The 56,511-nt window shown below is 66.8% G+C and carries 50 protein-coding genes and 1 pseudogene (2 of these 51 running past the window's edge); 23 read left to right on the top strand and 28 right to left on the bottom strand.

Features of this window, described 5'->3' with window-relative positions; all coding sequences use genetic code 11:
- Positions 1–55: the end of a glycoside hydrolase family 25 protein gene (locus ACQY8M_RS14455; RefSeq protein WP_428673215.1), read on the top strand. The gene continues 722 nt to the left of window position 1, outside the view; only the last 55 of its 777 coding nucleotides appear in the window; its start codon lies off the left edge, out of view; its stop codon occupies positions 53–55.
- Positions 56–115: 60 nt separating this feature from the next.
- Here the strand turns inward: ACQY8M_RS14455 and ACQY8M_RS14450 are convergent, their stop codons facing one another.
- From ACQY8M_RS14450 to ACQY8M_RS14435, 4 genes are all read right to left on the bottom strand, one after another.
- Positions 116–748: a trimeric intracellular cation channel family protein gene (locus tag ACQY8M_RS14450; RefSeq protein WP_428673212.1), complete on the bottom strand. Its 633-nt coding sequence runs from the start codon at positions 746–748 to the stop codon at positions 116–118.
- Between the two features lie 2 nt (positions 749–750).
- Positions 751–1,293, bottom strand: a complete 543-nt coding sequence (ppa, locus tag ACQY8M_RS14445; RefSeq protein WP_428673209.1) for an inorganic diphosphatase — start codon at positions 1,291–1,293, stop codon at positions 751–753.
- A 224-nt stretch (positions 1,294–1,517) separates the two neighbouring features.
- Positions 1,518–3,059, bottom strand: a complete 1,542-nt coding sequence (locus ACQY8M_RS14440; RefSeq protein WP_428673207.1) for an acyl-CoA carboxylase subunit beta — start codon at positions 3,057–3,059, stop codon at positions 1,518–1,520.
- On the bottom strand, positions 3,059–4,045 hold the full coding sequence (locus tag ACQY8M_RS14435; protein ID WP_428673204.1) for a Bug family tripartite tricarboxylate transporter substrate binding protein: 987 nt from the start codon (positions 4,043–4,045) through the stop codon (positions 3,059–3,061). The genes ACQY8M_RS14440 and ACQY8M_RS14435 overlap by 1 nt, the downstream gene beginning before the upstream one ends.
- Positions 4,046–4,123: 78 nt before the next feature.
- On the opposite strand from ACQY8M_RS14435, the gene ACQY8M_RS14430 reads away from it, so the two are divergent.
- The 3 genes from ACQY8M_RS14430 to ACQY8M_RS14420 all read left to right on the top strand — a co-directional run bounded on the left by ACQY8M_RS14430 (position 4,124) and on the right by ACQY8M_RS14420 (position 8,053).
- On the top strand, positions 4,124–4,780 hold the full coding sequence (locus tag ACQY8M_RS14430) for a TetR/AcrR family transcriptional regulator (RefSeq protein ID WP_428673202.1): 657 nt from the start codon (positions 4,124–4,126) through the stop codon (positions 4,778–4,780).
- On the top strand, positions 4,777–6,366 hold the full coding sequence (locus ACQY8M_RS14425; RefSeq protein WP_428673199.1) for an AMP-binding protein: 1,590 nt from the start codon (positions 4,777–4,779) through the stop codon (positions 6,364–6,366). Before ACQY8M_RS14430 ends, ACQY8M_RS14425 begins: the two co-directional genes overlap by 4 nt.
- Before the next feature lie 127 nt (positions 6,367–6,493).
- Positions 6,494–8,053, top strand: a complete 1,560-nt coding sequence (locus ACQY8M_RS14420) for an acyl-CoA carboxylase subunit beta (protein WP_428673196.1) — start codon at positions 6,494–6,496, stop codon at positions 8,051–8,053.
- A gap of 58 nt (positions 8,054–8,111) precedes the next feature.
- On the opposite strand, the gene ACQY8M_RS14415 is transcribed toward ACQY8M_RS14420, so the two are convergent.
- Positions 8,112–9,779 carry an MFS transporter gene (locus tag ACQY8M_RS14415; protein ID WP_428673193.1) on the bottom strand — a complete coding sequence of 556 codons (1,668 nt, stop codon included), beginning with the start codon at positions 9,777–9,779 and terminating at the stop codon, positions 8,112–8,114.
- A gap of 206 nt (positions 9,780–9,985) precedes the next feature.
- Here ACQY8M_RS14415 and ACQY8M_RS14410 point away from each other — a divergent pair, with 206 nt between their 5' ends.
- Positions 9,986–10,624, top strand: coding sequence for a response regulator (locus ACQY8M_RS14410; RefSeq protein ID WP_428673190.1), 639 nt, complete (start codon positions 9,986–9,988; stop codon positions 10,622–10,624).
- A gap of 63 nt (positions 10,625–10,687) precedes the next feature.
- On the opposite strand, the gene ACQY8M_RS14405 is transcribed toward ACQY8M_RS14410, so the two are convergent.
- Positions 10,688–14,050 (bottom strand): hybrid sensor histidine kinase/response regulator, encoded by a 3,363-nt coding sequence (locus ACQY8M_RS14405; RefSeq protein WP_428673188.1) that lies wholly within the window; start codon positions 14,048–14,050, stop codon positions 10,688–10,690.
- Positions 14,051–14,197: 147 nt separating this feature from the next.
- The gene (gene corA / locus ACQY8M_RS14400) at positions 14,198–15,208 is read right to left on the bottom strand and encodes a magnesium/cobalt transporter CorA (RefSeq protein ID WP_428673185.1); all 1,011 of its coding nucleotides are present in this window, start codon (positions 15,206–15,208) and stop codon (positions 14,198–14,200) included.
- A 150-nt stretch (positions 15,209–15,358) separates the two neighbouring features.
- Here corA and ettA point away from each other — a divergent pair, with 150 nt between their 5' ends.
- Positions 15,359–17,035: an energy-dependent translational throttle protein EttA gene (gene ettA / locus ACQY8M_RS14395; protein ID WP_428673182.1), complete on the top strand. Its 1,677-nt coding sequence runs from the start codon at positions 15,359–15,361 to the stop codon at positions 17,033–17,035.
- Positions 17,036–17,193: 158 nt separating this feature from the next.
- Here the strand turns inward: ettA and ACQY8M_RS14390 are convergent, their stop codons facing one another.
- Positions 17,194–18,903 (bottom strand): N-acyl-D-amino-acid deacylase family protein, encoded by a 1,710-nt coding sequence (locus tag ACQY8M_RS14390; protein WP_428673179.1) that lies wholly within the window; start codon positions 18,901–18,903, stop codon positions 17,194–17,196.
- A 143-nt stretch (positions 18,904–19,046) separates the two neighbouring features.
- Between ACQY8M_RS14390 and ACQY8M_RS14385 the strand changes: the two genes are divergently transcribed.
- Positions 19,047–20,243, top strand: coding sequence for an aminotransferase class V-fold PLP-dependent enzyme (locus ACQY8M_RS14385; RefSeq protein WP_428673176.1), 1,197 nt, complete (start codon positions 19,047–19,049; stop codon positions 20,241–20,243).
- Here ACQY8M_RS14385 and ACQY8M_RS14380 read toward each other — a convergent pair whose 3' ends face one another.
- The 3 genes from ACQY8M_RS14380 to ACQY8M_RS14370 are packed head-to-tail and all read right to left on the bottom strand — an operon-like array spanning position 20,244 to position 22,979.
- Positions 20,244–20,699 (bottom strand): YybH family protein, encoded by a 456-nt coding sequence (locus tag ACQY8M_RS14380; protein WP_428673173.1) that lies wholly within the window; start codon positions 20,697–20,699, stop codon positions 20,244–20,246. It lies immediately after the preceding gene.
- Between the two features lies 1 nt (position 20,700).
- Entirely contained in the window at positions 20,701–21,681 is a 981-nt protein-coding gene (locus ACQY8M_RS14375) for a serine hydrolase (protein ID WP_428673170.1), read from the bottom strand.
- A 26-nt stretch (positions 21,682–21,707) separates the two neighbouring features.
- A complete protein-coding gene (locus ACQY8M_RS14370) occupies positions 21,708–22,979 on the bottom strand; it encodes an amidohydrolase family protein (RefSeq protein ID WP_428673167.1) in 1,272 nt (423 codons plus the stop codon).
- Positions 22,980–23,038: 59 nt separating this feature from the next.
- Here ACQY8M_RS14370 and ACQY8M_RS14365 point away from each other — a divergent pair, with 59 nt between their 5' ends.
- On the top strand, positions 23,039–24,691 hold the full coding sequence (locus ACQY8M_RS14365) for a sulfite reductase subunit alpha (protein WP_428675363.1): 1,653 nt from the start codon (positions 23,039–23,041) through the stop codon (positions 24,689–24,691).
- On the opposite strand, the gene ACQY8M_RS14360 is transcribed toward ACQY8M_RS14365, so the two are convergent.
- The 4 genes from ACQY8M_RS14360 to ACQY8M_RS14345 form a co-directional block, all read right to left on the bottom strand.
- Entirely contained in the window at positions 24,688–25,512 is an 825-nt protein-coding gene (locus ACQY8M_RS14360) for a sugar phosphate isomerase/epimerase family protein (RefSeq protein WP_428673165.1), read from the bottom strand. The genes ACQY8M_RS14365 and ACQY8M_RS14360 overlap by 4 nt on opposite strands.
- A gap of 5 nt (positions 25,513–25,517) precedes the next feature.
- A complete protein-coding gene (gene cysE / locus ACQY8M_RS14355; RefSeq protein WP_428673162.1) occupies positions 25,518–26,342 on the bottom strand; it encodes a serine O-acetyltransferase in 825 nt (274 codons plus the stop codon).
- 77 nt (positions 26,343–26,419) lie between these two features.
- Positions 26,420–27,013 (bottom strand): MlaC/ttg2D family ABC transporter substrate-binding protein, encoded by a 594-nt coding sequence (locus ACQY8M_RS14350; RefSeq protein ID WP_428673159.1) that lies wholly within the window; start codon positions 27,011–27,013, stop codon positions 26,420–26,422.
- Between the two features lie 36 nt (positions 27,014–27,049).
- Positions 27,050–27,832: an MlaA family lipoprotein gene (locus ACQY8M_RS14345; protein ID WP_428673157.1), complete on the bottom strand. Its 783-nt coding sequence runs from the start codon at positions 27,830–27,832 to the stop codon at positions 27,050–27,052.
- A 215-nt stretch (positions 27,833–28,047) separates the two neighbouring features.
- On the opposite strand from ACQY8M_RS14345, the gene ACQY8M_RS14340 reads away from it, so the two are divergent.
- From ACQY8M_RS14340 to metH, 3 genes and pseudogenes are all read left to right on the top strand, one after another.
- Entirely contained in the window at positions 28,048–29,022 is a 975-nt protein-coding gene (locus ACQY8M_RS14340; protein ID WP_428673154.1) for an ArsR/SmtB family transcription factor, read from the top strand.
- Complete coding sequence (gene metF, locus ACQY8M_RS14335; RefSeq protein WP_428673151.1) at positions 29,019–29,909, top strand: methylenetetrahydrofolate reductase; 891 nt, start codon at positions 29,019–29,021, stop codon at positions 29,907–29,909. The genes ACQY8M_RS14340 and metF overlap by 4 nt, the downstream gene beginning before the upstream one ends.
- A pseudogene (metH, locus tag ACQY8M_RS14330) lies at positions 29,896–33,578 on the top strand (methionine synthase). The gene metF and the pseudogene metH overlap by 14 nt, the downstream one beginning before the upstream one ends.
- A 16-nt stretch (positions 33,579–33,594) precedes the next feature.
- Here metH and ACQY8M_RS14325 read toward each other — a convergent pair.
- Positions 33,595–34,251, bottom strand: a complete 657-nt coding sequence (locus ACQY8M_RS14325; protein ID WP_428673148.1) for a hypothetical protein — start codon at positions 34,249–34,251, stop codon at positions 33,595–33,597.
- Positions 34,252–34,457: 206 nt separating this feature from the next.
- On the opposite strand from ACQY8M_RS14325, the gene ACQY8M_RS14320 reads away from it, so the two are divergent.
- From ACQY8M_RS14320 to ACQY8M_RS14305, 4 genes are all read left to right on the top strand, one after another.
- The gene (locus tag ACQY8M_RS14320; protein ID WP_428675362.1) at positions 34,458–35,180 is read left to right on the top strand and encodes a sulfite exporter TauE/SafE family protein; all 723 of its coding nucleotides are present in this window, start codon (positions 34,458–34,460) and stop codon (positions 35,178–35,180) included.
- Between the two features lie 168 nt (positions 35,181–35,348).
- Positions 35,349–35,510, top strand: a complete 162-nt coding sequence (locus ACQY8M_RS14315) for a hypothetical protein (RefSeq protein WP_428673146.1) — start codon at positions 35,349–35,351, stop codon at positions 35,508–35,510.
- Between the two features lie 66 nt (positions 35,511–35,576).
- The gene (locus ACQY8M_RS14310; protein ID WP_428673143.1) at positions 35,577–36,113 is read left to right on the top strand and encodes a hypothetical protein; all 537 of its coding nucleotides are present in this window, start codon (positions 35,577–35,579) and stop codon (positions 36,111–36,113) included.
- A 94-nt stretch (positions 36,114–36,207) separates the two neighbouring features.
- Positions 36,208–37,074: a phytanoyl-CoA dioxygenase family protein gene (locus tag ACQY8M_RS14305; protein ID WP_428673141.1), complete on the top strand. Its 867-nt coding sequence runs from the start codon at positions 36,208–36,210 to the stop codon at positions 37,072–37,074.
- A gap of 12 nt (positions 37,075–37,086) precedes the next feature.
- Here the strand turns inward: ACQY8M_RS14305 and ACQY8M_RS14300 are convergent, their stop codons facing one another.
- From ACQY8M_RS14300 to ACQY8M_RS14290, 3 genes are all read right to left on the bottom strand, one after another.
- On the bottom strand, positions 37,087–37,902 hold the full coding sequence (locus ACQY8M_RS14300; RefSeq protein WP_428673138.1) for a MipA/OmpV family protein: 816 nt from the start codon (positions 37,900–37,902) through the stop codon (positions 37,087–37,089).
- A gap of 117 nt (positions 37,903–38,019) precedes the next feature.
- Positions 38,020–38,859 (bottom strand): TauD/TfdA dioxygenase family protein, encoded by an 840-nt coding sequence (locus ACQY8M_RS14295; protein WP_428673135.1) that lies wholly within the window; start codon positions 38,857–38,859, stop codon positions 38,020–38,022.
- 22 nt (positions 38,860–38,881) lie between these two features.
- Positions 38,882–39,844, bottom strand: a complete 963-nt coding sequence (locus tag ACQY8M_RS14290; protein ID WP_428673133.1) for an oxidoreductase — start codon at positions 39,842–39,844, stop codon at positions 38,882–38,884.
- Between the two features lie 69 nt (positions 39,845–39,913).
- On the opposite strand from ACQY8M_RS14290, the gene ACQY8M_RS14285 reads away from it, so the two are divergent.
- Positions 39,914–40,591, top strand: a complete 678-nt coding sequence (locus tag ACQY8M_RS14285) for a TetR/AcrR family transcriptional regulator C-terminal domain-containing protein (protein ID WP_428673130.1) — start codon at positions 39,914–39,916, stop codon at positions 40,589–40,591.
- Here ACQY8M_RS14285 and ACQY8M_RS14280 read toward each other — a convergent pair.
- From ACQY8M_RS14280 to ACQY8M_RS14265, 4 genes are all read right to left on the bottom strand, one after another.
- A complete protein-coding gene (locus ACQY8M_RS14280) occupies positions 40,545–41,504 on the bottom strand; it encodes an AEC family transporter (RefSeq protein ID WP_428673127.1) in 960 nt (319 codons plus the stop codon). The two genes, ACQY8M_RS14285 and ACQY8M_RS14280, sit on opposite strands and share 47 nt — an antisense overlap.
- A 148-nt stretch (positions 41,505–41,652) precedes the next feature.
- Positions 41,653–42,795 (bottom strand): acyl-CoA dehydrogenase family protein, encoded by a 1,143-nt coding sequence (locus tag ACQY8M_RS14275; RefSeq protein ID WP_428673124.1) that lies wholly within the window; start codon positions 42,793–42,795, stop codon positions 41,653–41,655.
- A gap of 127 nt (positions 42,796–42,922) precedes the next feature.
- On the bottom strand, positions 42,923–44,086 hold the full coding sequence (locus tag ACQY8M_RS14270) for an acyl-CoA dehydrogenase family protein (protein WP_428673121.1): 1,164 nt from the start codon (positions 44,084–44,086) through the stop codon (positions 42,923–42,925).
- The gene (locus ACQY8M_RS14265) at positions 44,087–45,283 is read right to left on the bottom strand and encodes an acyl-CoA dehydrogenase family protein (protein WP_428673118.1); all 1,197 of its coding nucleotides are present in this window, start codon (positions 45,281–45,283) and stop codon (positions 44,087–44,089) included.
- A gap of 169 nt (positions 45,284–45,452) precedes the next feature.
- Between ACQY8M_RS14265 and ACQY8M_RS14260 the strand changes: the two genes are divergently transcribed.
- Positions 45,453–45,923: a DUF2867 domain-containing protein gene (locus ACQY8M_RS14260; RefSeq protein WP_428673115.1), complete on the top strand. Its 471-nt coding sequence runs from the start codon at positions 45,453–45,455 to the stop codon at positions 45,921–45,923.
- Here ACQY8M_RS14260 and ACQY8M_RS14255 read toward each other — a convergent pair.
- Complete coding sequence (locus ACQY8M_RS14255; RefSeq protein ID WP_428673112.1) at positions 45,920–46,336, bottom strand: SRPBCC domain-containing protein; 417 nt, start codon at positions 46,334–46,336, stop codon at positions 45,920–45,922. The genes ACQY8M_RS14260 and ACQY8M_RS14255 overlap by 4 nt on opposite strands.
- 10 nt (positions 46,337–46,346) lie before the next feature.
- A complete protein-coding gene (locus tag ACQY8M_RS14250) occupies positions 46,347–47,855 on the bottom strand; it encodes a helix-turn-helix domain-containing protein (protein WP_428673109.1) in 1,509 nt (502 codons plus the stop codon).
- Between the two features lie 159 nt (positions 47,856–48,014).
- Here ACQY8M_RS14250 and ACQY8M_RS14245 point away from each other — a divergent pair, with 159 nt between their 5' ends.
- The gene (locus tag ACQY8M_RS14245; protein ID WP_428673106.1) at positions 48,015–49,604 is read left to right on the top strand and encodes a hypothetical protein; all 1,590 of its coding nucleotides are present in this window, start codon (positions 48,015–48,017) and stop codon (positions 49,602–49,604) included.
- Positions 49,605–49,630: 26 nt separating this feature from the next.
- Entirely contained in the window at positions 49,631–49,993 is a 363-nt protein-coding gene (locus tag ACQY8M_RS14240) for a hypothetical protein (RefSeq protein WP_428673103.1), read from the top strand.
- A 65-nt stretch (positions 49,994–50,058) separates the two neighbouring features.
- On the opposite strand, the gene ACQY8M_RS14235 is transcribed toward ACQY8M_RS14240, so the two are convergent.
- On the bottom strand, positions 50,059–51,264 hold the full coding sequence (locus ACQY8M_RS14235; protein ID WP_428673101.1) for a CaiB/BaiF CoA transferase family protein: 1,206 nt from the start codon (positions 51,262–51,264) through the stop codon (positions 50,059–50,061).
- A gap of 195 nt (positions 51,265–51,459) precedes the next feature.
- Between ACQY8M_RS14235 and ACQY8M_RS14230 the strand changes: the two genes are divergently transcribed.
- From ACQY8M_RS14230 to ACQY8M_RS14220, 3 genes are read left to right on the top strand one after another with little or no spacing between them, the layout of a single operon-like run.
- Positions 51,460–52,584 carry a CaiB/BaiF CoA transferase family protein gene (locus ACQY8M_RS14230; protein ID WP_428673098.1) on the top strand — a complete coding sequence of 375 codons (1,125 nt, stop codon included), beginning with the start codon at positions 51,460–51,462 and terminating at the stop codon, positions 52,582–52,584.
- On the top strand, positions 52,584–53,780 hold the full coding sequence (locus ACQY8M_RS14225) for an MFS transporter (RefSeq protein WP_428673096.1): 1,197 nt from the start codon (positions 52,584–52,586) through the stop codon (positions 53,778–53,780). The genes ACQY8M_RS14230 and ACQY8M_RS14225 overlap by 1 nt, the downstream gene beginning before the upstream one ends.
- Before the next feature lie 49 nt (positions 53,781–53,829).
- Positions 53,830–54,243, top strand: a complete 414-nt coding sequence (locus ACQY8M_RS14220) for a cupin domain-containing protein (protein ID WP_428673093.1) — start codon at positions 53,830–53,832, stop codon at positions 54,241–54,243.
- Positions 54,244–54,269: 26 nt separating this feature from the next.
- Here the strand turns inward: ACQY8M_RS14220 and ACQY8M_RS14215 are convergent, their stop codons facing one another.
- Positions 54,270–55,415, bottom strand: a complete 1,146-nt coding sequence (locus ACQY8M_RS14215; RefSeq protein ID WP_428673090.1) for a DSD1 family PLP-dependent enzyme — start codon at positions 55,413–55,415, stop codon at positions 54,270–54,272.
- On the bottom strand, positions 55,412–56,290 hold the full coding sequence (locus tag ACQY8M_RS14210) for an SDR family NAD(P)-dependent oxidoreductase (protein WP_428673088.1): 879 nt from the start codon (positions 56,288–56,290) through the stop codon (positions 55,412–55,414). Before ACQY8M_RS14210 ends, ACQY8M_RS14215 begins: the two co-directional genes overlap by 4 nt.
- 98 nt (positions 56,291–56,388) lie before the next feature.
- On the opposite strand from ACQY8M_RS14210, the gene ACQY8M_RS14205 reads away from it, so the two are divergent.
- Positions 56,389–56,511, top strand: the start of a protein-coding gene (locus tag ACQY8M_RS14205) for an LLM class flavin-dependent oxidoreductase (protein ID WP_428673085.1). It continues 987 nt past the right edge of the window; 123 of the gene's 1,110 nt are visible here — the first part of the coding sequence; the start codon lies at positions 56,389–56,391; its stop codon lies off the right edge, out of view.

Genomic DNA, 56,511 nt, shown 5'->3' with positions numbered 1-56,511 from the left:
TCTGTTCGCCGGCGATGCCGCCGGACTCACCCGCTTCTGGGCCGGACGCGGCTGAACGGGCCGGGAGTGGGCGCCGGCGAGGCGCGCTCCCATGAGGCCGTCTAGTCCCGACCGTCTAGTCCCGGCTCCAGGGCGAGACCGGTGCCCGCCAACCGTGGAAGAGCGCCATGATGCGCAGGAAGATGCAGAAGGCGGCGCCCAGCAGCATCGCCCAGGCCGGCGGCGCGCCGAGCTCGTTGCCCAGCGTGACGACGGTCCCGGCAGCAAGGGCTGCGACGGCATAGAGGTCGGTCCGCAACACGAAGGGCACCTCGCCGGCCAGCACGTCGCGCACCATGCCGCCGCCGATACCCGAGATCATGCCGAGCACGGCAGCCATGATCGGACCGATGCCGTACGCCAGCGCCTTCTGCGCCCCGGTCACGGCGAACAGGGCGAGGCCGATGGCGTCGAGCAGCATCACCGGCCGGCTGAGCAGGCGGACCAGCGGATAGGCAAGAAAGGTCGCCAGGCCGCCCACCATGGCAATGGCGAAGCTGTGCCATGTGGCGACCGCTGCCGGCGGCACCGCGCCGATCAGGACATCGCGCGCCACACCGCCCGCAACCGCCACGACGAAGGCAAGAAAGAGCACGCCGAAAATGTCGAAGCGCTTCTGGACGGCGAGGGCCGCACCGCTCAGCGCGAAGGCGAAGGTACCGACCGCATCGACGATCGACAGGAGCAGCGGGACGTCTGGAAACGTCACCGCTACTTGGCGTGATCGCGAGCCTTGGCGCGATCGATCGCGGCGACAATGAGCTCGCGCGCCTCGTCGAGCCCGCCCCAGCCGAGCAGCTTGACCCATTTGCCGGGTTCAAGGTCCTTGTAGTGGATGAAGAAGTGCTCGATCTGCTGGCGCGTGATTTCCGGAAGATCGGCATAGCTCTTCACGTTGACATAGCGCAGCGTGATCTTGGAGGTCGGCACGGCGATGATCTTCTCGTCCCCGCCGCCGTCATCCTCCATGCGCAGCACGCCGATCGGCCGCACGTTCATCACCGCGCCCGCAATGATCGGCCTCGTATTGGCGACCAGCACGTCGATCGGGTCGCCGTCCTCGGAGAGGGTGTGCGGCACGAAGCCGTAATTCCCCGGATAGCGCATCGGCGTGTAGAGGAAGCGGTCGACCACCAGGGTTCCCGCCCCCTTGTCCATTTCGTACTTGATCGGCTCGCCGCCGATCGGCACTTCGATGATGGTGTTGATGTCGTCGGGCGGATTGTGGCCGATCTTGATCGCGTCGATGTTCATGACTCGATCCTAGAAGAAACCACGAACGGATTCGAGGGTCCGTCATGAGGCATCAATGAGCCGGTGCAACCAAAGACCTCCTCCCCTTGGCGGATCCTGCCGAAGGGCGGTGCCCGCGCCTTCGCCGGCGGAGGGAACATGGGCAACGCGGCTGGTGCTCATGCCCCCTCGGCCCCTGATTACAAGGGCACCTCCCCATAGGAATTGGGAGGAATCATGCCCTCTCAATACGGCTCGATCATCCGCTTCCGGGTCGCGCGCGGCAGCGGCGCCGCCAGGGTGGCCAGCGTGTTGAGCAGGATGGCCCTCGTGTCGGCCGGATCGACCACGTCGTCGTAGCCGAACCGACCGGCGACCTCGAGCGCGGTGTTGTAACGCTTGAGCTCGTCGGTACGGTCGCGATGGACCGCCGCGCGCTGTTCGGCATCGTCGATGCCTTCCAGCTCCTTGCGGTAAATGATGCTGGCCGCCCCTTCCAGCCCCATGCCGCCGTACTCGGCCGTCGGCCACGCCAGCAGGATCGCAGGGTGGAACGGTCGCGAGCCCATGATGTAGTAGCCGAGCCCATAGGCCTTGCGCAGGACGACCGTCATCATGGGTATCGTCGCGTTGGCCATGGCGGCCAGCAACCGAGCGCTGCGCCGCGCCAGCCCGGTCTTTTCGATTTCCGGCCCGACCATCAGGCCGGGCGTGTCGCACAGGACCAGCAGCGGGATGTCGAAGGCGTCGCAGATCTGCACGAAACGCGCGGCCTTCTCGCAGGCAGGCCCGTCCATCGCGCCGGCGAGGAACATCGGCTGGTTGGCGATCACGCCGACCGCCCGGCCGCCCAGGCGCGCGAAGGCCGTCACCATCGCGCGGCCGTAGCCGCCGCGCAACTCCTGCACACTGCCCACGTCGGCCAGCCCATTGATCACCCGGCGCACGTCGTAGGCGCGCCGCGGATTGTCGGGCACCATCCCGCGCAGCGCGGTCTGGTCGGGCGCCTCGCCCGGCGGCAGCGGCGGACCGAAATAGGCGAGATAGCGCTTCGCCTTGTCGATCGCCTCGGCCTCGTCCTCGACCAGGATATCGATCGCGCCGGCCGCGAAATGGACATCGGACGGGCCGATCTCCTCCGGCGTCAGCTTGAGGCCCAGCGCCGCCTCGACCAGCGGCGGGCCCGCCATGCCCATCGCGCTGTCCCGGGTGGCGATCAGCACGTCGCACATTCCGGCAAGATTGGCGTGCCCCGCGAAGGCACGCCCCGGCAGGATCGCGATCGTCGGCACAAGTCCCGACAGGCGGGAGAAGATCACGAACGTCTCGGCCGAGCCCCTGCCCTCGACTTTCATGTCGTGCGGCCGTGCGCCGCCGCCATCGAGCCAGCAGATCACCGGCAAGCGGTTCTGCAGCGCATGGTCGAACATGCGGCTGATCTTGGCGTGGTTGTTCGAGCTCTGCGTGCCGGCGTAGACGGTGTAGTCGTAGGCCACGATGTCGACGGCGCGGCCGTCGACCCGCGCCGTCCCCATCACCAGCCCGTCCGCCGCCCCCTCCATGCCGGCGATCGCCGGCCGCACCAGCCCGCCGTACTCGACGAAGCTGGCCTGGTCGGCGAGAGCCGCGATGCCTTCGCGTGCCGTCCATCGGTTGCGCTTGCGCTGCCGGGCAACGGTCTTTGGCCGCGCGGCGTCCTGCAGCGCGTCATGCGCCGCCCGAACCTCGTCGAGCGTCACGCGTGGCGCGGTCGGGTGCTGGGAGGACGGGGGCTGGTCGGCAGCCATCACTCGGCCTTAATGCCGGCGGCGCGGATCACCTCGCGATAGCCGCGCCGGTTTTCCTCCATGGTCTTGATCAGCGTGGCGGAGTCGGCAAAGGCGGGCACCATGCCGTTGTCGAGCAGCTTCTTGCTCACGGTCGGATCTTCCACCGAGGCCTTGACCGCTTCCTCCCACCGCTTGACGACCGCCGGCGGCAGGCCGACTGGGCCGCACAGGCCGAACCAGGCATAAGTCTCGAAGCCCGGCACGGTGTCGCCGATCATCGGCGCATCGGGGAAGAACTGCCGGCCGAGCGGGTCGCCGAGCGCGATCAGGCGCAGCGTGCCCTGCCGGATATGGGGAATTGTATCGCCGAGATTGGTGATCGAGAATCCGGTCAGGCCGCTCGCCAGATCCTGGATCGCCGCCTGTGAGCCGCGGTATGGGACGTGGATCATCTTGACGCCGGTCTTCTGGCTCAGCAGCTCACCCGAGAGATGCTGCACCGAGCCGACACCCGGACTAGCATAGCTTACCGTACCCGGCTTGGCGCGCGCTGCGTCGATGATGTCCTTGGTGGTCTTCCACGGGCTGTCCTTGCCGACGACCAGACCGAAGGTCGAGCGCAGCATCTGGCTCAAGCCCATCAGCTCCGTCGCCGGGTTGACCGCCAGCTTCGTACCGGGCAGCTCGGTGATGATCGTCATGTTGCCGGTAGTGCAATACAGCACGCTGTAGCCGTCAGGCGGGCTCTTCGCGATCGCCTCGGCGGCGATCATGCCGTTGGCGCCGGTGCGATTCTCCATGACGACATGCTGGCCCAGCGTCTTGGTCGCCACATCGGCGAGCAGCCGCGCCGCAAGATCGCCGGAGCCGCCAGGCGCAAAACCGAAGATCATGCGTATCGGCTTCGTCGGGAAGGCCGGCTGTTGCGCAACGACCTGCCATGTCACCCCGATCGCGAGCGCGCAGCCTGCAGCCGCAAGCGTCGCTGTCCAAAGCCTCTTCATCCTTTTCCTCCCTCATCACTCGTTGCGACAAGCCTAATACTTGCTAATCGACAAGCAAGTGTTACCGTCGTCAACGCAATGACAGTCTCGACACACGAAATCGCGGTGGAAACGCGGCGCTCGCAGGCCGACCGCCGCAGCGAATCGGACCGCCGCATGATGAGCGCGGCGGCCAAGCTGATCGCGCGGCAGGGCGTAGCCGGCACCAGCCTGGCCGAGGTCGGCATCGAGGCCGGTTACAGCCGCGGCCTGCCGGTCGAACGCTACGGTACCAAGCTCGGCCTTGTCCGCGCGCTGCTGGCTGCAACCGAGACCTGGTTCCGCGATCACCTTGCGACAACGCTCGCGGGCAAGTCGGGACTGGAGGCGATCGAGCTGCGCGTCAAAGCGCATCTCGCCAGCGTCGACCGCAGCGATTCGGCCACCGCAGCGCTGCATGCGATCTACACCGCCTCGCAGTCGGTCATGCCGGAAATGAAGAAGCCGGTCGCTGCCTTCACCGGCCGCTGGACCGCAGGGCTGGTCGCCCATATGCATGAAGGACAAGCGACCGGCGAGATCCGCAAGGACATCGATTGCGAGGCCGAAGCCCGCTTCCTGCACGCGGCAATGCGCGGCCTGATGATGCAGTACCTGATGGACGGCTCGCACAAGGACCTCGCCCAAGCCAAGGCCATCCTCCTGGCTCACTGCCGAGACCGGCTGGGCGCTCGCAAGGCACGGAGGATCAAGTGAGCAGCCGCTGGTACGATCCGCGCATCCCCGCGCCGGAGGACTGCGTGCTGCGGCCGCTGCTCGACAGGCGCGCCCGAGAGACGCCGGAAAAGGTGTTCGCCGTCTTCGCGGCGACGGGACAAACCTGGACCTATGCCGAGCTGCTCCGCGCCACGCAGGAGACCGCCGCCGCGCTTTCCGCCAACGGCGTGAACCAGGACGACACCGTGCTCACCTGGCTACCCAATGGCCCCGACGCGCTCCGTGTCTGGTTCGCGATCAACTATCTCGGCGCGATCTATGTGCCGCTGAACCTCGCCTATCGCGGCAAGCTGCTGGAGCACGCAGTGCGCTCCTCGGGCGCCCGCCTGATCGTCGCCCACCCGGACCTCCTGTCGCGCCTCGACGCGATCGATACCGCACAGCTCGAGCAAAGGGTGGCGCTCGACGGAGCGGACTCCCTGCGCCTCGCGGGCGCGCAGTCGCCAGACCCGGCGCGCGAGATCATGCCCTGGGACACGCAGTCGGTGATCTACACCTCGGGCACGACCGGCCCGTCCAAGGGCGTCCTGTGCTCGTACCTGCAGTCGGCCTCGGCTGCGCATGCCTTCTACGCCGCCAACTCGAACGACCGGAACCTCGTGAACCTGCCGCTGTTCCATGCCGGCGGCACCGGCGCGATCTACCGCATGCTGGTCAAGGGCGCGTCCATCGCCCTGGTCGAGGCGTTCGACACCAACAGCTTCTGGGATGTCGCGCGCCACACACAATCGACCTGCCTCACGTTGCTGGGTGCGATGGTGCCGTTCCTGCTCAAGGCGCCGCCGACGCCGCGCGACCGCGACCATCCATTGAAAAAGGTCGTGCTGGTCCCTCTGAGCGACGCCTCGGACATCTTCGCCGAGCGCTTCGGAGTCGACGTCTACACCACCTTCAACATGACCGAGACGTCCTGGCCGCTGGTGTCGGAGCGCAATCCGCAGGTCCGCGGCACCTGCGGCCGGCCGCGCGACGGCATCGACGCCCGGATCGTCGATGACAACGACTGCGAGGTGGCGCCCGGAGTCGTGGGCGAGCTGATCGTGCGCAGCGACATCCCGTGGTCGATGAATCACGGCTACCACAACAATCCCCAGGCCACGGCGCGAGCGTGGCGCAACGGCTGGTTCCATACCGGCGACGCCTTCCGCCGCGACGAACAAGGCAACTTCTTCTTCGTCGATAGGCTGAAGGACGCGATTCGCCGGCGCGGCGAGAACATCTCTTCCTTCGAGGTCGAGGCCGAGATCAACGCCCACCCGGCGGTACGCGAGGCCGCGGCGGTCGGCGTGCCGTCGGAATTCGGCGAGGACGACGTGCTGGCGGTCGTGGCGCCGGTCTCCGGCAAGACGATCGATCCGGCCGAGCTGCTGCAGTTCCTGATGCCACGCATGGCGCACTTCATGGTGCCGCGCTACGTGCGCATCCTGCCCGAGCTACCCAAGACGCCGACGCAGAAAGTGCAGAAGAACCTGCTGCGCGACGACGGCGTCACCGCCGATACCTGGGACCGCGAGGCGGCCGGAATCCGTGTCCGGCGCGAGCGGTTGTCGGGCACGAGGTCGTAAGTGCTTCGGTCGATCGCTCCACATTCCCCTTACCCTTCGAGACACTCCGCTTCGCTCCGTTCCTCAGGGTGAGGGGGGAATGCGATCAACAGACGATAAGGGAGTGACGATGCCGAACGAGAAGACAATGCGCGATCTGATCGACGGCATCGAGACGGTGCGCGGGACCTTGATGGACGAGGCGCGCGGTCCGGCGATGGCGCGTCTCGTCAAACGCGGCACGCTCAGCGCCCGCAGTCGCATCGACCGGCTGCTCGATGCCGGCTCGTTCGCCGAGATCGGCGGGCTGGTCGCGGCCGAGGAGGACGGCAGCGCCGCGACGCCGCCCGCGCGCACCCTGTCCCCGGCCGACGGCGTCGTCGTCGGCAGCGGCCTGATCGACGGCCGGCCGGTCGTCGTCTTCTCGCAGGACTTCGCCGTGTTCGGCGGGAGTATCGGCCGGCTGGGCAGCGCCAAGGTCCAGCGCGCGCTGCAGCTTGCGATCACGCGCGGCCTGCCGCTGGTGATGATCCTCGATGGCGGCGGGCACCGCATCCAGGACGGCCAGGACGCCCGACACTTCGCCAACGCCAACGCGACGTTCCACAATTTCGCGCGAGCATCGGGCTGGGTGCCGATGGTCGCGCTGATGCTGGGGGCGGGCTTCGCCGGTCCGACCAACTACGCTGGCATGGCCGACCTTGTCGTCATGGTGCGCGGCGTGTCGACCATGGGCATCGCCGGGCCGGCACTGGTCAAGGCCGCCACGGGCGAGGATGTCGACGGGCAAACACTGGGCGGCGCCGAGGTCCAGGTTGACCGTCAGGGACTTGCCGATCTTGGCGTCGCCAGCGAGGGCGAGGCATTCGACGCGGCGCGGCGCTTCCTGTCGTACCTGCCGAGTAACGCCCGCGCGCCCGCAGCGCTGCGCGATCACCCGGCGGTCGGCCGGATCGACGACGCCATGCTCGACCTCGTGCCCGTTTCGACCCGCAAGGCCTACGACGTGCGCAAGGTGCTGCGCCTCGTGGCCGATGCCGACAGCTACTTCGAGCTGAAGCCGACCTTCGCCGCCAACATGGTCACGGCGCTCGCGCGCATCGGCGGCCGGCCGGTCGGCATCATCGCCAACCAGCCGCAGCGGCTGGGCGGCATGATCAACGCAGATGCGTGCGACAAGGGCGCTCACTTCATCGCGCTGTGCGACGCCTACGGCCTGCCGATCGTCTCCTTCATCGACGTGCCGGGCTTCTCGATCGGCTCCAGCGCCGAGCGCACCAATCTCGGCCGGCGCAGTGCCAAGCTGGTCTTCGAATGGGGCCATGCGACCGTGCCGCGCGTCTCGATCGTGGTGCGCAAGGGCTATGGGCTGGGGTACTTCGCGATGTGCGGCGGACGCAGCTTCGCGGCCGACGCCTGCTTGGCCTGGCCGTCGGCGGAGATCTGCGCCATGTCGATCGAGGGCGCGATCGACGTGGCCTTCCGCAAGGAATATCTGGGCGCACCCGATCCGGTGAAGCGCCGCCAGGAGATGATCGACGAGACCCGCACAAAGATCGGCGCCTTGCGCGGCGCCGAGGGCTTCGGCATCGACGACATCATCGACCCGCGCGACACTCGCCGCCGCCTGGCCGAAATCTTCGCCAGCACCCTGCCGCGCCGCCCGATGGATCATCCGCCGAAGTACCGCTCGATCGCCCCGATCTAGAAGTAAAACGGCGGCCCCTTGCGGAGCCGCCGTTTCGCCGATGCCGCGAGGTGAGCGGTCAGTCGTCCTTGTAGATATCGCGGTCCTTGGTCTCCGGCATGAAGAACAGCCCGATGATGAAGGTCATCGCCGCAATCACGATCGGGTACCATAGGCCGGAGTAGATATTCCCGGTTGCGGCCACGATCGCGAAGATCGTCGGCGGCAGGAAGCCGCCGAACCAGCCGTTGCCGATATGGTACGGCAGCGACATGCCGGAATAGCGGATACGGGTCGGGAAGAGCTCGACCAGCAGGGCCGCGATCGGCCCGTAGACCATCGTCACATAGAGCACGAGGATCGTCAGGATAAGGATCACGACCGGCGTATTGACCTTGGCCGGGTCGGCCGCCGCCGGGTAGCCGGCGGCGCGGATGCCGGCGGTCGCGGCATCGTTGAACGCCTTCTCCTGGGCCGCCGCGGTGGGCCCGGCCTTGGCCTTGTCGAACGAGGTTACGACCTTGTCGCCGATCTTGATTGACGCCACCGTGCCTGCTGGCGCCTCCACGTTGGAGTAGTTCACCGAATTGCGGGCCAGGAAGGACTTGGCGATGTCGCAGGAGCTCGTGAAGCTCGCCGTGCCCGTCGGATTGAACTGGAAGGAGCATTCCTTGGGGTCGGCGGTGACGACGACCGGCGACTTTTCGAGCGCTTGCTCGAGCACCGGATTCACCGCATTCGTCAACGCGCTGAACAGTGGGAAGTAGGTGACGCAGGCGAGGAAGCAGCCCGCCAGGATGATCGGCTTGCGCCCGATCTTGTCGCTGAGCCAGCCGAAGAAGATGAAGAACGGCGTACCGATGGCAAGTGCCGCAGCGATCACGATGTTGGAGGTCGTGGCGTCGAGCTTCAGCGTCTGGGTCAGGAAGAACAGGGCATAGAACTGGCCCGTGTACCAGACCACGGCCTGCCCGGCGGTGCCGCCGAACAGGGCGAGGAGAGCGATCTTGGCGTTCTCCCAGCGGCCGAAGGCTTCCCTCAGCGGGGTCTTGGAGTGCTTGCCCTCGGCCTTGATGCGCGCAAAGGCGGGCGACTCCTCGAGCTGCAACCGGATCCAGATCGACACACCCAGCAGGATGATCGAGAGCAGGAACGGCACGCGCCAACCCCATGCGGCGAACTGCTCAGAGGTCATGCTGAGGCGCAGTCCAAGGACCACGATCAGCGAGAGGAACAGGCCGACGGTCGCTGTGGTCTGAATCCACGAGGTGTAGAAGCCGCGCCGGCCGTGCGGCGCGTGCTCGGCGACATAGGTCGCCGCACCGCCATACTCGCCGCCGAGCGCCAGGCCCTGAATCAGACGGCATAGGATGAACAGCACCGGGGCGGCAAAACCGATCGACGCATAGGACGGCAGCAGGCCGACCACGAAGGTCGCGATGCCCATCAGGGTCATGGTGACGAGGAAGGTGTACTTGCGGCCGATCAGGTCGCCCAGGCTGCCGAAGAACAGCGCGCCGAACGGGCGGACCGCGAATCCCGCCGCGAAGCCCAGCAGGGTGAAGATGAAGCCGGCGGTCGGATTAACGCCCGAGAAGAAGTTGGCCGCGATGTTCGCGGCGAGTGCGCCCGCGAGATAGAAATCGTACCACTCGAAGATCGTGCCGACGGACGACGCAAGGATGACCTTGCGGTCCTCTGCGCTCATCGGCCGGGGTGTGCTGCCTGCGGTTGCTGCCATTGCCATTTTCTTGGTGCTCCCGTGTCGTTGAAGAACGACGAGGTGCCCGAATGCGTACGGCGGAAGAGATGCAAGCGATCGGCGGAGCTGCGGCCCGATCTTCGTTTCCCCACACCGGACGCCTTCTGGAGACGCCTCGACTTATTGTTGCCCTATTTCACTACATGTGGCGTTCGCGCGGCATTAGACTTTAGTCGTAGGAGAAACGTCGAATGGCCGAACCGCCGACCGAGCCGCGCGCCTTTCTGATCGCCGACGACCATCCGATGGTTCGTGATGCCCTGCGCACGGCCCTGGCACAGGCCTTCCCCGGCGCCGCCATCGCCCTGGCCGGCAGCCTGGCGGAAGTTGAGGCGGAACTCGACGTGCAACCCGAAACCGACGTCCTGCTGCTCGACCTCGACATGCCCGGCATGGACGGGCTGACGGGCCTCGCCCTTTTGCGCTCCGAACGGCCTACCGTGCCAATCATCGTGGTCTCGGCCGCGCGCGACGCGGCGATCCCCCGCCGCGCCTACGACCTTGGCGCCGCCGCCTATGTCGACAAGTCCGCTTCGCTCGAGGAGATCGCGGCCACCGTCCGCGCGGTGCTCGACGGCGAGATACTGGCCCCGCCGGAAGCCGCGGCGCCCGACAGCTTCGCCCAGCGCGCCGCCCAGCTCACGCCGCAGCAATGGCGTGTGCTGGCGCTCATGGTGCACGGCGACCAGAACAAGCAGATCGCCTACAAGCTCGGCGTCGGCGAACCGACCGTGAAGGCACACGTCACGGTGATCCTGCGCAAGCTCGGCGTCCGTTCCCGCACCCAGGCCGTCATCGAGGCGCGCGGCCTCGCGCTGCCTCAGGCGTAGAAGAAAATTCTTTCAAGGCCTTCCTCCCCAGTCTTCTGGGGAGGAATCCTGACGTCCCATTTGCTACGCCGACAGACCGAGCGTGCGTTCGCGCATGCGCAGGAGCGCACGCAGGGCGGCGGGTTTGACCGGCTTGTGCAACAGCTCGACCTGATGGCTACGGGCGCGCGCGCGCAGCATGGGGTCGCGGTCGGCGGTGATCAGCGCGGCGGGCACGGCGCGGTTCCAGCTCTTGCGCAGCAGCTCGATGAGCTCGAGCCCGTCCGGCCCCTCGTCGAGATGGAGATCGGCCAGCATGAGATCGGGCAGGCGACCGGCCTTGCCCACGCAGGCGAGCGCCTCGGCATGCGTAGCCGCCGTGGCGACGCGGCAGCCCCAGCCGCCGAGCAGCGCCGCCATCGCCTCGCGGACCCGCGCCTCGTTGTCGATGCAAAGCACGAAGCTCTCGGTCGCGACCGGCAGGCGGGGCGGCAGCGGCGGCACGGCCAATGGCAAGCCGGCAACAGCCGCGACCCGCGGTACCAGCACGGAGAAGGTCGAGCCCTCGCCCGGCGCCGAGGAGATACGCACCGGCAGCTCGAGCATGCGAGCGATGCGGTCGACGATCGCGAGGCCGAGCCCCAGCCCGCGCTCCTCGCGCGGGCGGTCGTCCTCCGGCTGCAGGCGCACGAACTCGTCGAAGATGATCGCCTGCTTGTCCACCGCGATGCCCGGGCCGTTGTCCCTGACCTCCAGGCGCAGGAAATCCCCTTCGCGCCGGCAGCCGAGCAGGACACGTTGCGCCCGCCCCTCGACGCCGCCGTAACGCAATGCGTTAGACAGCAGGTTCTGCAGGATGCGCCGCAGGAAGGCCGGATCGGTGTCGACGAACGCGCCGGTGCGCACGATCACCAGGTCGACGTCGCGGCGCGCCGCGACCGGAGCGAAGGCGGTGGCGAGCGATTCGAACATCGGCTGCAGCGCGAACGGCCGCTTCTCCGGCTTGAAGGCGCCGGCGTCGAGCTTGGAGATGTCGAGCAGCGCGTCGAGCAGCGCTTCGACGGCGCCCAGGCTTGCGTCGATCTTGCTGCCGAGGTCGTTGCCGGGATCGCGGTCGATCATCGCCGCGGTGAACAGGCGCGCAGCGTGCAGCGGCTGCAGGAGATCGTGGCTGGCGGCGGCGATGAAGCGCGTCTTGCCGAGATTGGCGGCCTCGGCCTCGGCGCGGCTCGCCTCGAGCTCGGCGGTTCGCTCCGCCACCCTCTGCTCCAGCGTCTCGGCGGCGCGCCGGAGCTGCCGGTCGCTGTCGTGGAGCGCCTCGGCCGTGCGCACCCGCGCCGTCACGTCGTTGCAGGTGGCGACGAATCCGCCGCCCGGCAACGGGTCGAGCCGCAGCTCCACCACGAGACCGTCGGGCGTGGCGACCTCGTGAGTTAGGGGCGTATCGGGCCGCCGCAGCAGGGCGTGGTCGAGTGGCAGAAGGGTGGCGAAGCGGTCGTTGGAGATCTCGAGCCGTCCGTCCTTGTCGAAGGCGGCGATCCCCATGCCGACATGGTCGAGGCTGTTGCGCAGGATGTCGTAGTTGTAGCGGATCGCCTCCGACGCCTCGTCGATCAGGGCGCGCGCGCTGCGGCCCAGCAGCCGGCCGCGCCGGCCGAAGGCGCCGACGATCACGCGTGCCGATGCCGCCCCCAGGGTACCCGACAGCAAATGCTCAGCCTGGGCGGTCGCCGCCTGGAGCGAGATCGGCCCGCTTCCCAGCGCACGCAGGGCGCGTTCGGAGCCGACGAAGCGCGCCAGCAGCTCGCGCAGTTCGGAAAGGCGCTGGGCGTCGGCCGGCGTCGGCCTGGCCGGCGGCTCGGGTTCGGCGCCGAGGACGAAGGCATCGGCCTGCTCGGCGTCGGCGCCACGGGCGCGCACCAGCAGCGACACGCCGACCAGCAGCAGCGTGTTGACCAGGATGCCGACCACGAAGCCCTGCCCCACCGGATCGAGACCGGCGAGCAGCGGTGGCAGCCAGACCTGCAGTGGCGCGGCCGGCCCGCCGGCCGTCGCCTGAAGGCTGGGCAGCAGCAAGGCGTAGAGCCAGACAACGAAACCGCCGGCCAGCCCCGCCACCACGCCGTAGCGATGGGCGCGGCGCCAGTAGAGGCCGAGCACCAGCCCGGGCGCGAAGTTGGCCACCGCGCAGAAGCTGATCAGGCCGATCGAGGCGAGCGGCAGGTAGCCCGAGATGATGCGCTCGTAGGCATAGCCCGCCATCAGAATGAGCACGACGGCGGCCCGTCGCACGAACACCACCATCGGGCCCATCGGCTCCTGTGCGCCCGCCCGGCTGCGCAGCACGTAGGGCATCAGCAGCTCGTTGCCGATCATCGCCGCCAAGGCCATGCAGGCCACGACGACCATTGAGGTCGCCGCCGACAGGCCGCCGATGAAGACCAGGGTCGACAGCCAGCTCTGGCCGTGGCCGAGCGGCAGGCGCAGAACATACAGATCGGGATTGACCTGCGGCCCGAGCAGCAGCAGCCCGGCCGCCGCGATCGGAAGAACGAACAGGTTGATGAGCACGAGATAGGCCGGAAACAGCCAGCGGGCGGTGCGCAGGCTGGCCGGATGGCCATGCTCGACGACGGCGACGTGGAACTGCCTCGGCAGGCACAGGAAGGCCATGCCGGAGAGCAGCGAGGTCACGATCCAGGTCAGCGGCGTACCCTCGCGCGTAAGCTGCTCGGCAATGGCCGGCTGCGCGCTGAGCTTGGCCCACAGGTCGGACGGGCCATCGAACAGCACGAACAGCACGAACGGGCCGACGGTCAGCAATGCGATGAGCTTCACGACCGATTCGAAGGCAATGGCCAGCATCATGCCGCGATGCTGCTCGGAGGCCTGCACGTTGCGCACGCCGAACAGAATGGTGAACACCGCCATCAGCGCCGCCACGATCAGCGAGGTGTCGGTGTGGATCACGCCGGCGCGGCCATCGATCCATCGCGTCGGCTCGGCGACGGTTCGGAAGGTCGAGGACACCGCCTGGAGCTGCAGCGCGATGTAGGGCAGCACGCCCACCGTCGCGAACAAGGTGGCGATGACTCCCACCGCGCGGCTCTTGCCGTAGCGCGAGGCGAGGAAGTCGGCGATCGAGGTGACATTGTGCTGCTTGGCCAGCCGCACCATCTTGGCGACCATCGGGTAGCCGGCAGTGATCACCAGCACCGGCCCGGTGTAGATCAGGATGAAATCGAAACCTGCCGTCGCGGCCCGCCCGACCGCACCGTAGAAGGTCCATGAGGTGCAGTAGATCGCCAGCGACAGGCCGTAAACCGTCGGCGCGATGGCCGCGCTGGTCGACCACGCACGCTGGTGCCTGTCGCCGAAATAGGCCACGGCAAAGAGCAGGCCGAGATAAGCCAGCGACAGGGCCAGGACCGCAGGTTCGGCGAGCATTGCGGGTCATTCAACCCCGCCGGCCGGATCGCCACAAGCTCGGCAGACGACGTCGCGTTTCCTGCCGATCCGATGGAGGCTCCCAATCTCAAGTTTTTCATCGGCTTGGTGGGATCAAGGATCATCGGAGCGCGCGCAGCTCACTCCTCAGAGCCAGCCGACGCGCCGGAAGCGGATGTAGAGCAGGCCGCATAAGGCCACGATGCCGCCTATTACCACGTAATAGCCGTAGGCCCACTTGAGCTCGGGCATGTGCTCGAAATTCATGCCGTAGATGCCGGCCACCGCGGTCGGCACGGCGAGGATGGCGGCCCAGGCGGCGAGCTTGCGGGTGATGGCGTTCTGCTGCGACTGGCCGGCCATCAGGCTCGCCTCGAAGGCGAAGGCCAGGACCTCGCGCAAGGAGTCGATCTCCTCCTGCACCCGCTTCACGTGATCGTGGACATCGCGGAACAGCGGCTGCATCGGCGGCTCGATAAGGACGTCGTCGGCATGCTCGAGTCGCTGGCAGACCTCAACCAGCGGCACCACCGCCTTGCGCAGCCGCAGCAGCTCGCGCCGCAGCCCGTAAAGGCGATTGATCTCGCCCTCGCTCAGCACCTTGCGCAGCAGCCGTTCCTCGAGGGCGTCGACCTCCTCGCCGATCGATTCGACGACCGGCAGGTAATTGTCGACGATGAAGTCGAGGATCGCGTAGAGGATGTAGTCCTCGCCCCGCCGAAGCAGCGTCGGGCACGACTCCGCGCGCTGGCGAACAGTCGTGTACGAGGCCGAGGCGCCGTGACGTACCGACACGACATAGCCCTTGCCGAAGAAGATGTGGGTTTCACCAAAGATGATCTCGCCGGCCGACAGTTGCGCCGTCCGTGCGACGATGAAGAACGCATCGCCGTAGCGCTCGAGCTTGGGAGACTGGTGAGCTTTGGCCGCGTCCTCGATCGCCAGCGGATGAAGGTCGAGCTGGGCCTGCACGCGTTCCAGCAGCTCCTGGGACGGCTCCTTCAAGCCGATCCAGACGACATGGTTTTCCCGCTTCGCCCATTGACCGGCTTCGGCGATGGAGATGTCGCGCAAACGGTGGCCATCGGCATAGACGCTGGCGGCGATGACGCCGGAGTCGCCGGTCGTCTTCGCGATGTCTGCTAGGACACTGTCCAAAGGAGCGCTCCGACATGGTTCTGCGTCGTTCAACGCAATTCGATCTGGAACGCTGCAATCAGGACGCCTATTTAGACGGCCTTCCGGCCCCGCCGGACCCGAGTTCGAGGAGCCTGGACGCAGGCTCAAAAAGGCAAGGAAATCAAAGAGATGGCGTCTTACCAGTACATCTATGTGATGAAGGGCCTGAACAAGACCTTTCCCGGCGGCAAGCAGGTCCTCAAGGACATCTGGCTGTCGTTCCTGCCCGGCGCCAAGATCGGCGTGCTGGGCCTCAACGGCGCCGGCAAGTCGACCCTGCTCAAGGTGATGGCCGGGGAGGACGACAGCTTCACCGGCGAGGCCTGGGCAGCCGACGGCGTGAAGATCGGCTTCCTCAAGCAGGAGCCGCATCTCAACGAGAAGAAGGACGTGCTCGGCAACGTCATGGAGGGCGCGGGCGATATGGCGGCCCACCTCGCCCGCTTCGAGGAGGTGTCCAACGCCTTCTCCGACCCCGACGCCGACATGGACAAGCTGATCGCCGAGCAGGCCGAGCTGCAGGAGAAGATCGACGCCGGCAACGGCTGGGACCTCGGCCGGCAGGTCGAGATCGCAATGGACGCGCTGCGCTGCCCGCCGTCGGAGGCGGCGGTCGACAAGCTGTCGGGCGGCGAGAAGCGCCGCGTCGCGCTCTGCCGCCTGCTGCTCAGCAAGCCCGACATGCTGCTGCTCGACGAGCCGACCAACCATCTCGACGCCGAATCGGTGGCCTGGCTGGAGCGCCATCTCGCCGAGTTCCCCGGCACAGTGGTGGCCGTCACTCATGATCGCTACTTCCTCGACAACGTTGCCGGCTGGATCCTCGAGCTCGACCGCGGTGCCGGCATCCCGTGGGAAGGCAACTACTCATCGTGGCTGAAGCAGAAGGACAAGCGGCTCGAGCTCGAGGAGAAGACCGCCGACGCCCGCCGCCGCACCATGCAGCGCGAGCTCGAATGGATGGGCACCAGCCCCTCGGCGCGACGCTCGAAGAGCAAGGCGCGCATCGCGGCCTACAACCAGATGGTCGAGGAGGACAACCAGCAGACGCTCGACAAGGCGCAGATCGTGATCCCGGCCGGCCCGCGGCTCGGCGACCATGTGATCGAGGCCGAAGGCATCTCCAAGGGCTTCGGCGACCGGCTGCTGATCGACAACCTCTCTTTCAAGCTGCCGCCGGGCGGCATCGTCGGCGTGATCGGTCCCAACGGCGCGGGCAAGACGACGCTGTTCAAGATGATCACCGGCCAGGACAAGCCGGACTCGGGCACCTTCTCGGTCGGGCCGACGGTCAAGCTCGGCTATGTCGACCAGAGCCGCGAGACGCTCGATCCCAACAAGACGGTGTGGGAGGAGCTATCGGGCGGACTCGACATCATCAAGCTCGGCAATCGCGAGATCTCGAGCCGCGCCTATTGCGGCTCGTTCAACTTCAAGGGCGCCGACCAGCAGAAGAAGGTCGGCCAGCTCTCGGGCGGCGAGCGCAATCGCGTCAACCTCGCCAAGATGCTGAAGAGCGGCGCCAACGTCCTGCTGCTCGACGAGCCGACCAACGACCTCGACGTTGACACCTTGCGCGCGCTCGAAGAGGCGCTGGTCGAATACGCCGGCTGCGCCGTGGTCATCTCCCATGACCGCTGGTTCCTCGACCGCATCGCCACCCACATGCTGGCCTTCGAGGGCGACAGCCATGTCGAGTGGTTCGAGGGCAACTATCAGGACTACGAGCTCGACCGGCACCGCCGCATGGGCACCGACGCCGACCAGCCGCACCGCATCAAGTACAAGCCGCTGGTCAGGAACTAAGACGACTTTCCTCCCTGCGCGTAGCGCGGGGAGGTGCCCCGAAGGGGCGGAGGGGTCATGAGCACCAGTCGCGTTGCTCATGACCCCTCCGCCCGCGAAGACGCGGGCACCTCCCCTTCGCGGACTCCGCGAAGGGGAGGAAAGTACAGATCGAAGCTCTACGCCTCGCGCGTGCCGCGGATCAGGCGGCCAGGCAGCGCGCCGGTCGCCTCGCCGTGGCGATAGACGACGGCGCCGGAGACGATGGTCGCGTCGAAGCCGTCGGTGCGCTGGATCAGCCGTTTGCCGCCGGCCGGCAGGTCGTAGACGATCTCGGGCCGGCGCAGGCGCAGGTTGTCGTAGTCCAGGAGGTTGATGTCGGCCTTCATGCCGGCCCGCAGCAAGCCGCGATCGTTCAGTCCGATCGCGGCGGCATTGTCCGCCGACAGGCGCTTGATCGCCCATGACACGGGAAACAGCGCGCCCCGGCCGCGATCGCGGGTCCAGTGCGTCAGCGTGTAGCTGGTGGCGGTCGCGTCGCACATGATGCCGACATGCGCACCGCCGTCGCCCAGGCCGATCAGCGAGTTGGGCGCGGAGATCATCTCGCGCACGACGTCGAGATTGCCGCCGGCATAGTTGGTGACCGGCAGGTAAAGGATGCCCTTGCCGTCGCCTTCGGTCAGCAGGTCGTAGACGACCTCCTCGGGCGAACGGCCCTCGCGTGCGGCCCGGGCAGCAATGCTGGTCTCGGCCGAAGGCTCGTAGTCGGGCGGATCGCCCAGCGGATACATGCGGTCCCACCGCTCGACCCGCTGGGCACGCCGGCTGCCCTCGAACGCCTCGGCCAGGATGCGGGCGCGGAACTCCGGCTGGCGCAGCTGGGCCAGCCGCTCGGGGAACGGCAGATGGGCGATCTTCTTGTAGCTCGGCCGACCCATGAACGGGTTCTGCGACAGCTCGAGCCCGAGCAGGACGCTGGTCGGACGCGAGCGCACCTGGGCGGTGATCCGCAGCCCCTCGTCATTGGCCTCGTCGATCTGCGTCATCAGCTCGCGCCAGCCGCCGGGCCGTGCGTCGGACTGCAGCAGGGTGATGGTGACGGGGCGGCTGGACTCCTTCGCCAGGCGGCGGAACAGGCCGATCTCGCCGTCCTGGTCGTCGAAGTCCGAGACGATCTGCATCCAGCCGGTGCCGGCCTCGCGCATGCCATGGGCGATGGCCGTCAACTCGGCTTCCTCGGCGCGCAAGGTCGGGATGTGCTTGCCGTCCGCCGAGCGGTGATTGAGCGTGCGCGAGGTCGAGAAGCCGAGCGCCCCGGCGCGCAGGCCTTCGAGCGTGAGCTCGGCCATGCGCCGGCGATCCTGCTCTGTCGCCGGCTCGCGATCGGCGCCGCGCTGGCCCATCACATAGACGCGCAGGGCAGCGTGCGGCACCTGGGCGGCGACGTCGGCATCGTAGGAGCGTGCCGCGATCGCATCGAGGAAGTCGGGGAAGCTGTGCCAGTTCCAAGGCAGGCCTTCCTTCAGCACGACTTCGGGAATGTCCTCCACGCCCTCCATCAGGTTGATCAGCATGTCGTGCTGGTCTTCGCGGCAGGGCGCGAAGCCGACGCCGCAGTTGCCGAACAGCACCGTCGTGGCGCCGTTCCAGGACGAAGGCGACAGCCGGTCGCTCCAGGTCACCTGCGCATCGTAGTGCGTATGGACGTCGACGAACCCCGGCGTGACGAGCCGGCCGCGCGCGTCGATCTCCTCGGCGCCCTTGGGAACGTCACCGCCGATCGCGGTGATCTTGCCGTCGGCGACGGCAAGGTCCGCTTCGTACGGATCTCCGCCCGAGCCATCGACGATGGTGCCATTGCGAATCACGAGGCTGGGAGACGACATGCTGGTACTCCTCGGCGAGATAATGGCATCGTATCGGCGATGGCGCTGCCGGGGCAAGGGAAGCTGCCCGGCCAACGCCGTGAGCTACCGCTGGGCGAGAGGATAGAGTCAAACGGCCCGGCCGATTGCGGAGGAGAGTGACTGTGGATGGAAGAGCCGACCTGCCACTCGATCTCGGCCGGCTGCGTGCCGAGACACCGGGCTGCGCCCATGTCCTGCATCTCAATGCAGCAGGTTCCTCGCTGCCCAGCCGCCGCACGCTCGACGCGACGCTCGGACACCTTCAGCTCGAAGCGGAGATCGGCGGCTACGAGGCCGCCGACAGGGCGCGCGCGACGCTGGACGGCTTCTATCCGTCGATCGCCCGCCTGATCGGCGCCGAGGCCGGCGAGATCGCCTATGTCGAGAACGCGACGCGCGCGTGGGACCTCGCCTTCTACTCGCTCGACTTCAAGCCGGGCGACCGCCTCCTGACCTGCGTCAGCGAGTATTCGTCGAACTACATCTCCTACCTGCAGGTGGCGAAGAAGACCGGCGCCGAGATCGTCGTCGTGCCCGACGACGCGCATGGCCAGATCGACCTCGCCGCGCTCGAACGCGCGGTCGACAAGCGCACGAAGCTGATCTCGATCTCGCACGTCCCGACCCAGGGCGGCCTCGTGCAGCCGGCCGAGGCGGTCGGCAGGATCGCGAACGACGCCGGCGTGCTCTACATCCTCGACGCCTGCCAGTCGGTCGGCATGATGCCGATCGACGTGAACAGGCTCGGCTGCGACTTCCTGTCGGCGACCGGCCGCAAGTACATGCGCGGCCCGCGCGGCACCGGCTTCCTTTATGCGCGCACCCGCACCACGGCGCAGATCGAGCCGATCTTCCTCGACAACCATGCGGCCCGCTGGACCGGCGACAACGAATACACCGCCATTGCCGACGCCAAGCGCTTCGAAAACTGGGAGCGCTACTTCGCCGGCGTGATCGGCCTCAAGGTCGCCGCCGATCAGGCGAACGAGCTCGGCATGGACGCCGTGTGGGCGCGACTACGCGAGCTGGCCGACGGCCTGCGTGCGCGATTGGAAGCCCTGAAGGGCGTTACCTTGACCGACCTCGGTGTCACCAAAGGCGCGATCGTGACCTTCGCCGTCGCCGGCGCCGACCACAACGCGCTGAAGCTGGCGCTGCGCGCAAAAAGCATCAATGTGTCGGTATCGACCCAGTTCTCCTCGCGCCTCGACCTCAAGGGCCGCGGACTGAAGGATGTCATGCGCGCCTCCGTGCACCTCTACAACACCGAAGAAGAGCTCGACAGATTCGTGTCGGAACTATCCAAAGCGGTGGTGTGATCAGGGCGCTTCGTAGGCGATGTAGCGTATGATCTTCCAGCTCCCGTCGAGCTGCCGGCGGAAGACATCGAGCCCGGGTTCCTTCGTTTCCACGACGTTCGTCGCACCGGGAACCATCATTTTGACCGTCCAGATCAGGCGGACGACGGCGAGATCGCCCGATACGATGATCTCCCGGATGTCGTGGGAATAGACGAGCTGCTTCGAACGATCGGCCAATGCCTTGTGCAGCAACCCGCAGAGAGTGTCGTAGTCGCGCTCGGGCAAGCCGCGAAAATCGTAACGGAGGTCCTTCGCGAAGAGGTCGCAGATCCGCGACGGGTCGCGCGCGTTGAAGGCGCTCGTCCATTGCCCGAGCGCCGCGCGGATCGCCGCTTCGGCGTCGACAGGTTGCCCTGAAGCCGGCGCGCTGACAGCCGCCAGCAAAAGCCCGAACGATGTCAGCAGGGCTTTCATGCTACCCGACCGCCTGAGCCGCCTCCCGGAGGACGTCGGCGACGTTTGTCTTGTATGACTGGAACATGGCGCCAATACCGTCCGCCGGGCCTGTCCAGTTGATCGTGAAGCAGAAGGTGACGGGCACTTTGCCGACGATCATCTGGCCTGCCACGCAGAAGCAATGGAAGTCCTGCCAGTCGATGCTGCCGCCCTTGCCGTAGGCCGGCGTGTCCGGCGGCACGATGAGAACCAGCGCATCGGCCATCGCCTGGATGCGCTTGAACTCCACCAGCGTGCCAGGCTTCTGGAAGAACGCCCCGGTGAGCGCCTGACGGTACCAGCTCACCATGTCCTCGGCGCTGCTCGCCATCGTCTGGCGGTCGTTGAGCGCGGGCCGACTGTTCGTGGATGCCGCTTCCGCCAACCGCAGGATGCCCGCCCAACCCGCATCCACCCCTTCCGGCGCGCCCGCGAGATAGGAGAAAAGCCGGCGCGTCGAGTTGGGCACCTGGGTCTGCTTCAACCCGGCCTGGGCGATCAGCGCCCGCACGCGATCGGTCCCTACCGCACCCATCGCCACGTCGGTTGCGGTGTTGTCGCTGTGGGCGATCATCGCTTCCAGCACGGCGACGGCGGGCGTCGTGCCGGTGAGCTTGAGGAACACCGGGCTGCTGAGCGAGCGCACCGAATCGTCGATCGCCATCTGCGTGTTCTCGGCGAGCCGACCCGCCTCCACGTCGCGCAGATACTGCGCCAGGATGAAGGTCTTTATCGCGCTGCCGACGAACAGCTGCGCTGCCGGCTGGTGCGACACCTGCCATGGCTTGCCGGGTTGATCGGCAACCACGAGGCAGCTCGCGGAAGGCAGTGCCGCGAACCGCTCGACGGCGGCCTGCACGCGGGCGTTGCCCGCCTGCCCTTGGGCGCGTGACACGATCGGAGCTGCCGCCAGCATCGATGCGGCCAGCGCCGGCAGATTACGACGATATAGATTCGGCATGGGTATCCTTGTCACGCTCTTCGAGGCTAATGCAGCCGCCGCACGTGCGGCGTGCCTTGGCACGGCAGGTAGCGCACGCCGTCCTTCATGATGAAGGCGAAGCGCTTCTTATCCTGCAGCACGCGGATGTCGCTCAGGGGATCGCCGTCGACCAGCAGGAGGTCGGCGAGATAGCCCGGCTTTACCAGCCCAAGCTCGTGGCCGCGCCGCATCGCCTCGCCGCCGGCGCGCGTGGCAGCCTGCATCGCCTCGCTGGGGCTGAAGCCGAAATGCATCACGAAGAGCTCGAGGTCGCGCGCGTTGTTGCCCTGCGGATTGTCGGCGAAGCCGTAGTCGCCGCCGACCAGAACGCGAATGCCGCGCTTGCGCATTTCGACATGGGCTCCGCAACTCGCGTCGTAGAGCGCCTTCAGCCGGTCGGACAGTACCCGTCCCCTCGGCGTGTTGTCACCGCGCACGGCCTCGAGCCGGTTGGCGATCAGCGAGAAGGCCGGACCCGTGAAGATGCGGTCCCTGACGCCCTCCAGCATGTCGAGCGCCTCGGCGTCGGCGAAATCGCAGTGATAGATGATGTCGACGCCGTGCCGCACCGCGCGCTTGACCGCGGCGGAGGCGCGGGCATGCGCGGCAACCCGCCGGTCGATCGTGTGGGCCGCTTCGACACCGGCCGCCACTTCGGCATCGGTCATCACCGCGACATCGGACAGGGCCGACTCGGTGCCGATGTCGCCTGAGATGTTGAGCTTGATCGTGTCGACGCCCTCGCGCAGGCAGAGCCGCGCCATCTTGCGGACCTCGTCAGGCCCGTCCACGGCCACGCCGAAGCTCTGCAGGTCGAGGTGCAGGCGCCGCCCGTCGCCCAGGCCGCCCGTCACCGTGAGCTCGGGACTCGCCGCCAGCAGGCGCGGCCCGTCGATCACGCCCTGGTCGATGGCGTCGCGCACGGCGATATCGAGCCGGATCTTGGCGGCCGCTCCCGAGACCGCGCTGGTGAAGCCCGCGCCCAGGAGCATTCGGCCCGCATCCATGGTCATCAGCGCATGGTCCTCGGGCGGCAGCTCGCCAAGCGCCGTGCCGCGCGCAGTGTCGACGAAAGACAGATGGGCATGGCCCTCGACCATGCCCGGCATCAGGAACTTTCCAGCCGCATCGAGCTGCTCGGCGCCGGCCGCGTCGGCCAGCGTCTCGGCCTGTGGCGCCACGGCCGCGATCCTTTTGTCCTCGATCAGCACCTTGCCGGGAAACGGCGTGGCGCCGCTGCCGTCCCAAACGGTCGCGTTGTCGATCAGCAGCCGCATTCGTGCCTCCCGGTGTCGCCTGCATGAGACTATGGCACGAATCCTGCTGCCCGCGCGGCATGACCGTCCTGGAAAAGCCGCCGACGCCCGGCCAGCCGGGCTTCATCTCTTTCATTCCCGAGAGCGCGCCGTTTTCGGCCGAGCAGCGCGACTGGCTGAACGGCTTCTTCGCCGGCTTCCTGGCCGAGCAGGCAGCAGCCTCGCCGTCGCTGCCCGCCGCGGCCGATCCGGCCTTCGCCGATCCGATGGCCGGCGGTGAGGACGACGAGGCGCCGTGGCACGACCCGACCATCGTGCTGCCCGAGCGCATGGAGATGGCCAAGGACAAGCCGCTGCGCCGGCGCATGATGGCCGCGATGGCGCAGCAGGATTGCGGCCAATGCGGCTACACTTGCGAGACCTACGCCGACGAGATCGTGCAGCAGGCCGAGGAACGGCTGAACCTCTGCGTGCCGGGCGGCAAGGAGACCGCCCGCATGCTGAAGAAGCTCATCGAGGAGATGGGCGGCGGTGCGACCGATCCGGACCAGGAGAAGGCCAAGGCCGAAGCGCGCGCCGCCGCACGGCTCGAACCGAAGGTGCCGACCGAGCGCGGCTACTCGCGCGAGGCGCCGGTCGAGGCGCGCTTCCTGTCTACGACGCTCCTCAATAGGGGCGCATCGGAGAAGGCGACCTGGCATGTCGAGTTCGACCTTGAGGGCGCCGGCCTCGACTACACGGTCGGGGACAGCTTCGGCGTCTATCCGACGAACGATCGCGAGCTGGTCCGGGCGGTGATCAAGGCGATCGATGCGCCGGCCGACTTCCCGATCGCTGGCAAGACGCTCGAGCAGGTGCTGACCGAGGACATGTCGCTGTCGCCGGCGCCGGACATGCTGTTCGAGCTGATCTCCTATATGGTGGGCGGCGAGCGCAAGGCGAAGGCCAAGGCGCTGGCCCAGGGCGAGGATCCCGACGGCGACGCGGCGACGCTCGACGTGCTGGCAGCGCTTCACAAGTTTCCCGGCATCCGGCCGGATCCCGAGGCATTCGTCGAGTGCCTCGAAGGGCTGCAGCCCCGTCTCTATTCGATCTCGTCGTCGCCGAAGGTCGATCGCCACCGGCTGTCGCTCACTGTCGACCACGTGCGCTACGAGATCGAGGGCGAGGGCCGGATGCGGCTGGGCGTCGCCTCGACCTTCCTGTCGAGCGCGCTCGTTTCCGGCACGCCGCTCAAGGTCTATATCCAGCGCGCTCACAACTTCGCCCTGCCGGCCGATCCCGCGACGCCGATCATCATGGTCGGCCCGGGTACCGGCGTGGCGCCGTTCCGTGCCTTCCTGCACGACCGCATGGCGGAGCAGGCGCCGGGCGACGCGTGGCTCTTCTTCGGCCACCAGCGCAAGGATTGCGACTTCTTCTATGAAGACGAACTCCTCGGCCTGCAGGAGCGCCAGGTGCTGACCCGCCTGTCGCTCGCCTGGTCGCGCGACGCCGACACGCCCAAGACCTATGTGCAGGACCGTATGCGGGCCGAAGGCGCCGATCTGTGGTCGTGGCTGCAGCGCGGCGCCCACTTCTATGTCTGCGGCGACGCCAAGCGCATGGCCGCCGATGTCGAGAAGGCGCTGGTCGCGATCGCGATGATCCACGGCGGCCACGACGAGAAAAGCGCCAAGGCCTTCGTCGCCGACCTCAAGAAGGCCGGCCGCTACCAGGCCGACGTCTACTAGGGAAAGGTCCTTGCGAGCGCCCTGCGCGTGGCGGCCGCGCCTTGCTTCGCGGTTTCGGTGGCCGGTTGCTGCCAGTGCGCGGGATTGGGCGCCTCGTAGGACAGCCAGCTATCGTAGCCCTTCTCGGCCAGCAGGCCGAACAGGCCGGTCCAGTCGACGACACCCTGGCCCGGAGGCAGGCGGTCGACCGGCGGTAGGCCCGGCGGCGGTGCGTCGGGCACGTCGCTGAACTGGACGTAGAAGATCTCCGCGCCGGGCACATCCTCGAAGCCTCGTCCCGGCCGGCCGCCGCGCTGAAGATGGTAGGCGTCGAGCAACAGGCCGACATTCGAGGCCGACGCGTGCACGATCAGGTCGCGTAGAATGTCGAGGCTGCGCACCACGGGATGCTGGAACTGGTATTCGAGCGTGAGCCTCAGGCCAAAGCTGCCGGCGATCTCACCGGCGCGGCGGATATTGGCGACCGCCTCGTCGGTCGTTGCCGAGCCCGGACCGATCGCGCTCATCATCATACCGCAGCGGAGCGCGACGGCGTTCTCGCAACACTCGCGGAATACGCCGAGCAGTCGCTCGCGCTCGGCACCGGTCGAGAAGATCCAGCCATACTCGACACCCATCGCGCTGACCGGCAGTCCGGCGGCACGCACAAGATCGAGCACTGCTTCGTTCGACAGCCCACGCTTCGCGCAACGATCGAAGTCGACGCGGCGCAATTCGACGGCGTCGAACCCGCCGGCCTTGGCGGCAATCAAGGCTTCTTCGAGCGGTGTGGTGTCGACTGTCCAGGTGTGAAGCGCGAGGCCGCAAAAGGGATCCGGCACGCTGGTCAGATCCGCTGGTCCATCTCGAGTGCCGGCTCCGGCACGTCGACGCAGCCGATGATGCGTGCCGGAACGCCGGCCGCTGTGCAGCCGGCCGGCACGGCTTCGAGCACCACGCTGCCGGCGGCGATCTTGGCGCAAGCGCCGATCTCGATGTTGCCGAGGACTTTCGCGCCGGCGCCGAGCAGCACGCCGCGGCGCACCTTTGGATGGCGGTCGCCGCGTTCCTTGCCGGTGCCGCCCAGGGTCACGCCGTGCAGCATGGAGACGCCGTCCTCCACGACGGCAGTTTCGCCGATCACCACGCCGGTGCCGTGGTCGATGAAGATGCTCTTGCCGATCACCGCGCCGGGATGGATGTCGAGGCCGAACAGGGCGCTGGCGCGGCTCTGCAGGTAATGCGCAAGATCGCCGCGACCGCGTACCCACAGCCAGTGGGCCGCACGGTAGGTCTGAAGCGCGTGGTAGCCTTTGAACCACAGCAACGGGTCGAGATACGAGGTGCAGGCGGGGTCGCGGTCGGCGACGGCGACGATGTCGGCGCGCGCGGCATAACCGATCGCGGGATCGTCGTTCAAGGCCTCGTCGAAGATCTGGCGGATCAGGGCAGCCGGCACCTCGGTCGTGCCGACCAGGCGCGCAAGATGATAGCTCAGCGCGCCTTCGAAACGCGGCTGACTGAGAATTGTGGCATGCAGGGTGCCGGCCAGCACAGGCTCTGACGCGGCCGCTTGCTGGGCTGCTTCCCGAATCCTGGTCCAGACCGGATCGACCGCCCGGGTCTCCGGAGACCTCGTGCCGGCCGTGTTCTTGACGACTACGCTATCCATGGCGCTCTCCCTCGACCACCCTTCGGCCGGGCGAAATCGCCTCCCGCCTCGAAGTCTATGCCGAATCCGTTACAGGCTCAATTACCTGCGCGCTTCTCCAGCTCCTCGATCAGCGGCTCGACCTTTCCCCCGTGATTCTGAATGTAGGAATTGAAATCGGAACGTCGAGTCATGACCATGCTGACGCCCTCGATCTTGACATCCGTAATGCGCAGGCCCTGCCCGGCGTCACGAACTTCCCACTGGATGACGATCGGCTGGCCGCTGGTCTGACTGAGCTTGCTGTCGACCACCGTGACGCCGTTGGGGCGGGTGCTGACCCGGCCGATTGTGAGGGTCTGGCCTCCGTACTGACCGAAACGCTCGCTGTAGGCACGGGCCTCGGCGCTGGCGACCGCCTTCAGAAAGCGCTCGCGCTGCGGCGCCGGAGTGGCCGCCCAATGTGTGCCGAGTGCCGATTGGCCCATGAAGGCAAGGTCGAAGTTGGCGACGAGGATGGTCCGGATGCCGGCCTCGCGGTCTCTGCCAGTCTTCACCTTGATCAGGGCGATAACCTCGTTTGCGACCTTCTCGATCAGCGCGGCAGCGGGGCCGTCCGCGGCCCGCGCGGGCGCTGCGAGGGCGGCGACGGCGAGGCACAAAATGGCACGACGAAAGGCGAGCTGAATCACCGGTCGCTCCTGATTGTAAAGTAAGGGTGTGGAGTCCTAGCGCACCAGCGCGAGGTTGTCGCGCCGCTGCAGTTCACTGCGCGGGTCCGTCTTCTCCCGCTTCTGGCGGATGATGTCGGCACGCTGCTGGGTATAGGCGCTGCGCAGGGCGGCATAGTAGTCGACACTGTTCTTCTCGAGGTCGTCCAGCGCGAAGAGGGTGCGAGACCGCACATCGATCACGGTCGCGCCCCAGCGCGGACCGCTGTAGTACAGCCAGTCAACGTTCAGGGCGAAGGTTAGGATGCGGAAGGGGTCGACGGCATAGTCGGCCATCAGGCCGGCGGCGTCGCGCGCGTTTGACGGGCCCGCAAGCGGCAGCACCAGGTAGAAGCCGCCGTTCTCGGGTTCGACGCCGGCATAGTAACCGACCGTATTGCCGGCGCCTTCCTTGGTACGGGTGAGGCCAAAGCTGGTGGCGACGTCGAAGATGCCGGCGAGGCCGATCGTCGAGTTGACCAGGAAGCGCGCCATGGTCGTGGCGGCGCGACTGGGGTCGCCCTGCACCACCTCGTTGATCGCGGTGACCGGTTCGCCAAGATTGTCGAGCACATTGTGCACACCGCGCTGGGCCGGCGCCGGCATCCAGTCACGATAAAGCACCGCGACCGGCCGGATGGCGATGATGTCGACCGCCCGATTGATCGAGAAGATGAAGCGATTGGGAGTTTCGAGCGGATCCCATGGCTCGTTCGCCCCGGTGTCGCCGCTCGCGCACCCGCCGAGCAACGCTGCCGCCGCGAGAACGGCGATGGTCGAGTGGCGAAGCCGCGCCGCCATCGTCGTCTTCAAAAACCCTGCAACCATTGAGATGAACGACTCCCAAGCGGCTAGGTCGAGCGGCCGCGGCCCGGAGTGTCGCACACGAGGACTGTACTTTGAAGGGAGTCCGAAGAGGCGTGCCCGATTTGTGGCGCCAATGTCATGAATTTTGGTTTCATCTGTTTCTAGAAATGGAGCATTGCAAACATAAAGATATAATTATATCCTTTGTCATGGATAGACTTCTGACTCTTTTGCGGGCGGCAGCAGAGGACACGCGGCTGCGCATCCTCGCACTGGCCGCACGGGAAGATCTGACCGTCAGCGACTACGTGCATGTGCTGGGGCAGAGCCAGCCGCGGGTGTCGCGCCATCTCAAGCTATTGGTCGAAGGTGGCCTGCTCGAGCGCTTCCGGGAGGCGCAGTTCACGCGCTTCCGGCTGGTCACCATCGGCGACGATGCCGCCCTCGTCCGCGAATTCGTGCGCCGTTTGGATCCCAAGCACTCCCGGCTCGCCACCGACCGCGCGCGGCTCGATGCCTTGCAGCAACGCCGCCAGACGGCCGCCGTCCGTTTCTTTCGCGACAACGCCCAACGCTGGGATGAACTTCGAGCCCTGCACGTCGCCGACCGCGAGATCGAGCGCGCCCTCGCCTACCACCTGCCGGTCGGTGCCCGTCGCCTGCTCGACATCGGCACCGGCACGGGCCGCCTGCTCGAGGTGCTGGCGCCCAAGGTCGAGCGGGCGATCGGCGTCGACCAGAGTCGCGAGATGCTGGCATTGGCCCGCGCCAACCTCGCCCGCGCCGGCCTCGACAACGTCGAGATCCGCCAGGGTGACATGTATGCCCTGCCCTTCGAGGCCGACAGCTTCGACATCGTCACGATCCATCACGTGCTGCATTACGCCGACGATCCCGCCGCCGCGCTGAGCGAGGCCGCGCGCGTGGTGAAGCCCGGCGGCATGGTCCTCGTCGTCGATTTCTCGCCGCACGACCTGGTCGAGCTCAAGCGCGAGCATGCCCACGTCCATCTCGGCTTCGCCGACAACCAGGTGCAGGGGTGGCTGCGCAGCGCCGGCCTCAATCCGCTGGAGCCGATCCATTTTCCCGGCCGCCGGCTGATGACCGGCATCTGGCGCGGCGAGCGCGAGCTAGCCGAGCGCCCTGGCCCCACTACGACGCTGACACAAGGAACAGCAAGGTGAGCACGTCCGATTTCCCCGCGCGCGCCGCGCAGCGGCTCAAGGTCTCTTTCGAGTTCTCGCCGCCCCGGACCGAGGCGGCCGAACGCACCCTGTGGGAGACCATCACTCGTCTCGCTCCGTTGCAGCCGACCTTCTTCTCGGTCACCTACGGCGCCGGCGGCTCTACCCGCCAGCGCACCCACGAGACCGTGACGCGCCTCAAGAAGGAAACCGGCATCGACGCCGCGGCCCACCTTACCTGCGTCGCGGCCACCCGAGGCGAGATCGACGAGATTGCGCGCGCCTACTGGGACTCCGGCATACGCCACATCGTGGCACTTCGCGGCGACCCGCCCTCCGGCATGGGCGGCAACTACTGCCCGCATCCCGGCGGCTACATCAATGCCGCCGCGCTGGTCGGCGGACTGAAGAAGATCGGCGATTTCCAGATCAGCGTCGCGGCCTATCCCGAGAAGCATCCCGATTCCGCCGACGCGCAAGCCGACCTCGACAACCTGAAGCGCAAGGTCGATGCCGGCGCCGATCGCTGCATCACCCAGTTCTTCTTCGAGGCCGACGATTTCCTGCGCTTCCGCGATGCCGCCGCGGCGGCGAACGTTACTGTGCCGATCGTGCCGGGCATCATGCCGGTGTCGAACTTCCAGGGCATCACCCGAATGGCGGGCCTCTGCGGCTCCAAGGTGCCGTCGTGGCTGGCCGAGATGTTCGACGGCCTCGACGACGATGTCGAGACCCGCCGCATGATCGCCGCCACCGTCGCCGGCGACCTTTGCCGTCGCCTGCAGAGCGAAGGCGTCGACCAGTTCCATTTCTACACGCTCAATCGCGCCGACCTCACCTTCGCGACCTGCCATCTGCTGGGAGTACGCCGCCATGACGCGCGCTGAGAAAGCCGACCTCCTGCGCGAGTTCGCACAGGAGCGCATCCTGATCAAGGACGGGCCGTACGGCACCGCGATCCAAAATTACCGGCTCGACGAGGCCGGCTATCGCGCCGGCGGCGACTTCGCGCACGACCAGAAGGGCAACAACGACCTGTTGAACCTGACCCGGCCCGAGATCGTGAGCGAGATCTGCAACGCCTATATCGACGCCGGCGCCGACCTGCTTGCGACCAACACCTTCAACGCCAATGCCATCAGCCAGGCCGACTACGGACTGCAGGACCGGGCACGCGAGATCAACATCGCGGCCGCGAAGATCACGCGCGCCTGCGCGGACGCCGCGACCGCGAAGGATCCGAGCAAGCCGCGCTTCGTCGCCGGCGCGCTCGGCCCGACCAACAAGACCCTGTCGATCTCGCCCAACGTCAACGATCCCGGCTATCGCGCCGTCACCTTCGACGAGGTCAAGGGCATCTATCGCGAGCAGATCGACGGCCTGCTCGACGGCGGCGTCGACTTCATCCTGGTCGAGACGGTATTCGATACCCTGAACGCCAAGGCCGCCATCTTCGCCGCCGACGAGGCGGGCGAGGCGCGCGGCGAGATCATCCCGGTGATGGTTTCGATGACCTTGACCGACTTGGCCGGCCGCAACCTGTCGGGCCAGACCGTCGAGGCCTTCTGGCACTCGGTGCGCCATGCCAGGCCGCTCACCATGGGCCTGAACTGCAGCTTTGGCGCGACCGAGCTGCATCCCTACGTCAATGCGCTGAACCCTCAGGTCGACGGGCTGGTCTGCGTCTATCCCAACGCCGGGCTGCCCAACGAGCTCGGTGCCTACGACGAACCACCCGAGATGACCGCCAGGCTGGTCAAGGGCTGGGCCGAGAACGGCTGGCTCAACATGGTCGGCGGCTGCTGCGGCACGACGCCGGCGCACATCAAGGCCGTCGCCGAGGCCGTAAAGGACCTGAAGCCGCGCCAGTGGCACGCCTTGCCGCCGGCGCTGCGATTGAGCGGAATGGAAGCAGCGAGTTACATGTGATGAGTTCCGAAAGCAGAGCCACTTTCATCAACATCGGCGAGCGCACCAATGTCACCGGCTCGGCGCGCTTCAAGAAGCTGGTCCTCGAGGGCAACTACACCGCCGCGATCGAGGTGGCGCGCCAGCAGGTCGAAGCCGGCGCGCAGATCATCGACATCAACATGGACGAGGGCCTGCTCGATTCGCAGCTGGCGATGGAAACTTTCCTCAAGCTCATCGCCGCCGAGCCCGACATCGCGCGCGTGCCGCTCATGATCGACAGCTCGAAGTGGAGCGTGATCGAGGCCGGGCTGAAGTGCGTCGCGGGAAAGCCCATCGTCAATTCGATCTCGATGAAGGAAGGCATCGAGCCGTTCATCGCGCAGGCCAGGAAAGTCCGCCGCTACGGTGCCGCGGTCGTGGTCATGGCGTTCGACGAGAAGGGCCAGGCCGACACGAAGGAGCGCAAGGTCGAGATCTGCGCCCGCGCCTACGACATCCTGGTGAACAAGGTGGGCTTCCCCGCAGAAGACATCATCTTCGATCCGAACATCTTCGCCGTCGCCACGGGCATCGAGGAGCACAACAACTACGGCGTCGACTTCATCGAGGCGACGCGCGAAATCAAGGCGCGCTGCCCCGGCGTGAAGATCTCGGGCGGCGTCAGCAACCTCTCCTTCTCCTTCCGCGGCAACGAGCCGGTGCGCAAGGCGATGCACTCGGTGTTCCTGTACCACGCCATCCGGGCGGGCATGGACATGGGCATCGTCAATGCCGGCCAGCTCGAGGTCTACGACCAGATCCCGGCCGAGCTGCGTGACGCCTGCGAGGACGTGATCCTGAACCGCACGCCCAACGGCACCGAACGGCTGCTCGAGCTCGCCCCCAGGTACAAGGGCACCGGCGAGGCGGCCGAGACGCAGGATGCCGAATGGCGCAGCTGGCCGGTCGCGAAGCGGCTGGAGCATGCGCTGGTCAAGGGCATGGACCAGTTCGTCGTCGCCGACACGGAAGAAGCGCGGCTGCAGATCGCACGGCCGATCGAGGTGATCGAGGGCCCGCTGATGGCGGGCATGAACGTCGTCGGCGACCTGTTCGGCGCCGGCAAGATGTTCCTGCCGCAGGTGGTGAAGAGCGCGCGCGTGATGAAGAAGGCGGTCGCGCACCTGCTGCCCTACATCGAGGCGGAGAAGACCGAGGCATCCAAGCCCAAGGGCAAGATCGTCATGGCGACGGTCAAGGGCGACGTCCACGACATCGGCAAGAACATCGTCGGCGTCGTGCTCCAGTGCAACAACTTCGAGGTCATCGACCTCGGCGTGATGGTGCCGTTCCAGGAGATCCTGAAATCGGCCAACGACAACAAGGCCGACATGATCGGCTTGTCGGGCCTGATCACGCCGTCGCTCGACGAGATGGTGATCGTCGCCGAGGAGATGTCGCGCCAGAACTTCAAGCTGCCGCTGCTGATCGGCGGCGCCACCACCTCCAAGGTGCATACCGCGCTCAGGATCGCACCGCGCTACCACGGCACGACCGTGCATGTGCTCGACGCCTCGCGCGCCGTCGGCGTCTGCACGGCGCTGGTCTCGGAATCGGGCGATCAGGCGGCGGATTTTGCCCGCAACGTCGCCGCCGAGTACGAGAAGATCCGCGTCGAGCGCGCGGGCGGCGGCAAGGAGAAGCTGGTCCCGCTGCAGCAGGCGCGGGCCAACAGCTTCAAGATTGACTGGAGCGGCTACACGCCGCCGAAGCCGGCGCTCAACGGCACGCGCGTGTTTGCGGACTATCCGCTGCACGAGCTGGTCGAACGCATCGACTGGACGCCGTTCTTCCGCGCCTGGGAGCTGGCCGGCAACTATCCGGCGATCCTCGAGGACAAGGTGGTGGGCGAGAGCGCCCGCAAGCTGTTCACCGACGCGCGCAAGATGCTCGACCGCATCGTCAAGGAGAAGTGGCTGACGGCGAAGGGCGTGGTCGCTTTCTGGCCGTGCCGCCGCGAGGGCGACGACGTCGTGCTGTTCGAGGACGACAGCCACGCCAAGGAGATCTCGCGGCTCTATTTCCTGCGCCAGCAGATCGAGAAGCGGGCGCCGCGCGCCAACATGTGCCTGGCCGACTTCGTCTCGCCCAAGGCCGACTGGATCGGCGGCTTCGCCGTCACCGCCGGCCACGGCATCGAGGAGCATCTCGCGCGCTTCAAGGCCGACCACGACGACTATTCGGACATCCTGCTCAAGGCGCTGGCCGACCGTCTGGCCGAGGCCTTCGCCGAACGGCTGCACGAGCGGGTGCGCAAGACGATCTGGGGCTACGCGCCGGACGAGGCGCTGTCCAACGAGGAGCTGGTGCGCGAGAAGTATCGCGGCATCCGCCCGGCGCCGGGCTATCCCGCCTGCCCCGACCATAGCCAGAAGCCCGAGCTGTTCCGCCTGCTCAATGCCCGCCAGAACACCGGCCTCAGCCTTACCGAGAGCTTCGCGATGATCCCGATCTCATCGGTGTCGGGCTACTATTTCGCCCATCCGCAGGCCGAGTACTTCGGCGTCGCCCGCATCGGCCGCGACCAGCTCGAGGATTATGCCAGGCGCCGCGGCCTGCCGATCGAGCAAGCCGAAAAGTACCTGCGGGCGAACCTCGGGTACTGATCTTCCCGTTCCGCCCCTACGGCTTGGTCACGACCCAGCGCGGCGGGATGGGCCGGGTATCGAAGAAGAAATGGGCGCTGTCGTGCCCGATCCGGAAGGAGCGCCAGAACGGCACGTCGTATTCGGCGTGGAAGTAGATTTCGGACCGCCGGACGATGTCGGGATCGTTGTTGATGGGATGCCCGATCAAAGCCCGGAACGGACAGGTGAAGGTGGCGGACTCGCCCGGTTGGAGCGTCGAGACGGCAGAAGACGGGAAGCGCACATCCTTGGCCTCCACCCTGGTCGGCGGCAGCCCCGAGGCGCGGATATGGTCCACGATGCAGCTGATGCCCAGGTTCGACAGCTCGAACCAGGGACTTTCATTCTCCACCTTGAAGGTGAGATCGAACGGAGATCCGGTCACGAGGCCTTCGGACGAGTACGCCGGCGTCGGTCTGAAGGACCAGACTCCCAGGGCGACACCGACAACCGCGGCAATGACGACGACGACGACAAGCATCTGCCGAAACGCGTGCACACCTTCGCGGCCGAACACCAGCAGCTGCTGCTGAAGCGGGATCGGCGGTGGCGGTGCGGGCGCGCGACTGCGTTTCGGCGACTTCGCTCTGGGGCGCGCTGGAGGACTCTCGGCCACGGTGGCCGCGTCGACGGCGGGCTTCGGCGGCTTCACTCTGGATCGCGCAGAAGGACGTTGTCCGGGCGGCTTCTTTGACTTCTTCGTTGCCATGACGATCAGAGGGCAGGCGAAGGATAGCGCTTGATGTCGACGGTGATATTGGGCGGAAGCCTCATCGGAATGATACTAACACGGAAGTTCCTTCCACAGGACGATCGCTTATCAGTTTCCGGGCCAGACAGGACCGCTGAACAATCATGATGGCCTACGCCCTCGTCCTCGCCGTCGGCACGTTCGCGGGCCTGGTGAGCGGCATCGTCGGCACCGGCGCCACGATCATCCTGCTTCCGGTCCTCGTGATTGCCTTCGGTCCCCAATCGGCGATCCCGATCATGGCGATCGTCGCGCTGATGTCGAATTTCGCCAAGATCACCTCATGGTGGCGCGACATCGACTGGCGCGCCACGGCAGCCTATGCGCTGGGTGGCATCCCGGGCGCCGCACTCGGCGCACGGACCATGCTGAGCCTGCCGCCGCACCTGGTGGACATCGCCCTCGGCAGCTTCTTCCTGATCATGATCCCGGGCCGCCGCTGGCTCGCCGCACGCAGCTACGGGATCGGGCCCTGGATGCTGGTGCCGGCGGGCTTCGCAATCGGCTTCCTGACGGGTATCGTCGTCTCGACCGGACCGATCACCGTGCCATTGTTCGCTGCCTACGGCCTGGTGAAGGGCGCGTTCATCGCCACCGAGGCCGCCGCCTCGCTCACGGTCTATATCAGCAAGGCGATCACCTTCCGCAGCTTCGGCGCCCTGCCGACCGACATCATCCTGAAAGGCCTGATCACCGGCTCGTCGGTGATGGCCGGCACCTACGCGGCGAAACTCCTGGTCGAGCGGCTCAGCATTGCGACTTTCCAGCGCCTGCTCGATGGCGTGATGCTCATCTCGGGCGTAGCGCTGATCTGGGCAGCCGTGCGATGACTTCCATCGACAATGTCGGTTTGTTCTCTGACCGCCGCGTCAACGTCGTATATGTTCCGTCGAAGTCCGCTAAACTCGGGCCAGTGAAGAATGGCCAGCCGCAACGCCCACCGCGTCGTCAATGCCGTCGCATGAAGACGATGCCTCCACAACGAAGAGATCAAGCCCATGGCACGCAAGCCTAACTACGACTTCGAACGTCGCGAGCGCGAGCGCCTCAAGGCCGTCAAGACCGCGGAAAAGGCCGCCGCGAAGAGGGAAGCCAGAGAGCGCGCGAAGGCGGAAGCCAGCGGCGCGGCGGCGCCGGTCGATCCCGACGGAAAGACCTGATCCCGGCCGCGTGGATTGGCACTCGGCGATAGTTGAGGATAAGTCACGGCTCGAGGGAGGTCGACGATGGCAACGACTCGAAAGCAGGAGGAGCGTGCCTTGAGCACGGACGAGCGTGAGCTCGTGGAGAAGTCGCGTCCACCGGTCCTGCGATCGCTGACCGATTCCCAGCTCGCCACCCTGCTGAAGCGGATGCGCGTCCGTCGCGACAAGGCAAGGACGGTGGCCGAGCGGCAGCGCCGCGAGCTGCGTGGCAAGACAAGGGCACGCGGCGCCAAACCAGTGCAGGCGGACGAAGGATCGCGGCTCAAGCTGTCGGTCCTGTCGACGGCCCTGCGTCGCCTCGATACCGAGACGGCCCGGCGTAGCCGCGTGAATGCGAAGACCTCGCTCGTGGAGAGCGCCAGGAAGGCGCTGGCGCTGAAGCAGAAGGCCGGCCGGGCCGCCCCGAAGAAGCCCCCGTCCGGCACGCGCACCACGCGCGCCGGGCTGCGCGGCAAGGAACGGATTGTCGTCGAGGATCACGTCCCACGCTCGACACGCGGCCGGGTGCGCAAGCAGACGGCGAAGGTGCAGGCGAAGCGCGACTCCCGGCCCCGCTAGCGCGGGCTCCGCGCCTGGGCCGCCATGCGGTAGGGACGCGCCGACACCGCCGCCGAATCACGATACAATGCCAGCAGCTTTCCAGGGAGACAGCATGCTGGCCAACACCACACGGACTCTGACCGAGGCGCAGCGCGAGCAGTGGGCCGTCGACGGCTACCTGCAGATCGAGGGCGCGCTCAGCCCGGCCGAGGTGGACTTCTTCTCCAATCTGCTGGACGACGTGCGCACCAAGCCAGGCTTCGAGCCCGCCCCGGCCGAGCTGCCGCGCGGCCACTACGCCTGGAAGCTGCCCGACCAGAACAAGGATGCGTTCATGGATCGGCGCGACCTGCTGCCGTACCACCAGGCGTTCATCGACCTGATCGACCGTCCGGCGGTCTTCGACCTGATCCTCGACCTGATGGGTCCCTACATCCAGTTCTCGATGAGCCAGGCGATCATTCGCGCCTCGACCGACATGTTCCCGGGTTACATCCACACCGACGGCGGCGAGGCCCAGAAGACCATCCGTGTCACAGAGACCAGCCGGCCACTGGCGGTGAAGGTGATGTACCTGCTGACCGACGTGACCGGGCCCGACAGCGGCAACTTCACGCTCTTCCCCGGCAGCCACATGCGGCCCTTCGCCGAGCGCGCCGAACGAATTCCCGGGCCGAAGACGCCGGGCACCGTGCCGCTGCTCGGCAAGGCCGGCGACGCCTATGTCTTCCCGCATGCGATCTGGCACGGCCCCTCGCCCAACCATTCCGGCAAGGCACGCAAGACCATCCTCTACAACTACTGCCAGATGTTCATGCGCGCCTACGATTACAGCGGGCCCTACACCAAGCTGTTCGAGCGCTGCACGCCGCGCCAGCGCCGCCTGCTCGGCGACCTCGGCCACGGCCCCGACTTCCGCCCCGGCGACTTCTTCTATGCGCCGACGGACCAGGAAGCGCTGATGGCCGGGGCGGCCTGACCGCGGCCCTCGCTAGAACTCGAACCGCCAGGAGACCGCGCTGCCACCGACGAACTGGTTGCGCGATCCTCCGGGGCTCATCACGATCGGCGAATTGGCGGCGGCGTCGGCCAGGTAGCTGTAGCTGCCGAACACCACGAATGTGAGATTGTTGGTGATCCGCCATACGCCGCTCGCTGCGGCGCCAACACTGCGCAACCCGGCGCCGGGATAATACTGGGCATAGCCCGTATTGGCCGACTGAGCGGCGTTCACGCCGAAATAGGCCTGGTTGTAGGTGCCGTCAGTCACGGAAAGGCGCGGCCCGGCCGAGAGGAAGACGGTCGGGCTGATCGGGATCTTTCCGTCGACCAGCGCATCGAAGATCAGGCCGTTGCTGCCGCCCAGGCCGCGCCGAAGCTCGACTTTGGCGGACAGATACGGGAGATCGTAGCGCAGAAAGCCACCGCCTTCGACGGTAAACGGCACCGTCCCCATGCCGTAGCGAAGACCGCCTTCGCCGTCATTGCGCGGGAAGCGGTAACGCAGGATGGGCCCGGCCTTGAAGCCATCGACATCCAGCAAGGTAGCCCCCACGCCGTCGCGCGCCGAGACAAAAAACTTGTCGCGCTGGTAGCGCAGGTCGATATTGGGAATCGGCAGGACGCGATAGTTGGCCGATCCTTCGAACCAGGGCGCCACCACGACGCCCGGACCGATGTCGAAAGTCCAGTCCTTCGGTGCCGGACCAATCCGCTCGCTGCCAATGGCGGCAGGCTGCGCCGTGGCGGTCCCTGCCCAGGCCGCGACCACGATCAATCCCAGCGCAATGCCACGAAGCAAACTCATCTGTCACCCTTGATGCCCCCACCTCATACGGAATGCAGAGGCAACTGGATCACCTATGGCGGATAGTCAGGGAGCGCGCCATGGCGGCGACATAGTCTCCGGCGGCGTGCGCCAAACCTATGACGCGGCCTCGAGCGCGCAGCCGGCGACGGTGATGCGATGCATCAGCCGACGCTCCCCGTGATAGTCGTTGATGGCGCGATGCCACGTCGCACGATTGTCCCAAAAGGCGATCGAGCCCGGACGCCATTGGAAAGTGCTGGTGAACCGGTCCTGTGTGGCATGGGCGTAGAGGTAGTCGAGCAGCGGCTTGCTGTCCTCCTTGCTCCAGCCTTCGAAGCGCACCGTGAAGTCGGCATTGACGTAGAGCGCCTCGCGGCCGCTCAAAGGATGACGGATCACCACGGGATGGATCACGTCGCCAACCTGGTCGGCGTTGTAGAATGTGAGATCGCCGTGGTTCTTCTTTGCCTGGGCGCCGAAGATATGAGCCGACGAATGGACGGCGTTCATCCCGCGCAGGGTCTGCTTCAATCCGTCGGACAGGGCGTCGAAGGCCGTGCAGATGTCGGCGAAGTGCGTGTCGCCGCCGTGCGACGGAAGCTCACGCGCCACCAGGATCGAGCCCATCGCGGGGATCTGGTCGTAGGTATGGTCGGTATGCCAGCGCTCGCCGATATTGCGCTTCTGATCCGGCTCCTTGCGCACCTCGGCGATCTCCGGGTAGCCGGCGACGGGCGTGAAGTAGCGGTTTACATCGATCGTTCCCCAGCGCCGCGCGAAGGCGATGTGCTGCTCGGGCGTCAAGTGCTGGTCGCGGAAGAAGATTACGCCATGCTCGGTGAAGGCCCGCTGCACCTCGTCCCACTGGCGATTGCTCAGAGAGTTGAGATCGAGGCCGAGCACCTCGGCGCCGCACCCCGCGAGCTTGCGCACGTCGATCGATTCGTAAGCCATCACCATTCCTCCCGGGTCGATCCTAAAGGTCGTAGGCGACGCCCGTCCACCGTTCGGAAAGCTCCCACAGTCGTCGTGCGGTATGGACGTCGTAAGCCGCGCAGTAGGCGTTGCGCGACACCGGCGGGCCGCGGAACTCGAACGGACCGCTCGGCGCCACGTAGCTGCCGCCCGGCAGGTCGGGCATCGTAGCGGCGTAGAGCGCCGTCCACGTGCCCTCGATGGTCGGCTTGGCGAGGAAGCGATTGAGCAGCGGCATCGCCGAATGCCACAGCCGGCCACGGCCGGCATTGGCGCCGCCGGTCAGCACGTTGCTCACGGCATAGCCCGGCACGCTGGCCATGCTGCGCAGGGCGACGCCCGCCGCCGCCGCGCGGCGCTGCAGATGGACGGCGAAGTAGACGTTGGCCTTCTTGGAGCGCCAGTAGGTAAAGGCCGAATGGTAGCCGCGCGCGGCGTCAAGGTTGGCAAGATCGAGCTGCACCCAGCGCTGGCCCTCGCTGCTCACGGTGACGACCCTCGGCGCGCGTGCAGCCAGGAGATGCGGCAGCATCAGGCCGGTGAGCGCAAATGTGCCGAGATGGTTGACGCCGAAATGCGATTCGAAGCCGTCTTCGGTGCGCGACCGTGGCACCAGCGCAATGCCGGCATTGTTGACCAGCAGGTCGAGCGGACCCTCGTCCCAGCGTTCGGCGAAGGCGCGGATGGAGGCAAGGCTGGCGAGATCGAGCGGTCGCAGGTCGAGACGGGCGCCCGGCAGCTCGCGTCGCATCTGATCCAGCGCCGCAGCGCCGCGGCCGGGATCGCGGCAGGCCAGCACAACTCGCGCACCCCGCCGGGCCAGCTCGCGCGCCGTCACATAGCCCAGCCCGCTGTTGGCGCCAGTCACCAGGGCCAGCCGGCCCGACAGGTCGGGGATGTCGTCGATCGTCCAGGAACGCGGCGGCACGACGTCGGCCGGCGCGGCAGAGAGGGTCATGGTCATGCGAGCCTCATTACGTATAATGTACGTAAACAAGATATATACGTACACTGTACGTAGTCAAGAGGTGTCATGGCCGCTCCCCGCAAGTTCACCGAGGCACAACTCCACGAAGCGGCGCTCGCGATCGTCGACCGTGAGGGCCTGCCGGCGCTCACGATGCGCCGCCTCGCCGAAGCGCTGGGGACCGGCGCGATGACGCTCTACAACTACGTCGAGGGCCGCGACGGGCTGGAAGCGCTGCTGGTCGGGGCCGTCATGGCGGAGATGGTGCCGCCGGCGATGACGGGCGACGACTGGAGCGCCGACGTATGCGCCATCGCCACGGCGATGTGGCACGCCGTACGGCGCCATCCCAATGTCATCCCCCTCATCCTCAACCGACGCGCCGACGACGTCGCGACCTTGCAGGCCGTCGAGGGTCTGCTCGAGGCCCTGGCGCAGAGCGGTCGCACGGGTTTCGAACTGCTGGCGGCGTTCCGGCTCGTGTCGAGCTTCGTCACCGGCTTCGCTCTTTCGGAAGTCACCGGCCTGCTGGCGCGGACGCCGGGTGGCACGGCGCCGGAGCTGCAGGCCCGCCTCGCTGCGCTGACACAGGGACGGCTCGCCCGGTTGGCAGAGATCGCCGCCGTCGGCGTGCCGGGCAATCCCGAGCGGGAGTTCCGGGCTGGCCTCGATATCGTGATAGCCGGCCTGAAGGCGTCTAACGGGTCTGAACGTCGAGCAACAAAAGCACGGCCGAGAGGGTGAGAATGCTGACGCCCGTCGAAATGACGACGACGTTGGTCGCAAGACCGACGCCGGTGCGATAGAGCTGCGCCACCATGTAGACGTTTGCGCCGGCCGGCATCGCGGCGTTCAGTGTCGCCACGGTGAGCCACAGCGGATCGAGGCTGAACAGGTAGCGGCCGGAGGTCCACACGATCAGCGGCATCAGCGCGAGTTTGAGCACGGTCGCGACGCTCGCGGTCTGCCAGTGTTCCTTGATGCCCACATGAGCAAGCGAGGCGCCGGCCATGATCAGGCCGCACGGCGGTGCCGCGGTTGCCAGCGCCTGCAGGATGCGGTCGATCACCACCGGCGTGCCAAGGCCGGGAACGTGCGCGCAGAGCTCGCCCCAAATGAGGCCGGCGAAAATCGACGGGATCACCGGATGCTTCAGCATGGTGACGACCGCGCCGCCCAGCTTGCCGAGCAGGCCCTCCCGGGAGCTGCCTTGCTGGCCGACCTCGATCAGGAACGATGACAGGGTGAGCATGACCAGCGAGTTCATGCTGATGATCATCAGCAGCGGCACCAGCCCGGCCTCGCCGAAGGCGTAGGAGATAAAGGGGATGCCGATGCCGACGCCGTTCGAGAATGTCGCCGACAGGCCGAACACCGTGGCCTCGCCGAGCTTCATGTCCAACGCACGGCCGAGCGCCATTGCGGTGAAATAGAGCAGCAGGCCCGCGCCGAAGAACACGAGCAGGATGTCGAACGACAGCGCCTCGAGCCGCACCTTCGACATCGAACGGAAGAGCAGCGCCGGGAATAGCGCATAGAAGGTGACGTTGGTCAGGCCGCGCAGGCCTTCGGGCGAGAGCAGCTTGGATCGCCCGATCGCCCAGCCGACCGCCACCGTGCCGAACACCGGCACGATGATGTCGAGGATGGCGTTCACGTTACCCTTTCCCTCCCCCGCTTCGCGGGGGAGGTGTCGCGGTCATACCGCGACGGAGGGGGCGTGACGCACCATCTCCTTTGCCTTCCCCCTCCGTCAGCGCAAGACGCTGACACCTCCCCCGCGCAGCGGGGGAGGGGGTGCTATGTCACGCCGCCATGGCGAGGTTGCTGTAGCGCGTCAGGTGGTGCTGCTGGTTGCCGAACATCAGGTCGATCATGGTCAGGCGCTTGAAGTAATGGCTGACCGACAGCTCGTCGGTGACGCCCATGCCGCCGTGCATCTGCACTGCGCTCTGCCCGCAGAACTTGCCCGACTTGCCGATCTGGACCTTGGCGCCCGACGCCGCCTTGCGGCGCACGATGGCGTCCTTGTCCTCGATCTTGAGCGACGCCATCAGGGTCATCGAGCGCGCTTCCTGGGCATTGGTGAAGCAGTCGACCATGCGATGCTGCAGCACCTGGAACTTGCCGATCGGCACGCCGAACTGCTTGCGCGTCTTGATGTATTCCAGCGTGGCGGCGTTGATCGCGTCCATGCAGCCGGTTGCCTCGGCGCACAGCGCCACGATCGCGCGGTCGACCGCGTCCTCGGCGACACCGAACCCGGCATCGACCGTGCCCAGCACCGCGTCGGCACCGACCGAAACCTTGTCGAAGGTAAGCTCGGAGGCGCGCAGCGCGTCCTGGGTCGGGTAATCGCGCCGGGTAAGGCCCTTGGCCTTGGCGTCGACGACGAACAGCGTCAGGCCCTTCTCCTCGCGCGCGCCGCCGGAGGTGCGGGCCAGCACGATGATCTCGTCGGCCGAGGCGGCGTTGTAGACCACGCCCTTGTGGCCGGAGAGCGACCAGCCGTTGCCTTCCTTGGTCGCCTTGAGCGACACGTCGGCGAGATTGTAGCGGCTCTGGCGCTCCAGCCAGGCAAAGGCAAACTGCTTCTTGCCCTCGATCATCGGCGCCAGCAGCGCCTCCTTCTGCGCCGCAGATCCGGCCGCGGCGACCATGCCGCCGCCCAGGATCACCGTCGGCAGGAACGGCTCGAGCACCAGGCCCTTGCCGAACTGCTCCATGACGATCATCGAGCCGAGCGCACCGAAACCGATGCCGCCGTCCTCCTCGGAGAACGGAATGCCGAGCCATCCGAGCTCGGCGAACTGCACCCAGTTCTCCGCCAGCCAGCCCTTCTCCGTCGCGGCGATCTTGCGGCGATTCTCGAAGGTGTATTTCTCACGAACGAAGCGCTCCGCGGATTCCTGCAGCTGCTTCTGCTCGTCGGACAGGGACAGATCCATTTTCTTCCTCCAAATCCTTTGTGATCCCGACTTTACTCCGTCACCCCGAGCGAAGCCGAGGGGTCTCCTCTTCCTGCAGCAACAAGAAAAGGTCCCTCCACTCCGCTTCGCTCCGGTCGGGAGTGGTTTATAGCCCGAGCACCATCTTCGACACGATGTTCTTCTGGACCTCGGTGCTGCCGCCGTAGATCGTCGTCTTGCGCATGTTGAAATAGCGCGGCGCGGCGGGCGGCGCATGGTCGGGACCGACCGGCGTCTCGTTGGTGTCGTGGAACAGCATGCCGGGCTGGTACGGCGCGGCGTATTCGCCGACTGCCTCCATCGCCAGCTCGGCGATGCGCTGCTGGATCTCCGAGCCGCGCACCTTGAGGGTCGAGACCTCGGGGCCCGGCGCGCCGCCCAGCGCCATGGTCGACAAAGCGCGCAGCTCGCTCATCTCGAGCGCCTGCACCTGGAGATCGACGTCGGCGATCTTCTCGATCAGCGACGGGTCGTCATTCAGCTCGCGCAAGGATCGCACGCCGCGCTTGGAGGCCGGCACCTCGGCGATGCCGAGCCGCTCGTTGGCGAGCAGGAACTTGGCACAGGTCCAGCCCTCGTTCTCCTTGCCGATGCGGTTGGCGACGGGGACCTTGACGTTGTCGAAGAACACGTCGTTCACGTGATGAGCGCCGTCGAGCATGATGATCGGGCGGACCGTGACGCCCGGCGTCTTCATGTCGATCAGCAGGAAGGAAATGCCCTCCTGCGGCTTGGCGTCCGTGTCGGTCCGCACCAGGCAAAAGATCCAGTCGGCCCAGTGGGCGAACGAGGTCCAGGTCTTCTGGCCGTTGACGATGTAATGGTCTCCCTCGCGCACGGCGCGGGTCCGCAGGCTGGCAAGATCGGAGCCGGCGCCGGGCTCGGAGTAGCCCTGGCACCACTGCACCTCCGAGCTGCGGATGCCGGGCAGAAAGCGTTCCCTCTGGGCATCGTCGCCGAAGGTGTAGATTACCGGACCGACCATCTTCACGCCGAACGGGATGATGCGCGGCGCGCCCTCCTCGGCCAGCACGTTCTCGAACAGGAAGCGCTGGGTGACGTCGAAGCCCGGACCGCCGTGCTTCTTCGGCCAGGTGTAGGGCAGCCAGCCCTTGCGGCCGAGCGCCTGCTGCCACACGACATGGTCGTCGCGGTCATAGTGCTTGCCGGAGAAGGTCTTCTCCCGGGTCGCCGGCGAGAGGTTGTCACGCGCAAAGGCGCGGACCTCGTCGGCGAAGGCCTTGTGTTCGGGTTTGAGCGCAAGGTCCATCTACAGCCCCAGCACCATCTTGGAGATGATGCCCTTCTGGATCTCGTTGCTGCCGCCGTAGATCGTGGTCTTGCGGTTGTTGAAGTAGCGCGGCGCGGCGAGGTGGGCATATTCCGGCCCGACCGGCGCCTCGTTGGTGCCCTGCCACAGCAGGCCGGGCAGGTACGGTGCCGCATACTCGCCGACCGCCTCGAGCGTGAGCTCGGTGATGCGCTGCTGGATCTCCGAGCCGCGGATCTTGAGCCCCGACACCTCCGGCCCCGGCTGGCCGCCCTGCGCCATCTGCGACAGCACGCGCAGCTCGGTGTATTCGAGCGCGGTCACCTGGATCTCGAGGTCGGCGATCTTCTCGGCGAAGCTCTGGTTCTCGATCAGCGGCTTGCCGTTGTCCTGCTCGGCGCGGGCGATGTCCTTCAGCGCCTCGACGCCGCGCTTGGACTGCGGCACCGCGGCAATGCCCAGGCGCTCGTTGGCGAGCAGGAACTTGGCGCAGGTCCAGCCCTCGTTCTCCTTGCCGACGAGGTTCGCCACCGGGACCCTGACGTTGTCGAAGAACACCTCGTTCACCTCATGGCCGCCGTCGGCCATGATGATCGGCTTCACGGTGATGCCCGGCGTCCTCATGTCGATCAGCAGGAAGGAGATGCCCTCCTGCGGCTTGCCCTTGGGATCGGTGCGCACGAGGCAGAAGATCCAGTCGGCCCAGTGGCCCATCGTGTTCCAGGTCTTCGAGCCGTTGACGATGTAATGGTCGCCGTCCTTCTCCGCCTTGGTGCGGAGCGACGCGAGGTCGGAGCCCGAGCCCGGCTCGGAATAGCCTTGGCACCACCACACGGTGCTCTCGCGGATCGCCGGCAGGTACCTGGCTTTCTGCTCGTCGTTGCCGAACGTGTAGATGACAGGCCCGACCATCTTGGTGCCGAACGGGATGATGCCCGGCGCATATTCCTCGGCGCAGATGTTCTCGAAGATGTAGCGCTGCGCCGGCGTGAAGCCCGGACCGCCATGCTTCTTGGGCCAAGTGTAGACCAGCCAGCCCTTCTTCCCGAGCGCCTGCTGCCAGCGCATGTAGTCGTCACGGCCGAGATGCTTGCCGTTCTTGACCTTGTCGCGCACGTCGGCCGGCAAGTTGGTCTTCACGAAGGCGCGCACCTCGTCGGCGAATTTCTGTTCCTCGGGCGTGAAAGCGAGATCCACGGATCCCTCCCGTTCAATGCTTTTTGGTGACGCGGGAGTTTAGCCACGAGCCGTTTGGGAACAAGCGCCACGATACCGGACTGCGGCTGAACGCGCCGCGACGCGGAACAGGTTTACGTAGAAAAATCCAACGTAATCGGACCGTTCGTGCCATGAGATTGTGCAAGCCATGAGCCGCATCGCCCCGCCCGCCGAAAGCGCCCTCCGCGACTGGTATGCCGGCGCCAGTCTCGCCGACAGCTTCACCGCGACCTTGCCGCCAGCGGCGCCCGCCGACGTCGGCACGCTTGCCACGTTGTTGTTCGCCGATCCACCGCTGTGGTTCACGATCCTGCTGGCGATCCGCGACAGGGTCATGATGCTGTTCGGCATAAGGCCTTCCCACGCCCTCGCCGAAGGCGACCACATCGCCTTTTTCCCGGTCCTCACGCGCTCGCCGGACGAGATCATCCTCGGCGCGGACGACCGCCATCTCGATTTCCGGGCATCGGTCCTGCTGCGTCGCGCAGACAACACCCTCGTCGCCACGACGGTCGTGCGGTGTCACAACCTTCTTGGCCGGCTCTATCTCGCGGCGATCCTGCCCTTCCACATCCTGGTCGTTAACGACGCGCTCCGCCGCCTGCGCAACCGGTTCTAGGCGACGAGCTTTGCGAGCTTGGCCAACGCCTGGCGGGTGCCCTCGTCGTTGTCTGCCTGCCGGATGCTGCTCGGCAGGTTCTCGTAGGCGACGGTCACTTCCGTGCCGTCACCGACGGCGCGCAGGCTGGTCGTCATCGTCATCTCACCGGTGCGCTCGGCCGCGTCGAACCGGATGCGTTCGACGATCCGCTCATTCGGCACACGCTCGACGACCGTCGCCTCGAACTTATCGGCGCGGCCGTCCGGGTAGGTGAGCGACATGCGATAGGTCGCGCCGTCGACGCTATCGACCCTGCCGGTCATGCTGTCCGGCACCCGCCATCGGACAATGGAGTCGAGGTCCGTGCAAGCGCGATAGACCGCCTCGGGTGGCGCCTTGACGAGACGCGAGACTTTGGTTGTCGCACTCATGGCGGGTTCGTTAAGGCCGCATGCCGAGACTCGCAAGCCCGTCCGATGCACGATCGTAGGCATGCGCGGTATGGGGCAGGCCGGACCGGAGCTGCCCAATCGTCAGCTCGGGATAGGCCGCGCGCAGCTTCCCGAAGCTCTGCCGCGCATCCTCCGTCCTGCCGGCGAATACGAGCGCCGGCGCGAGGAAGCGATTTGCCCAGGCAGCATATGGCTGCTCGGCGAGACCGCGCGAGAACCACTGTGCGGCATCCGCATCGCGACCCAGCTCGAAATGCGCGGCGCCCATGCCGATCGTGCAGAGGAAATTCAGGGGGTCGGTGGGGCCTAGGCTGCGGGCGATCTGGAAGCACTCGATCGCCTCGACCGGCAGTCCCCGGTAGACCTTCGCCCAGCCGGCGCGGTTCCAGGCCCAGACGCAGCCACCGTCGAGTGCGAGGGCGCGCTCGAAATGGGCCTCCGCCGGCGCGAGCTCGTGCGCCAGTGTGCGGGAAGCTCCCAACAGAGCCTCCACCTTCGGATCGCCGGCATCGAGCTCGGCCGCGCGCACGGCGAGTTCCGACGCCTTCTGCCTCTCGGTCGCGGGGTGCTGGGTGAAGAAGTGACCGGCGCGATGCCCGTGGCACCAGGCCGCGAGCGCGATCGGCAGTGCATCGCATGGCGCCAGTTCCATTGCCCGCTCAAGCAATTCGAGCGCCCGCGCCTGCGGCCCCGCCTCAATCCGGATCGCCAGCGGCAACGCCCGCATCGTCAGGCCCCAGGCGCCGAGCTCAGCGGGATCCCGGCGGCCGATCCGCTCGGCCTCGGCCGCGTGCAGTGCCCGCTCGACCGCCATCGCGACACCCGAAGCCACCCGCTCCTCGAAGGCACACACGTCGTCCGCGTCGCCTTCCCAACGGTCGGCCCAGAGGTGGCGCCCGGACGTGAGATCGCTCAGCATCACCAGCACCCGCAGGCGTTGATCGCCATCGTCGCGGACCCGGCCGTACAGCTGATAGTGCGCCTTGCCTCGCGCGCCGACCGCGAGCCAGCGGCTGCGCAGGAGCGCGGCGGAAATTTCATCGGCGATCGCGACCGCCCGCTGGGCCGCCTGCCCAACGAGCGCGAAGGGCTCGACGTTGATCAGCGGTCGCTCGAGAAAGGATGGCAGAATCGCGAGAGATCGCTGCGGGCCGGCATGTGCCTGGAGCCGACGTCGGATGGTCACGGATGGCTTTTCACCATAGCGCTTGCCGTACGCCGCCGCGAAGCGCCCGAGATGCTTGATGCCGCAGCTCAGGGCACGTTCCGTCACGCTGATGTCCGGCGCCCCGCACAGCAGCTCGTGACGGACCCGTTCCAGACGCAGGTCGCGAAGCACTTCGCCCGGGGTGCGGCCGAGGAATCGCTTGAAGTGCTTCTGCAACGTGCGCGTGGCGACCCCGCAAATCGCTGCGAGCTCGCCGACGCTGCGTTCGCGGGCGACATCGGCTCTCAGCACGTCCAGGGCTTTGCGCACGTCTCGAGGAAGTAGCACCATCGGGCCTCCCCGCTTCTCGGTCCTGCGAGATATCACGGAAGCGAATAGCGGTACCGAACTTTCGGGCGTTTGACGCACATCGCGGGCGCAATCTGGATAGTCCTCTCGGAAGACGGCGTCGATGCTGGTGTTCCAGTCATCATCGAGCAGGAGTCCACTATGAAGACGACGTCGTTCGCCATCTCCGCCCTTGTGGCAGCTGGCTTCTCGCTCGCCCCTCCCGCGTTCGGCCAGACCGACGACAGCAAGCTCGGCAAGGTCCATTTCAAAACCTCGTGCAAGCCCGAGGCGCAGCGGCTGTTCGACCGAGCCATGCTGTACCAGCACTCGTTCTGGTACCGCGCCTCGCAACGGGTATTCTCGGATGCGCTGAACGCCGATCCCGACTGCACCATCGCCTATTGGGGCGTCGCGCTCAGCCTGCTCTGGAACCCCCATGCGCCGCCGCCGGCGAAGAACCTCGCCGACGGGGCGGCCGCACTGGCGAAGGCCAAGGCCATGGGCGCCAAGACCGAGCGCGAGCGCGAGTACCTCGATGCGCTCGGCGCCATGTACGCCGACTTCGACAAGATCGATCACCGCACGCGCATGCTGGCCTACACCAACGCGATGGAGCGACTCGCCGGTCGCTATCCGACCGATGACGAGGCGCAGATCTATTACGCCCTCGCCCTCAATACCTCCGCGTCGCCGGCCGACAAGACCTACGCCAGCCAGCTCAAGGGTGCGGCGATCCTGGAGCTGATCGCCAAGCGCCAGCCGGAGCATCCTGGCGTGGCGCACTACCTGATCCATCTCTACGACGCGCCGGCCATCGCCGATAGAGGACTCGAGGCCGCTCGACGCTACGCCAAGATTGCGCCGGCGGCGGCCCATGCCCAGCACATGCCGTCGCACATCTTCACGCGCCTCGGCCATTGGCAGGAATCGATCGCCTCCAATCTCGAATCGGGGCGTGTCGCGAAGGAAGGCAACGAAGGCGCCGACCAGCTGCATGCCATGGACTACCTCGTCTATGCCTATCTCCAGCTCGGGCTGGACAGGAAAGCTGACGACATGATCGCCGAGATGAAAACCGTCACCAGCTTCACCGAGGCCTACCCTATGGGTCCCTATGCGCTGGCCGCGTCGCCTGCGCGCTACGCGGTGGAACGCGGCGACTGGAAGGGCGCAGCCAGCCTCCCGGTGCGCCTCACCACGCTGGCCCATGTGCAGGCCATCACCCATTTCGCGCGCGCGGTCGGCGCTGCACGCTCGGGCGACGCAGCGGCTGCCGAGGCGAGCATCGCCAAGCTCATCGAACTGCGCGACACGCTCGCCCAGGCCAAGGACGCCTATTGGTCCGAACAGGTCGATATCCAGCGCCAGACCGCAACGGCCTGGCTGCTATTCGCCCAGGGCAAGCAGGGCGACGCCCTCAAGACGATGAGCGCGGCGGCCGATGCCGAGGACAAGTCGGAGAAGCATCCCGTCACGCCGGGCGTGCCCAAGCCGGCGCGCGAGTTGTACGGCGAGATGCTGCTCGAGAGCGGCATGGCCAAGGAAGCTCTCGCCGCGTTCGAAGCCACTCTGCTCAAGGAGCCGAACCGACTGGGCGCCTTTGCCGGCGCTGCCCGGGCCGCCGACAGGACCGGCGACTCCGCCAAGGCTGTGGAGTACTTCGCCAAGGTGGTCGCGCTCGGCGGCAATGCCGACAAGACCCGGACAGAGGTCGACGAGGCCCGATCGTTCCTGGCGAAGCGCCGATGAGGTCCGCGGCGATGAGGGCTTTGGTCATGATCGTCGTGCTCGCCGTCCTCGCGGCATCCGTGCACGCCCAATCGCTCCAGGTGATCGGTTACGCCGGGGTGCTGGGCGAGTGGGAAGTAACGGCCACCGTGACGGAAAAGCCGTCATCCGGACGCGTCAGGGATTACGCCGGATCGTTGACAATGAAGCATACCGGCATCTGCACGCGCGACGGGCCTGAGGAGAAGACCGGGGTGATACGCCTTCAGCTCTCACCGTCGCGGTTGACGGCGACGCTGTCGGTCGCCGGCGTCGACTGCACCTTCAGCGGAAAGCAGGCAGACTCCTACACGGGTGTGATGCGCTGCCCCGATCGAAAGTCTGTCCCGCTGGAAGTGTGGGTGAAATAGTCTCTCGCCCACCCGCACGGCCGCGGCTCCAAGGTAAAGGCCTCGCCCTGCCATTCGGCCTATCGTCACGCCGGAACGATCAGCGTCCGGTCGGCCCTGAGCTTTTCGATGTCGGCCTCGCTCAGGCCGGCCTCGCGCAAGACCTCGACGCCGTCCTCGCCGAGGCGAGGCGCGTGGCGGCGGAAGTCGACCTTGGTCTTCTCGAAATCGAGCGGGCTCGCAAAGGTCGTGATCGGCCCCTCGGTCGGATGCTCGCGCTCGGTGAAGAAGCCTGTCGCCTTGAGGTGTGGATCGTCGAACAACCCTTCGAGCGTGTTGACCGGCATCGCCGGGATGTCGGCCTCGTCGAACGCGTCGAGCCATTCCTGGGTGCTGCGATGCTTCATCAGCGAATCGAGCACTTGGTAGAGCTCGCTGAAATGCCTGGGCCGTACCGTGCGGTCGCAGAAGCGTGGGTCCCTGGCGAGGTCCGGCCGCTCGACGATCTCGAAGAAGCGCACCCAGTGCGCGTCGGTGTAGGGTAGCGCGCAGATGTAGCCGTCGTTGGTTGGGAACGGATGGCGGAACTTGTTGATGATGCGGTCGTAGCCCATCGAGCCGCGACCAGGGTTCCAGGTCTCGCCGAACAGATGCTCTGTCAGCCAGAACGAGGCCAGCGTCTCGAGCATCGGCACCTCGATCATCTGTCCTTCGCCGGTGCACTTGCGATGGTAGAGCGCGCCCAGCACGGCGATGCAGAGATGCAGGCCCGTCGTCTTGTCGGCGATCAGGCTCGGCATGAACTTCGGCGCCTCGCCGTCGACCCGGCTCTGCAACGACGCTGCGCCCGATACGCCCTGCACCAGGTCGTCGAAGGCCGGCTTGTGGCCGTACGGCCCCTTGCGCGCATAGCCCAGCGAATAGGCATAGATGATCGACGGATTGACCTTCTTGAGGTCCTCGTAGCCCAGCCCGAGCCGCTCGATCGCCGATGGCCGGCTGTTGTGGATGAACAGATCGGCGCCCTTGATCATGTCCTTGAGCACCGCGACCGCGGCCGGCTTCTTGAGGTCGAGGCAGAGCGAGCGCTTGTTGCGGTTGGCCGCCATATAGATCGGCCCCATGGTCTTGTCGCGGCCCATCGACCCGCCCGACAGGCGCAGCAGATCGCCCTCCGGCGGCTCGACCTTGATCACGTCCGCACCCATGTCGGCCAGATGCTGCGTAGCGAACGGCCCCAGCAGCACGGCCGTCAGATCGATCACCTTTACGCCTGCCAACGGTCCCGGCATTTCGCTCCTCGCTCAACTCGTTATTGCTCTATCGTAGTCTGCTCTCCTCCCTATGCGAAGCATGGGGAGGTGGCGCAGTCTTCTGCGCCGGAGGGGTCATGGGCGACAACAAGACTGTGGCTCACGACCCCTCCGTCGCCGTATGACGGCGACACCTCCCCGCGCTGCGCGCAGGGAGGAATAAGAGGAGTGGAGATGAGCGGAGCGTTGGACGGCCTGCTAGTGGTGAGCGTCGAGCAGGCGGTGGCCGCCCCCTATTGCTCGGCGCGGTTGGCCGATGCCGGCGCGCGGGTGATCAAGATCGAGCGCCCCGAGGGCGATTTCGCGCGTGGCTACGACGGCTATGTGCACGGCCTCTCCAGCTATTTCGTCTGGCTGAACCGCGGCAAGCAGTCGGTCACGCTCGACTTCAAGAAGCCCGACGATCTCGCCCTGCTGCACCGGCTGATCGGCAGGGCCGACGTGCTGATCCAGAATCTCGCGCCCGGCGCCGCCGACCGCGCGGGCTTCGGCTCGGCCGCGATGCGGACCGCGCACAAGCGGCTGATCACGGTCGACGTCTCGGGTTACGGCGATCATGGTCCCTACAAGAACCGCCGCGCCTACGACCTGCTGGTCCAGGCCGAGAGCGGGCTGGCCTCGATCACCGGCACCGAGCATGCGCCGGGGCGGGTGGGCATCTCGGCGACCGATATCGGCACCGGAATGTATGCCCATGCCGCCGTGCTCGAAGCGCTGCTTGCGCGGCAGAAGACCGACGAGGGGCGCGCCATCAAGGTGTCGTTGTTCTCCTCGATGGCGGAATGGATGGCCGTCCCGCTGCTCGCCATGGACTACTCTTCGTATGAATGGCCGCGGCTCGGTCTCACCCATCCGTTCATCGCGCCCTACGGCGTCTATCCCAGCGCCGACAAGGTGCCGGTGCTGATCTCGATCCAGAACGACCGCGAGTTCGAGCGCCTCTGCCACAACGTGCTCGACAGGCCCGGGCTGGAGAAGGACCCAGACTATGCCACCGGCATTGCGCGCAACGCGCGGCGCGACGCGACCAACGCGATCGTGGCGAAGAGCTTCGCCCAGCAGAGCTTCGCCGACCTCGCGGCACGGCTCGACGCCGCGCAGATCGCCTGGGCACGGGTGAGCGATATCGCCTCTCTGTCCAAGCACCCGCAGCTCCGCCGCACGCATTTCGGCTCGTCGAAGGGCGACATCTCGATCCCTGCCCTTGCTGCCGCCTACGACGGCGAGCCGGAGCGGCTCGGCGACGTGCCCGAGCTCGGCCAGCACACGGACCAGGTACGCCGCGAGTTCGCGGCCTGATGAATCGCATCGTCGAGGGCGGACGGCTGGCCGGCTACGGCGCGGCCTACTTCTTCGCGTCCGGCGCCTTCATGAGCTACTGGCCGGTCTGGCTGCGCGACCGCGGCATCACCGATCCCGAGATCGGCACGCTGTTCATGAGCCGCCAGCTCGTCAGCGTGGTGTCGGTGCTGAGCATCGGCTTCCTCGCCCATCGCATCGGCCGGCTGAAAGGCATGCTGCTCGCCCTCGCCGTCGCCGCCATCGTGATGATGGGCGCCTACCAGCTCTCGCACACGTTCCTCGCGCTCTTGCTGGTCGGGCTGGTCTGGGGCTGGGTCTGGTCGCCGACCATGGCGCTCTACGACGGCATCCTCGTGAACGAGGCCAAGGCGCGCGGTTTCGTCTACGGCACGTTGCGCGTCTGGGGCTCGGTCGCCTTCATCTGCGGTACGCTGATCTGCGGTGTGGCGGTCGACAACTTCGGCCCACCGTCGGTGCTCTACGTCGGCTGGCTGGGCGTGATCTGCCTGCTGCCACTGGCCCTCCTCCTGCCCGGCAGCGAAGCCCATGCGCGCGGCGCCGGCAAGCACGCGCCGTTCGGCATCCTCGACCTGTTCCGCTCCAAACCGTTCATGCTGTTCATGATCGCCGCGGGCTTCTGCCAGTCGAGCCACGCCGTGCTCTACAGCTTCGGCACCCTGACCTGGCGCACCGCCGGCCTGTCTGACATCACGATCAGCATGCTGTGGGGCGAGAGCGTCGCCGTCGAGATCCTGATGATGATGGCCAGCGGCTGGCTGATGAAGCGGATCGGCATCACCGGCCTGATCGGCCTCGGCCTGGTCTGCGGCATCGTGCGCTGGACCGGCATGGCCTTCACCACCGCGCTGCCGGCGCTGATCGTGCTGCAGGCACTGCATGCCGGCACCTTCGCCGCCTGCCATCTCGGCGCCATGGCCTTCATCCAGCGCGCACTCCCAAGCAGCGGCACCGCGCTCGGCCAGAGCATCTATTACGCTCTGGGCACCGGCGCCACGCAGGCGGTGATCTTCCAGTTCGCCGGCGTGCTCTATTCCAGGTTCGGCCAGCACGCTTTTCTCGGCATGACCGTCATCAGCACGATCGGGCTGGTGGCGCTCCTGCTGTTGTCCCGGATCTGGAAGGGCGAGCTGCTGATCGGCAAAGTGCCCTCTTCCCTTGACGGTCCGTCTTGAAACCGTAACGCTTGAATGGTTCATCGCCCTCGGACCGACGGAGAGGGTGATGACGATTCTGATCGATCTCAATGCGGAGCTTGCGAAGCTGAAGATGTTTCGTGGCCGCACGCCGACATCGACGCGAGCGGAGCGAGAGGGATCGTCTTCCCGTATATCGCCCTATCGCGACGCCACCATTTTCGCGAGCAAGTCGGCCGGCAAAGGCGCCTGGGAGCGACATCCCGATGGCGACGAGTTCGTCCACGTCATCGATGGCGCGGCGACCCTGCAGACCGCGACGGAGGGCCATTCCCAGTCGTTTGCCGTCAGCGCCGGAATGCTCGCCATCGTTCCCAAAGGCATGTGGCATCGCTTCCACTACCCGGACGGCGTGACCCTGCTGACGATCACCCCCGGACAAAGCGAATATGTCCGCGCCGACACGGATGACCCATTGTCAGTCGAGCCTCAGCGCGATTGAGCATCCTGCGGCGGGCGATCAGGCGTCTACCGGGACCTCCCGCGCGCGGTGACCGGCCAGATGTCGACCAAGGTGTCGCCCTTCACCACGTGGAAGCTCTCGTAGAGGTTGACCGTCGGGTCGCAGTGCGGCGGGGTCAGGATCACCTGCTCGGCGAGCGCCGGCGCGGCCTGACCCTCGGGTGCGATCACGGCGAGGTGCTCGTCGCCCATGAAGCGCGTCGTGGCGCCTTCAACGGCGCCCTTCAGGATCATCGGCGGGCCCTTCTCGGTCGCCATCGCCTTCAGGCCGGCATCGACGGTGACCATCCCCGGCGTGTTGGCGCTCACCACACGCGCGTCGATCTGCAGCGCCTGCTCGAAGGTCGGCTTGTCGGCGCCGCGCAGGTCGCAGACGTTGTAGTCGTGGTCCATGAAGACGTAGGAGCCGACCTGCAGCTCGGTGAAGACGCCGAGCTTGGCGTCGATATAGTGCGTGCCGGTGCCCGAGCCGGTGACGATGCCGGGCTTCAGGCCCGCCGCCTCCAGCTTGGCGAGGATGCCCTTCAGGTATTCCGTGCGCTCCTCGATCTTCTCCTTGCGCTCCTGGAAGGAGAGGATGTGCTGGTGGCTGCCGCAGTAGAACTGCACGCCGGCATATTTGAGCGACTTCAGGCCAACGACCTTCTTCACCAGCTCGACCACGCCATCGGGCGTCGCCACGCCGGTGCGATGGATGCCGGGATCGATGTCGACGATCACCGTCAGCGCCTTGCCGGCCTTCTCCGCAGCCGCGGCGAGGGTCTCGACGTTGGCCGGATGGTCGACCACGACCATCACGTCCTTGGCCTTGCCATTCAGCTCGATCAGCCGCGCGATCGCCTGCGGCGTCACCACCGGCGAGGTGATGTGCAGGCTCTCCACGCCGGCTTCAGCCAGCGCCTCGGCCTCGCCCAGCTTGGCGCAGCACACGCCGAGCGCGCCCGCCGCCATCTGGCGCTTGGCGATGTCGGCCGACTTGTGCGTCTTGGAATGTGGCCGCAGGTTCACCTTGTGCGCCCTGGCGAAGCTCGCCATCTCCGCGATGTTGCGATCGAGCATCTCGAGGTCGAGCACCAGCGCCGGCGTGTTCAACGACCGCCGCGAACCCTGTTGGCCGATAAGATGCCCATGCAGGCGTTGCGCTTCGCTCATTTCTTCTGACCTTCCGTTTGCAGGGTGCGCACGACCATGGCCTCGCCGGTCGTGCCGCGGTTGACGCCGGCGCTCTTCATGAAGGTGTTGTCACGGCCGGTGCCCCACAGCGCAATGCCCTGGGCCAGCAGCCCGCCATCAACCTTGATCGTCTCGCCGGTGATGAAGCGTGCCTCGTCCGAGCACAGGAACGCGGCGACATCGGCGATGACGTCAGGCTCGCCGCGGTCGGGCCAGGGCTGGTGCCTGAACTGCTTCTCGTATCGCTCCGGCCGGCCGCGATGAACCAGGGGCGTCGAGATCACGCCCGGTGCGATGCCGACCACGCGGATGCGGTCGGGGCCGAGCTCGGCGGCGACATTTTCGATCAGGCTGATGACGGCGGCCTTGGCGGCCGAATAGGCGTGGCTGCCGCCGCCGCCCACCATGCCGGCGATCGAGGCCGTCACCAGGATCACGCCGCCATCACCGTGCTTCTTCATCGCGACGGAGGCGTGCTTCATGCCGAGGAACACGGAGCGCGTCAGCACGGCGAAGGTGTAGTCCCAGTCCTCGACGCTGGTTTCTGCGATCGGTCCAAACGCGCCACCGACGCCGGCATTGAGATAGGCGATGTCGAGCCGGCCGAAGCGCTTCTGCGCCTTGGCGACCATCGCGGCGACGTCGGCCTCCTTCGCCACATCGCAGCGCACGAAGGCGATGCTCTCGCCGTGGCCCTGCGCCTTGGCGACGGCCAGCGTCTCGGCGCCGTTCGCCTCGTTGAGGTCGGCCACGACCACCTTCGCGCCGTCGGCCAGGAAGCGCATGACCGTCGCGCGGCCCATGCCGCTTGCGCCGCCGGTCACGACGGCAACCTTCCCTGCCAGTCTGCTCATATCAGCCCCCTTGGGCATTTCGCCCTCCGAACGCATGGTGCGGTTGCGCCGCCCGCGCGGCAAGCCTAGCGTTTCGCAAAAGCGGTAGGAGGCGCGCCATGAAGTTCGGTCTGTTCTACGAGATTTCGATTCCGCGTCCCTGGACGCCCGAGAAGGAGCGCACCGTTTACAACAACTGCCTCGAGCAGGTGAAGCTCGCGGACACGTTGGGCTTCGAGCAT

The sequence above is a fragment of the Reyranella sp. genome (genome assembly GCF_965279465.1).
GTDB lineage: Bacteria > Pseudomonadota > Alphaproteobacteria > Reyranellales > Reyranellaceae > Reyranella.
The sequence above is the reverse complement of the archived record's forward strand: the minus strand, read 5'-3'. Positions and strand labels throughout refer to the sequence as shown.

What these genes read in the sequence shown, in the direction of transcription:
- ACQY8M_RS14245 (WP_428673106.1), top strand. Translation starts at nt 48,015, where the DNA reads ATGAAGACGACGTCGTTCGCCATCTCCGCCCTTGTGGCAGCTGGCTTC.
- ACQY8M_RS14220 (WP_428673093.1), top strand. Translation starts at nt 53,830, where the DNA reads ATGACGATTCTGATCGATCTCAATGCGGAGCTTGCGAAGCTGAAGATG.
- ACQY8M_RS14310 (WP_428673143.1), top strand. Translation starts at nt 35,577, where the DNA reads ATGGCAACGACTCGAAAGCAGGAGGAGCGTGCCTTGAGCACGGACGAG.
- ACQY8M_RS14320 (WP_428675362.1), top strand. Translation starts at nt 34,458, where the DNA reads ATGGCCTACGCCCTCGTCCTCGCCGTCGGCACGTTCGCGGGCCTGGTG.
- ACQY8M_RS14285 (WP_428673130.1), top strand. Translation starts at nt 39,914, where the DNA reads ATGGCCGCTCCCCGCAAGTTCACCGAGGCACAACTCCACGAAGCGGCG.
- ACQY8M_RS14375 (WP_428673170.1), bottom strand. Translation starts at nt 21,681, where the DNA reads ATGCCGAATCTATATCGTCGTAATCTGCCGGCGCTGGCCGCATCGATG.
- ACQY8M_RS14295 (WP_428673135.1), bottom strand. Translation starts at nt 38,859, where the DNA reads ATGGCTTACGAATCGATCGACGTGCGCAAGCTCGCGGGGTGCGGCGCC.
- ACQY8M_RS14420 (WP_428673196.1), top strand. Translation starts at nt 6,494, where the DNA reads ATGCGCGATCTGATCGACGGCATCGAGACGGTGCGCGGGACCTTGATG.
- ACQY8M_RS14440 (WP_428673207.1), bottom strand. Translation starts at nt 3,059, where the DNA reads ATGGCTGCCGACCAGCCCCCGTCCTCCCAGCACCCGACCGCGCCACGC.
- cysE (WP_428673162.1), bottom strand. Translation starts at nt 26,342, where the DNA reads ATGGATAGCGTAGTCGTCAAGAACACGGCCGGCACGAGGTCTCCGGAG.
- ACQY8M_RS14250 (WP_428673109.1), bottom strand. Translation starts at nt 47,855, where the DNA reads ATGGTGCTACTTCCTCGAGACGTGCGCAAAGCCCTGGACGTGCTGAGA.
- ettA (WP_428673182.1), top strand. Translation starts at nt 15,359, where the DNA reads ATGGCGTCTTACCAGTACATCTATGTGATGAAGGGCCTGAACAAGACC.
- ACQY8M_RS14390 (WP_428673179.1), bottom strand. Translation starts at nt 18,903, where the DNA reads ATGTCGTCTCCCAGCCTCGTGATTCGCAATGGCACCATCGTCGATGGC.
- ACQY8M_RS14210 (WP_428673088.1), bottom strand. Translation starts at nt 56,290, where the DNA reads ATGAGCAGACTGGCAGGGAAGGTTGCCGTCGTGACCGGCGGCGCAAGC.
- ppa (WP_428673209.1), bottom strand. Translation starts at nt 1,293, where the DNA reads ATGAACATCGACGCGATCAAGATCGGCCACAATCCGCCCGACGACATC.
- ACQY8M_RS14305 (WP_428673141.1), top strand. Translation starts at nt 36,208, where the DNA reads ATGCTGGCCAACACCACACGGACTCTGACCGAGGCGCAGCGCGAGCAG.
- ACQY8M_RS14215 (WP_428673090.1), bottom strand. Translation starts at nt 55,415, where the DNA reads ATGAGCGAAGCGCAACGCCTGCATGGGCATCTTATCGGCCAACAGGGT.
- ACQY8M_RS14300 (WP_428673138.1), bottom strand. Translation starts at nt 37,902, where the DNA reads ATGAGTTTGCTTCGTGGCATTGCGCTGGGATTGATCGTGGTCGCGGCC.
- ACQY8M_RS14315 (WP_428673146.1), top strand. Translation starts at nt 35,349, where the DNA reads ATGGCACGCAAGCCTAACTACGACTTCGAACGTCGCGAGCGCGAGCGC.
- ACQY8M_RS14430 (WP_428673202.1), top strand. Translation starts at nt 4,124, where the DNA reads ATGACAGTCTCGACACACGAAATCGCGGTGGAAACGCGGCGCTCGCAG.
- ACQY8M_RS14340 (WP_428673154.1), top strand. Translation starts at nt 28,048, where the DNA reads ATGGATAGACTTCTGACTCTTTTGCGGGCGGCAGCAGAGGACACGCGG.
- ACQY8M_RS14435 (WP_428673204.1), bottom strand. Translation starts at nt 4,045, where the DNA reads ATGAAGAGGCTTTGGACAGCGACGCTTGCGGCTGCAGGCTGCGCGCTC.
- ACQY8M_RS14230 (WP_428673098.1), top strand. Translation starts at nt 51,460, where the DNA reads ATGAGCGGAGCGTTGGACGGCCTGCTAGTGGTGAGCGTCGAGCAGGCG.
- ACQY8M_RS14405 (WP_428673188.1), bottom strand. Translation starts at nt 14,050, where the DNA reads ATGCTCGCCGAACCTGCGGTCCTGGCCCTGTCGCTGGCTTATCTCGGC.
- ACQY8M_RS14365 (WP_428675363.1), top strand. Translation starts at nt 23,039, where the DNA reads ATGACCGTCCTGGAAAAGCCGCCGACGCCCGGCCAGCCGGGCTTCATC.
- ACQY8M_RS14255 (WP_428673112.1), bottom strand. Translation starts at nt 46,336, where the DNA reads ATGAGTGCGACAACCAAAGTCTCGCGTCTCGTCAAGGCGCCACCCGAG.
- ACQY8M_RS14270 (WP_428673121.1), bottom strand. Translation starts at nt 44,086, where the DNA reads ATGGACCTTGCGCTCAAACCCGAACACAAGGCCTTCGCCGACGAGGTC.
- ACQY8M_RS14240 (WP_428673103.1), top strand. Translation starts at nt 49,631, where the DNA reads ATGATCGTCGTGCTCGCCGTCCTCGCGGCATCCGTGCACGCCCAATCG.
- ACQY8M_RS14235 (WP_428673101.1), bottom strand. Translation starts at nt 51,264, where the DNA reads ATGCCGGGACCGTTGGCAGGCGTAAAGGTGATCGATCTGACGGCCGTG.
- ACQY8M_RS14275 (WP_428673124.1), bottom strand. Translation starts at nt 42,795, where the DNA reads ATGGATCTGTCCCTGTCCGACGAGCAGAAGCAGCTGCAGGAATCCGCG.
- ACQY8M_RS14345 (WP_428673157.1), bottom strand. Translation starts at nt 27,832, where the DNA reads ATGGCGGCGCGGCTTCGCCACTCGACCATCGCCGTTCTCGCGGCGGCA.
- ACQY8M_RS14380 (WP_428673173.1), bottom strand. Translation starts at nt 20,699, where the DNA reads ATGAAAGCCCTGCTGACATCGTTCGGGCTTTTGCTGGCGGCTGTCAGC.
- ACQY8M_RS14370 (WP_428673167.1), bottom strand. Translation starts at nt 22,979, where the DNA reads ATGCGGCTGCTGATCGACAACGCGACCGTTTGGGACGGCAGCGGCGCC.
- ACQY8M_RS14415 (WP_428673193.1), bottom strand. Translation starts at nt 9,779, where the DNA reads ATGGCAATGGCAGCAACCGCAGGCAGCACACCCCGGCCGATGAGCGCA.
- ACQY8M_RS14410 (WP_428673190.1), top strand. Translation starts at nt 9,986, where the DNA reads ATGGCCGAACCGCCGACCGAGCCGCGCGCCTTTCTGATCGCCGACGAC.
- ACQY8M_RS14225 (WP_428673096.1), top strand. Translation starts at nt 52,584, where the DNA reads ATGAATCGCATCGTCGAGGGCGGACGGCTGGCCGGCTACGGCGCGGCC.
- ACQY8M_RS14290 (WP_428673133.1), bottom strand. Translation starts at nt 39,844, where the DNA reads ATGACCATGACCCTCTCTGCCGCGCCGGCCGACGTCGTGCCGCCGCGT.
- ACQY8M_RS14260 (WP_428673115.1), top strand. Translation starts at nt 45,453, where the DNA reads ATGAGCCGCATCGCCCCGCCCGCCGAAAGCGCCCTCCGCGACTGGTAT.